Here is a 47,991-nt window from a genome sequence, read left to right as displayed (position 1 = left end):
ATTATGAATTCTCAGAAGAACTTGCTGATGGTGGAGAACGAAACGAAATCATTACAAGACAACAAGATCATTAAGTAACATGAAAAGCATCCTTCGGGGTGTTTTTTACATTTTAATACTATGTCCACGACTACTTAACGACGAAGTACTATCAAAACGCTACGTTAAGACGTATCCTTGTGGGTAATGTGTGGTACCCTTGACGCTACCCCATATAGAAGAAAGGGGTAGTCATAATTTTCGGTTAATTTCAAAAAAAGAGCCGCAGCTGCAGCTCAAATGATTAGAAATTCTTCTTATCCTTTTTAATTTTATTGTTTAATTTTTTCTCAAGGTTTTCAAAGAATTTCGCTAATCTAAAGCAGATTAACATAAACACAATTGCTGGGAGGAAAAATGAGTAAAGAATCAAAAGAAGGAATATCATTTTTGATTGCCATTCGAATTTCCATTCATTTTCTCCTCTAATAAAATATATAGTTACCTTAATTGCTGAAATGGATGGGAAAGTAGTTGGTATGGCAGGGTTATGCACTGGACTTTTTTATGAGTTTGATGGTTCTTATGTTCGAATTGTAGCTTTTGTAGTAGATTCTAATTATCGGAGAAAAGGTATAGGTAAAAACTAATACAAGAAGCAGAAAATTAGGCAATAAAGCAAGGAGCTATCGCAATTGGACTCAATAGTGGTAATCGCGAAGAAAGAAAAGCTGCACATCAATTTGACTTAAGTATGGGATATATAGATAAAAGTGTAGGGTTTAGTAAGAATCTTACTTAACTATCGGGGGCGATCGTATTATAAGGTCAGTCAGATTTATTTCTGGTTGACCTATTTTTTATAGGTGCTATTTTATTTGTAGCCGGGGTAGAACGTTCGGGGGCGTGGGACAGGTCATCTGAACCCATCCGCAAAACTGTTCACCCCCTACTTGTTGAAACATGTGTGAGGCTGGTTGGGACACATCTTTCAGTGTGATCTCGTATAACAAGCGAAGATATGAAACTTCAAGTGGTAGAAGGGGTACCGGCTTATTTTCAAGAGAAGGGTAGTGATGTAAAGTGGATCCAGTCTTAGGCCTGGATGTAGCAAAAGAAGAAAGCCAAGTGCAAGCCTATCTGAAGAGAAAGTCTCCTTATAAGAAAAGTTTTAAGTTCATGCACGACCTTGAAGGGCTGCGTACACTACTAGAGTTTTATAGGGAACTAGAGAAGGTAACTGAAAAGGTGCCTACAGTGATTATGGAGTCTACCGGTCACTACCATGAACCGGTGGTTCAATTTTTAGAGAAGAATCAAATTGCTTATATATTGGTGAACCCAATTATCTCTCACGGATCAAAGAAAACAGGTATGAGGAAAACTAAGACAGATGCCATTGATGCAGCTCAGTTATGTGAGTTGTTCTACAAGGAAGACCTTGAGCCTTATCGGAGAAAGAGTGTTCAAATCCTAAATTTAAGACACCTGACAAGGCAGTATGATGCTTTAACGAATTCCTATGTAGAGATCTAGCTAAAGTTTCAGGCAGTATTGGATCAAGTATTTCCTGAATATAAAAAGGTATTTGGCTATCTTTATTCAGCAGTTTCATTAAAGCTTCTGTTGGATTTTCCCACTCCTGAAGATGTCTGTAGGAGCAGTCATTCTGAATTATCTAGAAGAATAAAGGATCACTGTAATTCTAGATCAATTGAGTGGGCTGAAAGGAAGGCTAGTACATTAAAGGATGCAGCCTCTAGAGATCCGTTTCAAGAGTCACTGTATAGAAGCCATCTCATTAGCATGCAGGTGTATATCAAGATACTCCTAGAATACCAAGAGCACCTATCCGCTTTAAAAGAAGAGATAGATGCCCAGGCGTTGGTTATTGAAGGATATGAATTAATTCGATCTATCCCTGGAATCGGAGATAAAATTGCGGCAACAATTTTATCAGAAGTAGGAGAGATAGACCGATTTAGTCATCCTAAAAAGTTGGTTGCGTTCTCTGGAATTGACCCGAGAGTGCATGAATCTGGAAGGTTTAAAGCTACTCAAAATAGGATCACGAAGCGAGGCTCAAGTAAATTAGGCAATCGCTGTATAGTGCAGTTTTGTGCGGTTTAAGAAGATCTCGAAACCCAAAGCTTTCTCTTAACTTCTTTAGTGCTTTGTCGTACCTTTTCATAATAATGGCTGGAATTAAATAACCATTTTCAAATTGAATTTCTTCATAATTTATATAATTAACGATGTTAGTGCGTTCTTCTATTAAATTAACATTAAAATATTCTGCTTTAAAACGTTCTAATTTACCCGATTGTGTATCTTCTACAAGAAACTTTATTGCAACCTCTTTATTATTCTGAATTCCAGCATAGACAAGCCCATTTCCACCTTGACCTATTTGCTCTAAATTAGAAATTTCTCCTAATGTTAAAGTAATAGACTTGTTATTCTTCTTGATAAAACTACTTATTCTTCTTATGTTTTCATCTGCTCCAACCTTTATAATTTTATCTGCTTCAGCCATTGTATCCTCCCGATTTTACAAATTAACAAATAAATATTTATCGATTTAAATTAAATAACCCTTTTATTTACCAAAATAATTAGTAATAAATCTAACTTCTATTAACTACTATCTTCTTTAAAAATGCAAAGTATATCCATATTGGCTTCTTTTATTCAAGAATATAGCCCTTATGTGGAATAACTTCTGAATCCGCTTACTCCGTTAAACTGCACGATTGCTTAATACCAATTATTTCAAAATCAGGTGATTAACTCAACATTTTTATTCCACTAAAAAGGACACTTACCTTATTTACAGATAAGCGCCCTTTAACGGAACATGGAAACGATTCGAGTAATGAGGGTCATATGGGAATAGTGATCCCCAGTCTAATCACTCAACAAGCTGATCCTCAATAAAACGCAACCACTTAATTATTTCTCCTTCCTTACTTTTATCATAAACATTGTATTCTTTTTGTGGTTCAGCATCTGACCAAATGATCGATGCAATGAGATCATGCTTATGATGTTCCATCCGATCCGTATTCATGTAACTTTCATCAGGCTGCCAGTCTCTTGGCAAATCGTCACTTTCCCTATAGAAGGACATATAAAAAATCCTGTTTTTTCCTTCTATTACTTTCATGTCTTCTTCAACTGGATGATTCTTAATGTATTTTTCAACTAATTCTTTTAAATCTATTAAATCTGTTGGTGGATTCAGAATCATATAATGCTTTCTATGAGTCACCTCTTCTTCATCCTTTTTACCAACGATCTGTTCTGTATTGGCAATTTCGAAAATCTTTGTTTCCCCGCTTGATTCCTCATTCTTTGTACATCCGATTACGTTTAATGGAATTAAAACTATACCAATCATTAAAACGATAATTTTTACATTAATTTTAATCACTCAATTTCCCCTCAAATGGTATATCCATTTCCATTACAGAAACAAAGGGCTTATATTTCCCATTATATTCATCATAATGCTGTAAGACAAACCAGGCACGAAATCCTGCTAAGTTGACATACTCCTTCTCCACATCTGGCTGATCTAACCCAAAATGATCATATAAACGAACATGCATAACACCTTTAAAGTGATTGTTCTCTACTGAAAAGTCTTTTACGGATACGGTATTCCCCCAAGTATCATTTACTGAAATTGTAAGTCCGCCTATTCTATCGTCCCAAGTGCTAAACGTCGGGTAAACAGCATTATCCTGTATATATTGATAAAATTTATCTGTATCCTTTGTACTTTTATCAAACTGAAGTGCTGACAAATTACCTCCATTTTTCTTTAACTCATCAACTAAAGCATTTTTGAGGAATTCAATATAGGCTTTTGTTGTCTCATGCTCCCTCGCTTTTTTCGTTAAAGTCTGATTGCGATAATCAGTACCATTTCCTTCCTCAAAATGATCAATCATATCTAAAATAACATCTTCCATTTCTCCCGTAGAAAATAAGCTTGTTGACATCCACTCGAACTCATCAAAGAGAATATCTGGCCAATCAGATTCCCATAATTGGAAGTTGAACATCCAGCTAATGTCAGTCATTTCATCTCCAGAATAATCATTTGTTTTCATATCATTCGCTACATCTCCATTTTCATCATAGCCTTCTGGTCTATCTGATTGATAAATTACTAAATTGGATAAATCAGAGTACAACAACGGTCTTTCATCCTCTTTATCAAAAATTCCATCTCCATCACTATCTTTTTGGTCAGGAAAACTGGTTGGAAAGAAACCTTTAAAATGAATAGTAATTCCAAAAAATTCTATAGTGAATGTTTTGAATGGACCCATTTCTTGCCCATCGGTTAATCCATCTCCGTCACTATCTTTCTTGTTAGGATCTGAGTAGATGATACCGTATGGTGTTTTCATTCCTTCAGTTTCATAGGTATCGTATAAGCCATCCCCATCTGAATCTTTTGGATCTGTCTCTCCACCACTTGAATCATCGCTACTAGAAACTATATTCTTATCTCTGCTTAAGTAGTCTATTTCCTTACTCCAAAGCTCCAACCATTTTTTCTTATCAACAACTATATATTCACTAAGCTGAGTCGTTTCCACACTTATTGTATTCTTACTTGTATCTAACACAGCGTTAAGGCTTTCAAACATTTCTTCCTCTTCATTATACCAAACGATGGCTAGATCATTTTCCAACGTGTCTCCTAGCTTTGATTCATCATAAGTAAATGTAATGCTTGCTTTCTCAAATTCTGATTGCGTATTGATCCTAATAGGAGAACCAATAATACCGTGTAAATTAGTTGTTTTCATATTGCCTTTGTTTGTGCTAATTCTAGTCGTTTTATAAATATTATCCTTTGCACTAAAACTAACTTCTACACTTGTAATTTCTGATTTACCAGACGGTTTCAATGATTGACGAATAGATTGTTGATGGAGTTCTTGTGAATCCGTGGTCTCGTCATTATCACTGTCTGCAGCATTCGGGTTTGTCTTTAAAGCATGTTCATCTCCATCACTTAATCCATCGCTATCTGTATCATCCTTATTAGGTAATGAATCAAACTGTTGAACTTCAAATCCGTCAGTTAAACCATCTTGGTCTGAATCTTTCTTCATCAAATATGTTTGATAAGCCTGCTCATCTTTATTTTTCAGGCCGTCTACATCGCTATCTTCATCTGCATCACTTATGCCATTATCATCTGTATCATATTTTATAGGGGAAATAGAGGATTTCATCTCATATTCAATATTGTCCTTTAATCCATCACCATCTGTATCCTTTTCAAATGGATTCATTCCCTCTAGGAATTCTATTCCATCGGTTATCGTGTCACCATCCGTGTCAGAAGTAGATTCAAAGAATTCTGTGTTAAATTGATAGCCTGCTTTTTCAAGTCCGAATAATACTTGTTTATATACATTTTGATAGGATTTTGATGCAGGGATAGCTAGATCTTTTTCTAGAAACCCATTCGCTTTTTCAGACATTTTCACAGCGTTATTCAAATGAGCTTTTATTTTATTTCCTTTGTGATCCGTTTGATCAGAGATATCCTTTAAAATGCCGATAGCATTTTTATTGACAATTTTATCCGATAAATAAAAATTAAAGAGTATATCTGAAATTAATACTTCAGTTGGTTCATTCAAATCGTTTTCTTTTACATACCCCCATAGACCTATGGTTAACTTATGTTTGATTTTCAAGAGCCGATCACTTTTAAGAACCACCTCTTTTATGTATTCCTCTTCAACAGCTTGTTCATATTCGTTAATCAATTGTTGAAGTACATCAGGTTCATTTATCTCTTTTTGTTTAAAGTCTCCAGTTTCATCCATTTCCGCTATCAGTTTAGAATCAAACTTCGCATTCGTTTCTTTTATGACTGTGGCAAAACGCTTTAATTCTTTTATTGCAATCTGATCATAGATTTTTGCAATTCTTGTGTCCTCATAGAATTCATATTCACTTAACCACTGTTTTACATTTTGCTCACTAGAAATCTTATTTTTTCCATGATTAGCTTGGTTATTGCTCTTGGCAACGACCGCTTGCCCAAATCCGCTAAAAATCATTGCAAAGATCAATAAAAAACTCAACATCCTTTTTAATTTTTTTCCCACCGTGATAATCTCCTCTATTAAAATATTTATTTAACCTATTGACGTTATCGTGGTTCCCAACCGAAGAAATATTGTCAAAATCCTTGAAATCATGTCATTAGATCAACTCCCTTACAAGTGTTATTTTTTAATAGAACTTGTTGTCTTTATCAAAAGATATTTGAATTTTACAAAAATTTCCGAGCCAGAATGACACTTAAATTTACCGAACATCAATAAATCTTTGCCCCAATCTATTTTCGAACTGTAAACCAATGAATGGACCCCGTTTCGCTCCCCCCCGTTTATATAAAATGTTCAGGGGATGATGCTTTTTGGTCCTTAGACTGTGGCGAAAATACAAAAGCATTTAAGAGCATAAAAAAACAGTAACAGCTCTTATCGTTCCTTGAGGAATAAATTCATTTTTCTCCTTTCCGTCACTAAAAAATTTATTTATCAACTCAGTATCAGTTTACACAGGATAAATATGGAATATAAGGTAAAAAACTCCTGAATATTTTTATCAGACTTATGAATCATTGATCTTTTTTAGAGATTGAACCTACCAATATTTTTAAAAACTTTTGTTCAAGAAAATGGCCCTTTAATGGAAGAAGGAAAATAGACTCTCCATCAAGAATTTAGGAATAAGATTAATATCTTTTTCAATTTATTAGGGGTGTTTTTGTGATTGCATTTTCAATGGAAGAACATAAAGTAGTAGACGATTTTAAGTGGTTAAATATTATGATCATAATTATCTCGAAAAGCTCCGTCAAAAATTCCGTTTAGAAAGCTTGATTAATAATCAAATGGATGAGTTACAAATTGTTGAAGTGGTAATGAAATGGGTAAGCGGACTTTGGAAACATAATGGTGAAAATGAACCTCGACACTTTGACCCATTATTTATATTAGAGGAAGTTTCAAATGGTAAACAATACAGATGTGTGGAATATGCAATCGTTCTTAATAGTAGTTTAAATGCATTAGGGCTATATTCAAGAATTCTATCCTTAAAAACTCAGGATTGTGAGACTAGAGAGTATGGTGCAGGTCATATTGTAGTGGAAGTATTTATTCCTAAGTTAGAAAAATGGATTATGGCTGACCCACAATTCAACGTGGTACCCTACATCGATAAAACCCCTATAAATGCTGTAGAATTTACTTTAAATAAGAAAAGGTCTGTGCAAATTAATCATTCATTCGGGAATGATTTTTCTTATTACGATTGGATAAAGCCGTATTTATTTTATTTTACTATCAACTTTGATAACCGGATCAATGATAAAAGGTCCTATAAAGATAAGAAACAACTGATGCTTGGACCTATAAATACAAAAATCCCAACTGTTTTTCAACAAATTCACACAATTGGAGATGTTCAATATATAAATTCGTTAAAAGCATTTTATATTGATCCTAGAGCTTTATAAACAGCTGCCTTACAATATTCCTTATTAAACAATCGGGGGGCTTTTCTGAAATATCCATGCAGCGTGGATTGTCCAGAACGATCTTCAACAATCTGGCCCGATTGTTGAACAAAAAGGTTGAAACCATTCTTCAATTAACGTTTAGTTCTCCCATGGCTTTAACAGCTGTCAACTCTCCTGCTTTTCTGGTATAGATTTCATTAAATCCATCTGTTGCCTGTTTTTTTGACCGACCAAACACTACTCCTTTCTCTAAAGCAACATCTATTCCCTCACGCTGCCGTTTCCTAATACGATCACGTTCTTCCTGTGCCATCCAGGAAAGTATCTGTAATACCAAATCAGCAATAAATGTACCAAGTCTATCTTTATATTGAGTAGTGTCAAGTAACGGAATATCCATCATTACAATATCTGCTTGAATATCCTTTTCCATTTCTTCCTCTAACTCTATCAAATCCGTTCGAAAAGTGTATGTAAAATAGAGAACGTTCGAATAATGTTTTCATACTTAAACGAACGAAAAAAATAAATGAATTAATAAAAAAACACCCGTTCGATAAAGTGTACTTTTATGGACGGTCAAAATAACAAATCATAAACATAAAAGTAGGGAAACCTCTCTCGAAGCTTCCCCTTATCAAACCGTATATGACTTATTAAACCTTACATGCTCTATCAAATTGTGCGTGTATTATCAAACTATGCATGTCTTATTTAACTATATTTGCCCTATTAAACCATTCGTATTTTATTAAACTGTACATGACCTATCAAACCGTGCATGTCTTATTAACTGTACATGACCTATCAAACTGTGCGTGTATTACCTGCAGAGGCGATATTCGCTTTATTTCCACCACTAATAGATGAAACAATAATAATGATTGCGGCAATTGAAAATAACGGTAATATTGAAGCACCCTTTTCCGGATTCCTTACCAATCACCTGCATGGCTTCACTCTCTTGATTTTTGTTGGTTTGGTTTAGCGTGGTATTACCTATTCCATCACCTTCTGTGACCATAAGGTTACCTGCTGAACCATTTGCTAAATTTTAGCTATAGCGATATTCTCTCAGACTATTCAAAATCGAGATTTCCTGTAATAATTCCTCTCCAACATTCGTTTCGATAACCTTTTTTCTTTCTAGTTCTTTATCGACCAATCTTTTGACTGATAACACATCTGTTCCATTTATTAGAATATCTTTTTTAGAATTAAAGTGTTTATGGGCGACAAGCTGCATGCCGTAGGAATTATATAATAACGTGTATCCAGCTATCCCTGTTTTTGATTGATAAGCTTTTGAAAAACCACCATCAATGACAATCATCTTTCCATTTGCTTTAATTGGATTTTCTCCTTCAATTTCTTTAACTGGTGTGTGGCCATTTATAATATGACCTTGATCAGGATTAAGATTAAATTCTGTTAGAATTTTGCCGCAGACTTCCTCATTTTCACGTAGATAGTAGTATGGGTTCTTTTTCTCTTTATGGGTTGCCTTATCCGAAATGAAATACCTTTCAAAGGTTGTCATTTCTCTTTTCCCAAAGAGCGATGAATATTCTCCAGTCCATAAATACCAAACCATATCTGTCGATAGATCGTCCGTCTCTTCAGGATGTGCATAAGCATGTCGTAAATAACGTTCAAAAATATCAAGTAAATCACGGCCAGCATAGGTTTTATCTTCAATCGCCATTTTTTCCATATTCCCATCTTCATCTAGAGGAATACAGCCATGTATGAGTAAGTTTCCGTTATATTTTAAATAAAGGCTGCCCTTCTTCATAAGGAAATTCATATGTCTGGCAAGCTTTTCTGAATGCTGTACAGAAAATAACAGTCTATCCATCACTTGCTTTTCTTCCTCTAATAATTGATCCGGCTCCTCTGGATTAATGGTTGCAAAACATGTATTTTCTAAAGGGTACGTTTTCCCATGAATGTTTATTTCATTTTTGTCATAATCAATTTTCTCAAGCAAAAGCCTTTCTGACATATTAAAGTACGGGCGTCTCTTGATAATAGGGCTTTCAAGCTTAAACTGAATCATAGCAATCGCTTGATGTATTTTCGTAATTTGTAATTGTTCATGATCAGATAGTTTTTTATCTGAATTGATCTTTGGTCGAAAGACTGGATTGTCTCCATAGTATTTCTCCGCTAGATTAAGAAGTGGTCTCAGATTGATTCCATATACATCTTCAATAATATCCAAATTGTTGTAACGAGCACTGATCCGAATAATATTTGCGAGACAAACCTTTGAACCAGCAAAGGCACCTAGCCATAGGACATCATGATTTCCCCACTGTATATCAACGGAATGATAATTGATAAGAGTATCCATGATTTTATCAGGTTCAGGTCCGCGATCATAAATATCCCCTACGACATGAAGATGGTCAACAACCAACCTCTGAGTGCTGTAAGCAAGGCCGATAATCAGCTTATCTGCCTGTCCAAGGGAAATAATTTGCTGGACAATTTTTGTATAATACTGTTCCTTATTTGCCGATTCATCTGTTTTGTATAGCAGCTCTTCTATAATATAGGCAAACTGATTAGGCAATGCTTTACGTAATTTTGAGCGAGTATATTTAGATGAGGCATAAGAAACGAGCTTAATCATACGACCAATAATTTCTTTATACCACTGGTTTAATTCTTGTTCATTTTCAAATTTATTCTTAATTAACTGAATTTTCTCCTCAGGATAATAAACTAATGTCGCCAATTCAATAATTTCTTTTTCGTATAATCCACCGTTAAAAAGGTCTCTTATTTTCTCTTTAACTCTCCCCGAACCATTTCTTAACACATGTTGAAAGGCTTGGTACTCCCCGTGTAAATCACTGACAAAATGTTCTGTCCCCTTTGGTAGATTAAGAATGGCTTCAAGATTAATAATTTCAGTTACCACTTTTTCTTCACAATCATATTTTTGGGCAAGTAAATCTAGATATTTTGCGTTCAAAATTATGTATCCCCTTTCAAAATTCACTATTTATATTCCATCTAATAGATTGAGATTAAATACTTATTATAAGATAAACTTAAAGGTTTTGGTGTAAAGATTGTATTTATTTGAATGAGGTATATAGATTCCTAATGGAAAAATAGAGAAAAGCTAAAAAAAATTATAGAAACACTACAAGTAAAACTAGTTGATATCAATGAAACAGCAAACCCTCTGAAATCTTTATTATTCAAGGTTTTAGGTTCTTTTGTGCAATTTGAAAGATATATAATAGTTGAACGAACATCTGATGGTAGAGAAAGAGCAAAATCGAGAGGTAAACACATGGGGCGTCCTTCACAACCGAGAAGGAATATAGAAGAAGCAATACGATTATATAATAGTAAAAACACGAATAGATCAAGTGTGAAAGACATTATCAAACTCACTAGCGTGCCTAATGCACCTTTATATGTGGAAATTAAAAAAAACAACCTAGAATAGTTATTCCACGTTATGAATGGCTCAACCATCTTTTTACTTAATGAGCTTCACAAAAATTGATGCACTACTTAAGGATTGCGCCGGTTTGTTCAATAAAGATTTATGTAACAATATCCTATTCTATTCTTTTAGCTGTTTCTTGAGCTAGTTCCGTTAGCTGTGCTTTGATGGAATCTTCAAGTTTTTGAAACCGAACACTTTTGATAGCCTCTTCTATTTGATTTAGGTTATATGGTTGAGACACAGCTTGTTTAAAGTTCGCTCGTAGCACCGCAAATGATATTGCTTCAAATCGATCTGCATGTCTCAACCCAGATCGGCAATTGAATGAAAACAGTGCGATCATTTACAAAATCTACGGACTGGTCCTCAACCTGTAAATCTAAGACATTTCCATGACGCCAGTCAACATGCACCCCAGCCTCCTTTGCCTGTTCAGCAGCGACCCTGAGAGCTTCTGCCATCATATGCAATCCGTATTGGGCAAGAAAAACTGCTTCTCGACCAGCTCCACAACCAACATCCAAACCCACTGTCTCCTTTGGAAAGTTTATAGTGGCAAGAAAAGCAACCAACTCCTGTGACGGATACGAAAGATCCCACATATCCCGAAAACTCCCATTCATATATGCTTCGTCCCAACTCATTTTTAACACCTGCCCATAAAAATTTTTTCCTTAATTCCCATTCTGTCCAATCCACTAAATTTCCTGAACATGACTATAATTATAACTATAAAATAATACTATTTAGTATGTTTATAAATTTATGTGACAAAATAGTAGTTGTATTTTTTATAGATAATGGTATAAAAAATGAGGGTGGAAAAATGTTCATTTTTGTCGGGAAGTTAATTCTGCTTTTTGGTATGGTGATTCTGGCAATGCGTTGCATGGGTAAAACTGTGTTAGCGCAGTTGACACCTCCTGATCTTGCAGCCATTGTGTTTCTCGTCACATTGTCTGTCACTCCTATCAAAGCCGATGGGATTTTACAGGCCATTATAGGAATCACTATCATCGTTGGGATGTACGTGTTATTTTCTAAATTAAGTCTTTTTCGCTGGTTAAACCGGTTGTTTATCGGTCAACCGAGCATTTTGATCAAGCATGGAAAAATCTCTAGAAGAGAATTACAGAAAACTCGCTTTCCTCTCGTGGAACTAATGTCCGCCATTCGAACCGCAGGATATCCGAACATACAGGATCTCGATTATGTAATTCTCGAACCGAATGGAGATCTTAGTATCTTACCTAACCAAGCTGTTGTTAATTTGACACCCAGACACTTAAACATTGAAACGGACTATCAAGGACTGCCGATTGCAGTGATCGTCGAAGGGAAAATCCAGCATAAAAATTTAAAATTAATCCAAAAGGATGAAAAATGGCTTCAGGAAGAGTTGGCGAACAAAGGATTTTACCAACTCAATAATATCTTTTATGCGGCCGTCAGTGATAAAGATCATTCTTTAATCATTGACACCGGCAATCAATACTCTTAATTTACATACACCTCTTTCCAAAGAGAAGGAGTAAAATTGGTCAAATATATACCAATCAGGCATCGGCAACGATCGTGGTTTACGAAGTGTTGTTCGTTAACAAGATATTATATGACATACCCGAAAACCCAATTTCACATTTTCCTATACTGTGACTTTTCTTTGTTATCATGAACTGTGACAAGGTGTTTTTTGTTTGGAAGGAATTTGTAACTTTTTAATAGAATAATTATGAAGATGATCAGATAATAAATTTTTACACATAAGGAGATAAAACTATGGCAAAAAACAAATTACTAAGAATGGACAATGTCGGCATCGTTGTAGAATCCCTTGATGACGCAATCTCTTTCTTCGAGGAGATTGGCTTGAACCTCGAAGGGCGAGCCACTGTCGAAGGTGAATGGGCTGGTCGCGTAACCGGATTGGGTTCTCAGTGCGTAGAGATTGCTATGATGGTTACCCCAGATGGCCACAGCCGACTTGAACTTTCGCGATTTCTCACCCCACCTACTATATCAGATCACCGGACTGCTCCTGTAAACGCCCTCGGTTATCTACGCGTCATGTTCACCGTTGAAGACATTGACGAAATGGTATCCAGACTCACTAAGTATGGTGCTCAGCTCGTTGGCGAAGTGGTTCAGTACGAGGACTCGTATCGGCTCTGCTACATTCGTGGAACCGAAGGACTTCTAATCGGTTTGGCGGAACAACTCGGTAACAAATAAGTAAGTGACGTTTTATAAAAAGCATTTACTAAAATATACATTACTGAAGTAAAAATTGAAACAGAAAAGCAGTGTGAAAGTAACTCGAAGAAGTCGGGTACGTCATATAACACAGCATTCACGCTGGGGGACGCTGCGGGGGACTCTCCGTGCCCCTTGGTCGCCAGGAGAAGAAGCAGGTAAGCAGATTCAGGCGATTGTACTATTGTCAATACCTGCGACCATGCACAGCATGCCCGCCCATTTCCGCCCCTAATTCTTCTTTGGAATAGACCTCTATAAGAAAAAGCTGCCTTTATGACAGCCTAGATCAGATCTTCAACTCTTTATGATATATTGAGTTATTGCTTGATTATTCTTGAGTTTGAAAAGCTAACTTTAAACCTAAACCAATATAGACTAAACCTGCGACTTTCCCAATCCAATTTGAACTCTGGTTAGTTTTAGCTAAGAACTTTTCACCTATTATACTCGTTAGGAATGCTATGAAAGTAGTATAAATTATACTCATCAGTACAAATGTTAACCCAAGCATTAAAAGCTGAATTGTTACTGGATAGCTATCGCTTCGGACAAACTGTGGTAAGAAAGCTAAGAAAAAAAGTGCAGTCTTTGGGTTTAGTAATTCAATCAGCAAAGCCTGACGAAAAGATAAGTTAGGATTCATCTTTTCAACAGTAGGTTTCCCAACCTTTTTAGTTTTATTGATCAAAGCACTTATTCCTAAATAAACTAAGTATGCTGCACCTATATATTTAACTACTTCAAAAGCATATGCAGATGTCATTAAAATAGCAGAAAGCCCAAGAACTGCCGCAAAAGTATGGATTAAGTCACCAAAGGCAATACCTAAACCTGTTACAATTCCATTTTTCTTCCCACCTTTAATAGTTTGAGAAATTGTTACAATAACAGCAGGACCAGGGATTAAAAATAACATTAGAACAACTAAAATAAAAGTCATATTCTTCATCAGTCCATTCCTTTAATTGATATACGGTTTTTACAAAAATAAAAGTTTCAATTTAAACATTTAATTAAATTGTTTATTCAATTAAACTGCTTATTTAGTTTAATATTCGAATTCATTTGTTTTCACTTCGATAATTCTGGCTATAATTCATTATTGTAAATTAGTTTCTGAGGAGGGTTTATTTGTTTTTATCCGAAGCGTGGAAAACTTATGATTCACTTAGTTTTTCTAACTTTCTTTCTTCACTATTTTCATGTAAGAAATATAATAAGATGTATTCCTTTTTATTTTTCCAGTCACAGTATAAAACCTTCATGTTCAAATGGTTCATTGAAATCATTCATAGTTTATCGCGGCAGAAAAACTTTCCATTCATTCCTTTGTTTCATGTACCAGGTTTCTACCATATTTACAAGCAACCCGTTAAATGAAGCCTCACCTCACCAGGCTTTATTTTTACTTCGGAAAATATTCGTTTATTAGCTCTTTATTAGCATTTTATCTAATTCACGTACTTTATCATATGACTTTAATAGTTGTTCAGGTACCAATGTTCTCCCATATTCCCAAGCATTAATTTCTATTTTAGAAAAAAGATTTTCTTTTTCTTCTTCGTGACCATATATTAGTATTCTTAAATCATGTTTGTTTTTCTTAAAATCTAAATAATAACCAATCTCATGATAAAGAATAATTTTAACAAAGTTTTCATCTGACTCTTTAATGCTAATCTTACCTCTATAACCGTTAACTTTAAGATAATTAAATTTTATAGTATTTGTCGACACGTTATAACTCATAGGTGCAGGCAGATTATTGTTAAACTCATAATTAATATCTAAATTGTGCTCATGTAATGTATTTTTAATTATCTTCTCGATATCCCATATATAAATCATCTTTCTCTCACTACCCTTCAAGTATATAAAAAACCTGTCATTTTAGTTTTATGTGAATCTATCACTTACTTCAAATTCATTGGTCAACCCGCATTTAATTTAAAATATAACGTTTAAATAAGATCTCGTTTAAATTATTCAAGTTTCTGTCTTGAATTCCCTCCTATTATTTCATAATATTGCCCTTCAGTGGAACAAGGGAGGGAAAGGAGTTCACTCAGATTTTTTTCTTCTTTAAATCAACTTCAGGATATTCATCCGCTAATAGTATTTGTATTTGTGCTTTTGTGTATATTTAAGCAATTTTCTTAAGATATATATGATTTATAGCAATATCCATTATTGCGTCCCCAAATTCCTCCTCATACATTCCTTTAACCGATTCATATAACGCTGAATTACCATTAAGAAGAAGCATATCTATTAAACTTTTTTTATTATTATTGTTATCCAAATGAACGATAGTTTACAGTTATAGCATTCAACGTCTTTAATTGCATGGAATATACCTCTATAGTCAAATACAGCTGACCGTGCATTGTTTCACTCTTAACCATTTCAGCATTAGAAAAAGCCCCTCCATGTTATGGGAGAGACATACTAGTGTTATATTCAAAAAAGAATGACTTTTATTTAAAAAATTCCTTTTTAGATATATGCTACTTTGCAGACCTTTGGTGAATATGATGATTCTTTGCAAGTAGTTTATAACATCTAAGAGCATCGGAACAATGAACAATATCTGTTCCTAGTCGATTACCTAAATGGATTTCTAAGCTATCTTTTGTAGACTTTCCAGCATTTTTATAGTTTAAATATAAATCCATAACTGTTCTTTAATATCCGGCATACAAATAGCAGAAACTTAGTAAAGAAAATTAAAAAGAGATTAGATCATTTGGTTGGTTAAAAAAGGACCTTTCATTAATGAAGATCCTTTTCAGTAAATGAAAGGGGTGAACCAGTTGAAGTATGCTGATTAACCCAGTCAAGCGAAACTTTTGAAACGGCAGTCCAGTCAGGAATTTGTGATCTGTGTCCTTCAATCCAACTCATACAATATTGCGGGTCTATATTATTTTCTTGGCATTGTGCTAAGAACGACTTAATTGTAGTTTCCGTACAGTTTTGCCATGATCCACAAGTATTTTTCCAAACATTTTCCATTATAAGATCAATTTCAGCAGGCATATATTTGATTCCTCCGTTATTTAAAAGTTAAAATCAGGCCTTAAAAACTAACATCAATAAGTATGTCCATGACTAAAAAAATCATACTGCGTTATAGAAATTCAGTTGTTTCACTGGAATAAAGTTTGATTAAAAATACCTCGCAAACCCATATTTACGAAAAATTTAAAGAATCCATTTTGAAAGAAGATTTATCAAAATGGTTCTTCAAATTCTTCTGCCAACGCATCTATCTTCTCTTTTAATACAATCCTTTGTAAAACTAAAGATAATCGAAACACAGACGTCCTGAGAACACGGTAAATAATAAAAGCCACTCCACGCTATGGAATGGCTTGGTGCCATGCAGCTAAGATTATACTCCTTAAACTCTGTTAAAACATACTAGATAATTGTGTATAGGATAAGTAAACAAATAACACTAAACATAAAGTAAATGCAGTATTACTAAGCCAATTATTGCTATTTTCTTTATCTATACATTTAGAGTTTAATAAGACGAATAATACCTATCGTTTATTCATAAAAACCACAGAAACTGCCCTTTCCCGTCAGACAAATTCTGTGGTTTATACATCAAATTTGAAAAATAAATGTTTTATGTACAGTAAAGGTTAAGATCCAACGCTTTGTTCTAATGCAGTTTCCCAACTTGGAAAATAATACAATGCATTTTTCATTAGCTCTGGATTTGACTTCTTTACTTGCTTCTTACGAAGTGACTGTCCTTCTTTTTGCATTAGTCCAGAGATTTGGTTCTTAACTTCTTCCACGCTCATACTCGTATCCACAAAATTCCTCCTTTCTATTTTCAACTATATAATTTCCAATTAATGAAAAATAATACAAATTCTCATCCAATACTTCTTCTTTAGTTCAATAAAAAAGGCAGATATCCTTATTAGCGGATATCGTCCGATTGTTGAGAAAATTATTCATGCGTGATTGACTAACAGATACCAATACTATTTTTCTCTTAAAATTCCGATAAGGCTCCTCAAGTTTTTGAATCTGATAGGTTGGAAAAATATCAGTGATATTAGGTTTTATTCTGGGTTAATCCAACTTTCAACTAAACCGGGTAGATGACTTGTTATCTAAGAAGTCAATTATGATTTTCGTCACTTGAGTCAAATGTCCCACAAGAACATTTGTTCGATAAAAACACATCTATTGTAACTGTTTATATGGATTCTGAATTGTTAAACTTTTAGTAACACCAAGAATACACAGAAACTTAATTCTGGGAGGGATACTAATGGAGCGAAAATTGCATTTAATTCCTTATCAAGTGAATGCAGAGGTCGAATCGGTGTATGAGGTGCCAAAAGGTATTGAGCTTATTTCGGCTCCAAAAATCTGGGAGAAATCGAAAGGTAAGGGAATCACGGTTGCGATATTGGACACAGGCTGCGATGTCACCCATCCTGATTTGAGTGAGCGAATTATCGGGGGACGGAATTTCACTGGTGATGATAATGGAAATCCTGATGTATACACTGATTTTAATGGCCATGGAACCCATGTGGCTGGCACAATTGCTGCCGTCCATAACGATACAGGAGTAGTTGGGATTGCACCTGAAGCAAGTTTACTGATTATAAAGGTGCTTGATAAAAATGGATCAGGTCAATACGATTGGATCATTAATGGAATTAACTATGCAGTTGAACAAAAGGCGGATATCATTTCCATGAGCCTCGGTGGTTCTGAGGATGTAACTGAATTGCATCATGCTATTCAAAACGCAATCGCTAAGCAAATTCTAGTAGTTTGTGCTGCTGGAAATGAGGGAGATGGACTGGATTCTTCAGATGAATTGGCCTATCCTGCCTGCTACAATGAAGTCATCAGCGTCGGAGCCATTAATCTGCAACGCGATTCTTCTGAATTTTCAAATTCGAATAATGAAGTCGACTTAGTAGCTCCTGGTGAAGAAATTCTTTCAACATATTTAAACGGAAAGTATGCAAAACTAAGCGGAACTTCGATGGCAACACCGCATATATCCGGTGCACTTGCGCTCATTAAAGAGATTGCCAACAAAAACTTTGAGCGAAATTTGACAGAGCCTGAGCTGTATGCACAATTAATAAAGAGAACGGTCCCTCTAGGAAACTCGCCAAAACTCGAAGGCAACGGTTTGCTGTACTTAACAGCAGAGGACTACTTATCGGATGTGTTCAACCAAAAATTATCTGCTCAGGCGTTGAAAATATAATGGAAAAGCTAGAATTGCTATACAGTGAATGGGAAACAGCAAAGTCAGACTTTTTAAAATATAAAGAAAATCGTCCCTATTATGATGAAAAGAAAGATAAGGAATCCAGGGACCAATACTATCAGAGCATTTCATTCACGGATGCTAATCTGTCAGACAGTCTTCATACATTGCTTAAAAAAACACATACAGATCAGTTAAACTACAGCCCGCACCGTTATGTGTACCCATGGGTTGATTTACAGGAAAACGGTTCATTAAAAAGCCTTTATTCTGGAAAAGGGATGAATCCACTTTCTGTCATAGAGGAGGATATTCGGCTCCATGAATTGCAGGCAAAAGGTTTAATCGGCAGCTTATCGGAATATCTATTAAACTGTGAACATGTAGTTCCTCAATCATGGTTCGATAAAAAAGAACCGATGAGGGGAGACTTGCATCATCTATTTGCCTGCGAACCCACCTGCAATAGCAGTCGCAGCAACCATCCTTACTTTGATTTCCACGATTATGTCCCTGAAGGATGGATTCTAGGAATCAAAGATGGCTGCGGCAAGTCTGAAGGAAGTAAATTCGAACCAGAATACGGAAAAGGAATCGTTGCCAGAGCAACACTCTATTTCCTAATTCGCTACCCAAACACAATAAAAAAAGAACTAGAGAATGTCTCTTTATTACTAAAATGGCATCAAACATTTCCGGTATCCATCTATGAAAAGCATCGCAATCTAGCTATCCATGAACTTCAAGGCAATCGGAACCCATTTATTGATTTTCCAGAGATGGCAAAGAGTATTGTAACCAAAGAAAAATGAAATGATTGATTGGAAACTCCTTTGTGAAGGGGTCTTTCTAGAATAAAAGATTGAAAGGAGAGCAGCCATTCGGCTTCCTTTTGTAATTTTTATGCTTCGTAAGAAAAGTGCCAAACGATTTTCAAAGGTTCCGGCAGCAACTTGCAACAGGCTCGATGTTCAATTTATATAATTACAATTAACTATTGAATTAAAAAGCCTGTATCAAAGATTACCAAGTAATCTTTGATACAGGCTTCTTTTATTTCTTTGCCCTGCATAAAAGCTGGTATCTCTCCTATGACTCTGTATCTCATTCATTATTGAGTTACTTTTATTCGAACGATAACAAAACCGGGCCAATACCCTGCATGTATAATCTTTTCATCTAGTGAACCCACGCATCTTTGGAGTAGCCGCGTTTTTCCCAATATCCAATATGTTCATAATCGATTAGCTCAATTCGGTTCAGCCACTTAACAGACTTGTAAGCATACATTTTTGGCACAATCAGCCGTACTGGCCCACCATTTTTTTCAGTAATGAGGTCCCCATCTATTAATACGGCCACCATGACATCATCAAGCATAGCTTGATCCAATGTTAGTGTATCTGTATAAACACCATCTGCTGAATACAGCTTAACGTATTTTGCTTCTTCTTTGATACCTGATTGCTGTAAAAGGGTTCTGAGTGGTATGCCTTCCCACGTTACTGAATAAACACTCCACCCAGTCACACAATGGAAGTCGCTTACTTGAATATCTCTTTTAAGCTGAACAAACTTGTCCCATTTGAAGGTACTCGGGTTTTCAACAAGACCATCAATGGTAAAGCTCCAATTCTTATCGTTTAATTTTGGAATTTCAGTTACCGTATAGTAACGAAACTCCCCCTTCCTTCCACCTCCTATTGGCGGGAGTGATTTTGCAGCTGGTTTTGGAATGGGTGAAAATTGGTTCCCATTTGAAACAGGAGTCTTTCCGCTAACAGACGCAAAGTTAAGCTGAGTCCATTTTGAAATAATAGGTAAGAATAAGATGGCAATCATACTTCCGCTTAATAGACGCAAAAACGATCTTCGCTTTAAGATGGGATTACCATCTTCAATCAGCAAGGGCTCCTCTTTCATCTCAGCCTTATGAATAAAACGATTTTCTGCGTTTTTAAACCATTTACTCCTCGTAATACTGTGATAGATCACATATGGCAAGCCACCCCAGGTTGCAAGATCATGAATGATTAATGCCCACGAACTAACAATTGGCGGAGTTTGTCTGTGAAATGTCAATAGAAAACCAGAGATAATGAGTACAATTAAAATCGAAATAACTAATTTGAGATTAATCCGATTATTCTTCTTTCTGCTCAATGTCTTTACATGCTTTTTCACCTTTGGTAAATAAAACAGTAAGGGCAAACAGCTAATCACACCGATCCAAATGTGGAGATCTTTTACTAAAACACGTATAGATGGAAACGTTGAACGAAAAGTTGAAGAAAATAAAAGCAAGCCTGTTAAGCTTAGTACGAAAAAGAAAATCGCATTGTAATAATGTAATTGAATTAGCTTCTTCCCAAAGTTTAAATTACGTTGAAATAAAATCTTCAAATTCACTCTTCTCGTTCACCTCTCCTCTATTCATTGGTAATACAATTAAGAATTCACTCCCTTTACCAACTTCACTTTCAACTGTAATGACACCGTTGTGCCTTTCTACAATCGTTTTTGCAATGGCAAGCCCGAGTCCAGCTCCGCCAAATTTCTGATTCCTGGATTTCTCAATTCGGTATGTTCTCTTAAAAATATGGGGAAGCTCTTCTATACAGATTCCCTCTCCCTCATCTTTAATAGAGATTTGAATTTTTTGATTCGGCAAAGAAACAACGGTTAGGCAAATGGTACCGCCAGCTTCTGAAAAACGAATCGCATTGTCCAATACATTAAATAGAACTTTTTGAAAATAGAGGCGGTCTACATGAATAATTGGGATTTGGTTTGGGAGATTCACGTCAATTTCAATCCCTTTTTGCTCTATGTGGATTTGCTCGTGCTCAAGGACAGCAAGCAGCAGTTCATCTACTAATATCGGCTCAAACGTAAGCTGAATCCCGCCTGAATCAAGCAATGATAGCTGGAACAGCTGCTGAATAAGCTGATCAAGTCGTTCCGTTTCAAGACAAATTGTACGTAAATATCGCTGAAAAGTAGCGTCATCTTCTACGACACCATCTTGGATGGCAGAAACAAATGCTTTAATAGATGACATTGGTGTTCGTAAATCATGTGAGATATTGGCTACCAATTCTCTTCGAGAGGCCTCCGTCTTTTTGATCTGTGTAAAAGCCTCATTTAACCTCTTATTCATATGATTAAATCGGTTTGTCAGTTCTTTAATTTCAGCAGGACCTTCCACTGGAAGAGTATGATTAAATTTCCCTTTTTCCACTTGGAGTGATTGCTTAACGAGTAAATGAATGGATCGTTCAATAGGTTTTGTCAGTAAATAATGAACGAAACTAGACAAAAGCGATGAAATAATCGTGATAATAGATAACCAGATGATCATTTGATTTGGTAAGACCATATATACATAGCTTACAAATAAGAAGGTAAACATGATGATTACACTCACACTATTTGCAATAAAAAAAATCCATTTTATTTTCATACATTTTCACACGGCAGGAATTTATAACCGATCCCCCATACCGTTTGGATATAAGCTGGTTTAGAAGGATTTTCCTCAATTTTTTCACGCAATCTGCGTATATGAACCGTAACAGTTGTCGTATCATCATCAAATTCTGTTTGCCACACTTTATTCAAAAGCTGAGAACGAGAGAATACTTGCTTCGGATGGGAAGCAAGCAGATGCAGCAAATCAAATTCCTTCATTGTTAGTTCTATTTTTTTCTCATGAAGAAAAACTTCTCTATTTGCAGCATGAATCGTTAATGAATTTGCTCTTAGGATTTGTACTTCATCCTTTTCGTGATTAGGTTTTTTCCTGTAATCCAGCAACCGGCAAATGGCATTTACTCGTAATACTAGTTCTCGAGGATTAAATGGTTTTGTTATATAATCATTCGCTCCAATGGTTAGCCCAATGAGCCGATCATATTCCTCGCCTTTAGCTGTGAGAAATACGATAGGAATATCATCACTTTGACGAATTTCCTCACATACCTTCCAGCCATCTACAAAAGGCATCATTAAATCTATGATAATCAAGTGAAATTCGTTCATCTTCCATAATTGCAGCGCCTCATCTCCGTTTGAACCCGTTACGACCATATAGCCTTCCCTTTCCAAATAGCGACTGCACACATCTAGAATTGCAGGTTCATCATCTACAAGCAAAATTCGTTTATTCACAAACGTGTCATTCCTTTGCATTTTTCCTTTATTTTATCACTTAGCTGTCTACAAATTACATGTCATCGTCCGCTTCTTGGCTATCCATTTCTTCCTCAGAGTTCATGTCTTCTTCCATCATCTCTTCATCTTCCATTTCTTCTTCGCTGTTCATATCTTCACTTTCTTCTTTTTCCATTTCATCGCTCATTTTGTCTTCGTCCATATTACCATTCATTTGTTCGTTTTCTGCATTTCCGCAAGCAGCCAAGAATAATACTCCTGCCATTGTCATTGACATTAATAATAACTTCCAATTTTTCATTTGCTCTCTCCTCTGTTCTATAATTTCGATTCGCTATTTATCGTACTAAATAAATCTTTCTTCAAAATAAATAAAGTATTAAATAAGTCTTACAATTTAAAGAATACTTTAAAATTCTACAATCATGTTTTAAAAAGGTAAATATTTCATATTACTCACTACTGACATTGGAAAAGAGTCTTGAGAGCGTCAGGAAAAATCGGATTTACAGCAGTAAGGAAATACCAATGTAAACAAACCTAATTTCTCGATTACAAGACCAAGAAATTAGGCTTAAGATACTGCAAAAAAACGCCAGATGAATACTTTTATTATTATTGATTTGTCTTTAAATTTTTTCCAATATATTGGACGATCTTGCGAAGTTCAGTAATATGCTAAGGTTTTCTTCCACAATTGCGCCCGATGATGGAAGATCATTATATATTCTTATTGAAGATAAGACCCGTTTGTTTAATATGATAAGGACACCTATTTGTATCCTCCTCTATAAGTTCATCATAACAATGATCTAGGCGTTTGAACCAATGGTAGACACTTCAACATGACTTTATTCATTGTGCTATAGTGTTACCGGTTCCTCACGTTTCCTGCCTCAGCTCTCTAAGCCGCCGATTCCTAAACCTTGAAAAAACGAAGTTATTTAAGCAAAAAAAGCAGGCAAATTCAGGTGTTTTAGAGTTTTTATCGGTGTCTAGTAGAACGTTCAAAAACATAACCCTAAGGATTAACGACCTCATTTCTACAGTCACCATTTATTAATCGCTCCGTTTGTTCATCTTACACGACTCAGAGTTACAAAAATTAATGACACAATAATGCCTTTAAACGTCCTTTTGTTCAATATCTAGTTCAAGGAAATGTTTTATCATTTCTTAAATAAATAAATACATTTTAAAGAATACAGGGCATATAAAAAAACTTATTTGACCTGATATATTGTTAACGACATTGTATACCAGGCAAAGAAGGTTTTTATATAATAGATAATGTCTTTTACATAAAAAAGGACGAACCGTTACTTTAACCTAAATAAGCTTTTAAAGCTTCTCAGTGACTTTGTATCTCTTCACATGTGCAGGTTCAATACGTGTTCCATGAGGATAATTCTTAGGTACTTTACTTATTACCTTATTGAATTAATGAACTCAGTGAAAACACTTCTCCATACGGATATCTGACCACAATTTATCTTGCCAATAGGTGAATTTTTCTATACGGCAGATTTCCTTGTATCCCATCTTCTGGTACAGCTTCTGGGCCTGTATATTATATTCAAATACTCCCAATTCAATCCGATTAAGACCTTGCTTCTTAATCTGTTCCTCTAAATATTTTATCGCTGCATAACCAATGCCTTTACCTCTGCCTTCAGGCTCACCTATCGTAATCCCTATCCAGGCCGTTCCTTTGTCTTTTTTGTAGAGATGGCTCGGATCTACCATGTAGTTCATTTCTCCGATAAGCTGGTCATTCTGATAGATCAGGTAGATGTGATGGTCTTCTAAGCGTTTTGTTAAGTTATCAAGGGTAATAATCCTCTTCTGTTCCAATTCTGACTTATTTTGGCTGGGGCGTGTCAACGGAATCAAAGTGGGGTCGTTTTCCCAACGATTAAACACTTCAACAAGGATTAGGGTAGGTTCTGTTAATTTGATGAAAGAAGTATTCATGGGGCGCTCCTCCAATTAGTATGTAGAAATATGATTTTCTTTTAACGGTTTATGTTATTTGCATAAAGCTACTCTAATACCTATCTTACTACACAAACCTCCCTGCCTGTTTTCCTAATTCTAATTATTTCAAAACCAGATGATTTACTCCATAATTCTTTCCAAAATACCTGATCAATTTCATTGCACTTTCTTTCCCTTTTATTTCTTTTATTCATTTCAATCTTAGGTTAAATTGATAATTACATAAAAACAACCATAATGGCAACACTAATATCTGAAACATGTCAACCTGAATAGGAAAATGATTATGAGGTGCAGTGATGGTAAATGAGGGAAAAAAAGTAAGCAAATGGTGCTTAGTAAGCATGGCATCGATTCCTCTAGTGATGACACTTGGCAATTCAATGCTGATTCCTGTGTTGCCAATATTCGAAAAAGAAGTACATATTACTTCATTCCAATCTAGTATGGTAATAACAAGCTATTCTATAGCATCCATTATATTGATTCCAATCGCAGGATATTTATCAGATCGAATCGGCAGAAAAATTGTTATTTTACCAAGTCTCTTAATTGCATTAATTGGTGGATTAATTGCTGGATTTTCATCATGGAAACTCGATGATCCTTACATGTGGATTATTATTGGACGAGTCCTTCAGGGAATAGGAGCAGCCGGGGCATCTCCAATCATATTGCCTTTAGTAGGGGATTTGTATAAAAATGATGATGAAAAGACAAGCTCATGCCTAGGCGTAATAGAAACCTCAAATACGTTTGGTAAGGTACTTAGTCCAATTATAGGTTCTTTTTTCGCTGCTATTTTATGGTTTATTCCATTCTTTTCAATTTCTTTTTTTAGTTTAATCTCAATTGTTCTTGTTTTTATTTTTGTAAAGGTTCCTAAACGAAAAGAAGAACCGATAAAATTCAAGGAGTTTTTATCAAGGACTAAGCAAACATTTCATAAAGAGGGTAAATGGCTTTACATCGTTTTTTCCCTTGGAGCATTTGTTATGCTTATACTATTTGGTGTTTTATTTTTTATTTCAGATCATTTAGAGAAAGTATATCAATTAAAAGGTGTGAAAAAAGGGTTTTTATTGGCAATTCCTCTGCTGGTTTTATGTATCTCTTCTTTTATTACTGGGAGATGTATTAAAGGTAATTTAGTTTTAATGAGGTATATAACCATTTTTAGTCTGCTTATTTTGTCTATTAGTGTAATCTTTGTAGGTTTTGTAAAGGATGAACTTGTATGGTTATTTGTCGTTACAAGTATAGTGGGTTTGGCTATTGGTGCTATGCTGCCAACTTTAGATGCAATGGTGACGGAAAATATTGAGAAAGATGAAAGAGGCACTATTTCTTCCTTTTACAGTTCTGCAAGGTTCATTGGAGTTGCAGCCGGGCCGCCAATCATGACTATGGTTATAAAAAATCACTTAAATATAAGTTTTATATCTGCAGGTCTCTTAGGGTTGACAATCTTATTGTTTGTTTTTAAAAATTTTAAAGGAAAACCTAAGGAAAGAAAAATAGTATATTACTAAAACTCTTCTTATCCTTTAAATAAGTACACCTTCCTTTGTGTTATATATGCTGGGTATTCAAATCTTATGGTATCTGCATGATTGCTCAGTGCATGCAGATACTTGTGCCGTTAATTACAATGTTTTTTCGCAGGAACATTCCTTAACCAATTTTTCACCAATTGTTATTTAATTTTAGTTCTTATGTTTTGAATAACTGCATAAGTTACCATGCCAGATACAACCCCATCTTCCAATATTAAACTGAGTCTACAAATCCCCCTAAAAATGTATTATAAATTCTCGTCCTTTTCTATAGTAGTGTATTTACAATTTCGAGGGTTATAAAAACAAGGAAATAACTTCACGTCCCTTTTATATTATGAAAGTGGAAAAAAAGGGGTATATCTTGTGAAAGTTCCCACAACTACATAATAACAAAATAAAATACTCTAAAAAAAAAGCCCCTCTTGGGACAAGCTGGAATAACACACTTCCTTATGTATCACATCCTTGTCCCTTACTCGGCTTTCTCTTTGCTTAATGTGTTTTATAACTCTTAAATAAGAGAATCAAAAGAAAATGCATCGACAGATGAAATTTTCCCTCTCCACCAGGCAGTATTGGAGGAATGATAAGCAGAATTATGATAGCGTGCATTTCTTAAATGGAGATAAGTCGCTGAAGTACCTTGTTCCTGCTTTTTTTCTTTTTCTCCTTCTTCTTGCTTTTGTTTAATGTAAGCATCTTTTAAATCACTAAATCTTTTTGCGACAATTCTTGACATTGTATCATCTTTTAATTGTTTTGATGACTCAGTAATACCATCATAATAAGCATTCGAACTTATAAGTACTCCTGATACGATTGCCCCATTTATATTAAGGGTTACATTTACCTCTATCCCATCATTTTCAACAAGCGATAAAAACATTAATAATACCGCATCTTCAGTTCCAGTTTGTTCATTCTTAGTGTTAGCCACCTAATTCACCTCATTCAGGTTCATTTGAACTTACTCTAGTTTTTGATCAATAATATCGAATTTGACTCTTTTCATTTTTCCAATACTTTTTCATTCTTAGACATACTAAACAAATAATTAATACGAATAACAAACTTACATAGAAACCTGGGCGGATGGCTTTTTCCAATAATGTTCCGCCTATCGCGGCTAGAATCAATGCCAATCCTATGATAGAAAGGATTTTATTCCATATTGTATTCTGCAGATTCTTAAATGAAGAAATAATAATGAAAAACCAGTTATATAATAAAAGAATTCCAGCCGAGGTCGTGATATACTCATAAATTTTTCCAGGTAACAGCAAGGCCGTTATAATCGATGCTACAAGACCTAAAGCTGCTAACCCCAATGATGGTACAGGGAGCTGTTTAAATCTTTTGCTTTTTTTTGAAAAAAGCGCAGGTGCGTCTCCATCTTCCGCTAACGTTACAAGAAGATTTGTAACTCCAAACAAAGAAGCTGTCATAGTCGAAAATCCTGCGATAATGATCGCACCATTAAAAACATGCGGAAAAAACGGAAGGTTATAACCTGACAAAGCGGTTACAAATGGACTTTCCTTATCATCAAATGAATCAACAGATACCAAAATGACTGCAAGTGCCAACGATAAAACATATACACTGGTTAAGCACACAAGCATAATCTTACCAGCTTTCGGTGCATCCTCTTTGTTTTTTAGCTGCATGTCCATAATCCCGATAACTTCAATACCGCCATAAGCGTAAAAAGCATAAATAAGAGAGGCCCAAAACCCTTTAAATCCATCTGTAAACAATTCAGAGATAACAGAGGATACCTCAGGCTTTTTGGCTTCATTTAGAAATCCAAAAATAGCAGCTGCTGCAAGGATAATAAACATGATAATTGCAGCAAATTTAAGAATGGCTAAAATATCTTCAACCTTGTCAAAGCCCTTCGTTCCGGTTAAAACTACGACAATGGATAAAACAGCGTAGCCGGATGCAAAAATCCACAAGGCTACATTCGGAAACCAAAATCTAGAAAGAATAGAAAGTGCGGTTAGCTGACTGCCCATGATAAGAATATTAGAGCACCAATAATTCCAGCCGCAGCTAAATCCTGCCCATTTACCATACGCCTTGCCGGCATAATAACAAAAGGATCCCTTCTGCGGGTCTTCCGCAGTCATTTTTGCAAGGACATTAAAAACACTATATGTACCTAGTGCCGCCAATAAAAAAGATAGTACGATGGAAGGACCTGTGATGCGAATACCGATACTTGAACCAAGAAAGTATCCTGTGCCGATGGTACAACCCACACCAATTAAAGATAATTGCCACCATTGGAGATCCCCATTTTTGTTTTCATTACTGCTGGGACTGCAGCTGCTCATCAAACCCCCCCTTTCACCATTATTATTGTTCGATAAATAGGCTTCTAATATGTATTTTGATTCGAACAATCTCCATATGAATATTTGCTAAGTGATTTAGTTCAACAATGCAAACAGAAGCCACTGATAGAAGGGGCTGCAGTATAATGAACACTCGTATAACCGTCTCTAAAGATCGTGATAATATGTAATCGGATAATACCCTGTTCTTTAAAGAATCAGGGTATTTTTGCTGTGCCTAAGCTTCAAAGTAATATTTTGAAATTAAAGTGGTACAGGCTTTTAGTTGGGAATATGATTACTTATAGAAATGAATTTGGAGGGTGAAATTGTGAACAGTTTTTTAACTTACATGATTCTTGGAATTTCTTTGGCTGCACCGATCGGTCCTGTAAATGCAGCTCAACTTAATCGCGGAATTAAAAAAGGATTTTTTCATGCATGGATATTTGGATTTGGTGCGTTACTCGCAGATATTTTCTATATGATGCTCGTATATTTTGGTGTCATCCATTTTATAGATACATCTTTTATGAAAACATTCCTTTGGATATTCGGTTTCTTTGTCCTTACTTATTCAGGTATAGAAAGTCTTTTAAGCATAAGGGAAATAAATATGAATAGTGATTTTCGCGGGAATACTTCAAGATTCAGCTCTTTTTTATCAGGATTTTTAATGTCTATATCCAACCCTTTAACCATTATGTTTTGGTTAGGTATTTATGGATCTGTTTTAGCTAAAACGGTATCTAGTTCTAGTTTACAGCAGCTTCTATTGTATAGTGCTGCAATTATCTTCGGCATTTTAATATGGGACTTTACGATGGCAGCTGTCTCAAGCTCTGCCAGAAAATTCCTGCACTCTAAAATCATCATACTTATATCTATCCTCTCATCTTTGTTTATGATTGGATTTGGTATCTATTTTGGCTACTACGCATGTATTTCCCTATTTTATTAAAAGACTAAAGCTACCTATTTTCGTTATTTGTACTTTTATTTTCTTTTTCATGATAACTCGAAAAAGGACAAGATTGTGCTGAAGTATCATCATCCCTTAGGAAATACTGCTTCCATTCGAGATTGTCCTCATTTCCATACTGATTCAAATCTGCGTGTGGTGCGATTGTATCATACTGACTTAATCGTTTTCTTATCTCATTTTTAACTTTATTGCTATAGACTTGATTCTTATTAAATTCATTTAGAACCCAGCGTGGTGTAATAGCCAGCATTAGATATGGAAAGAAGCGGCTGTTCCTATGGCGATGATTAGGTGTAGCACAAAACATAAAATACTTTTCTCCAGCAAAACAATATTCCCAATCTTTGTTTTCAGGATCAAATGGAATTTCTATCGGCCATTGATTCTCATCAAAATGTTTTAATTTTGACAAGATAAACCAGAATAGATTCTCATAATTTTCAATAGTATAGGATTCTATAGAAGGAATGTTATTAAAAAAAACAATAAGTGATGAGTAACTTCCGGTGCTCTCTGAGGTTTCAGAATAATACTTAAACTTTTTGGCGAAATCAGATAAGGAGTCATTATCTAATGGATTCTCAACAAACACATACCTAAAATGATTCATTGCAAAACCCTGTGTAGCAGGAATGCAAGGGAATCTTAATTCTTTGCTTTTCATTTTCTTCACAAAAGAAAAAAAAGCATCTCTTTCCCAGTATTTTAATGAAGTTTCATGTTTATAAATGAATTCTTTATCATAAATCTGCTGCACTTTTATCCCTCCTTTTCCACTGTATTTCCGTGGCTTGGGATGAGTGCATATTCATGATATTAATTAAAAGGATGTATGAATAAATATGAAGATTGGGATCTAAATGAGTTAATTCACTATTCGATAATATCGTTTTATATTTGATCATTAATCTTGAAACGCAAATGTTTTATGCTGATCTGCGCCTATTACACCCATAAGACCCCATAAATCATAAAAATACATATAATAATCCAAACACTTATCCTGAATGAGCCTTAAGTTATTGAGCAGAATATAAAGGAATCCAGCAGATCGTGCACCATGGACCCAACCAGTATGAATTGAAGTTTTCTCTAGTGAAGGGCAAAAATGGAGATACCAATAATAAGCCGAGCAGGAAAGCTGAATTCAAACACCGTTTGAATATTTAATGATTAAGTTGGAGGAAAGATTATGGAAAATGTAAATTTAGATGATATGTCTCATCTTGTGGAACAAGCAAGAGATGCAGTGATACATGCCCAAATGAATTTTAATTCTGCAGAATACCAAAGAGCATTTCGAGCGTTAACACTTGCTAAGGAACAAGTAAAATTAGCTATGCATCAGGAAGTGGATGAAGATCAGAAAGTTATGGTTCATCATGCCAGCGAACATTTAACTCATTTAAGTGAAACGCTTGTTGCCCTTCAGAGTACCAATTAAAACATGGAGGTTGAAGAAATGCATAAGAAAAAGAAAAATGAAGTCAGCTGCTTTTCCGAATATGATTCCTTGCAGAATGTCATCTTATGTGAACCTAGATTCATGAGGATAAGCCAGGTGATTAACGAAACACAAAGACGATATCATAAAGAGAATATTCAAGTTGAAGTGGCCATTGCCCAACATAATAAATTTGTAGAAGCCCTTAAACACTATGGAATCGAAACACATATTCTCCCTTCTAAAAAAGAATATCCCGAACAGGTTTTTACAAGAGATATCGGTTTTGCAGTCGGGGAAAATCTTTTTATTTCAGATATGAAAATGCCTATTAGACAAGGTGAAGAAGGAATTTTAAAGGAATGGCTTAATACAATGGGAATTAACTACATAGATCTTGTAGAAGACCAGACTGAAGGCGGAGATGTGATCATTGATAAGAATACTGTCTATATTGGCATAAGCGAACGTACTACTGCCGGGGCTATTGATAAGATTCAATCGCACGTTCCAGACTATATCATTATTCCAATACCTATTAAAAAAGAAATTTTACATTTGGATTGTATCTTTAATATCATATCTCAGTCTGAAGCACTTATATATAAAGATGGACTTGACGAACAACAATACAAATTATTAGCAAGCCGTTTTGATTTAATTCATGTTTCAAAAGAAGAACAATTTTCAATGGGAGTGAATGTTCTTTCATTAGGCAACAAAAAGGTAATCAGTTTACCTCAAAATAAAGAAGTCAATCTGGAGCTTACCAATCGAGGCTACGAAGTCATTGAAATTGATTTCAGTGAAATTATAAAATCAGGTGGATCCTTCAGATGCTGTACCATGCCTATTAAGCGTAAAACTGTTTAAGGTCATGATGTAATAAGTCCAAATTACCTGTTAAAAAATAAAAAAAGCCTAATTTCTCGAAATATCGAGATAGACTTCTGATGGTTAACAATCGTGCCATTTGTTGAAAAACATAATTATTAAATGTTGATAAAAATTTTCCTTTAATCTAACCGTTAAATCCACCCATTTCTTTAAGGTTAATGCTCTCAATTTTTTTATGGCTGAAGTTCACAGCTGTGCTTAAGTGCAACAGTTTGTTCCATAATGCGCTGATGATTCTCTACTACTCAATTATACTTTGAATGGATGGGGCTGCAATTCGGTAATTGGGTATTTGTCGATTCAGCCAACTTAACGAGGTAGTAGCATTCTTCTCTCATCATATGATCTGCCATTAAAGGCGAGAAAACACTTAGCATTTGGTTTGAAATCTCTAATTCTTCAATTTCATTCAGAAACAATTGAAATACTTCAATCTCTAATTTCACTTCTTTATTCATCCGTTTTAATGCAGGGAAAGAATCGAGATTTGTTCTTAAATAGCCTGTTAATTCTACCGCCTTTAAGTAGAATTGTTCAAAGTGTTTCGTAAACTCATCACTCTTATTTTTTAATCTTTTCTCTACAGCATCCAGTGAATCAGAAATAGCCCCTGCATGTCCTGCTGCATCCGATGTCCATAACAAATGATGATGAAGTTCATGAAATACAGGAGGTTTTTCCCCTTTTTTCAAATAACCTATCATCAATAAGTATTCATCTAATTCATTGACCATATGATTTATGAATGTTGGTGATAAGTGAATAACAAACTGACTGGTCAACTGTTTCTTAAGTAATTCAAGCTTAAAAGTTCTTAAGTCCCTTACTGATACCTCAGCCTCCAGAGTTAGTTTTATAAGGTCAGAATTGCTTTTTACTTTTGTTGCTAACTCTTTAAACTGTCTAACAAATTCCTTAGCCGCAGCAATCTCCATCTTCTCCTTCTCTGCTAATGAATCTAAAATAAATGTGGAATGATCAGCCATTATTTTAAGCCAAAACCCATGTTCAAAAGCAGCACTCTCATTAAATGTTGTCATTTGTATCCCCCCATATAAGCATAAACATGTCTTCTTATATATAAATGTCTCTCCTTAAAAATATTACAGTTTATTCAAGCGAAGATTTAGCTATATGAGAATTACGGCAAGAATCCTAACTGATCAAAAAGCAAAGGAAACCTAAAGGGGGAATTTGTCGTTATTGCAATGGGGAGCTAGAGCTAAATTTGCTGTAAATGTTTTTTCCCGTTGTCATATGTTTAGATAAAATGGTATTCAACTCAATGGCTCCTCCCAAATATCCTAAAAAAAGTCTGATGAGTGTTGCTCATCAGACTTATATGACTTTTTGAATCCTTTTAGTGCCGTATATTAACTTCTTTGTTAACTTTCTGAGTTTTATAATAGGGGAGGAATTTAGATTCTGCCCAATAAAGAACAGCACTTTTGGCATTATTTTCATTATTAGGTTTATTCATTGAAAATTAACTCCTATAAGATTTTTTTGGGTTATATCCTCGTTCTTCATAAGGCTGAAAGTGTTCTAACCACTTATTCTCTAGTTCTAACAACGCTTCTTTTTCGTTAAAATAGGGGTCATCTTTCTTTTTGAGAGTTTCAAGTACGTCAATACAAAACGCGTCTTTTCCAAAATGGCTCCATTCTTTCTGAAGCCCTTTATTGCTATGTGTACCTGTTTCCAGAGTGAATTTCACCCCGTTTAACGTTTTAAAATTTCTAGTACTTCCTATAAAAATCTTTTCATTTTTAATATTTTTAATTTGATAAATGCCAGCTTCGGTTGGCGTTTCTTTATATAGCTGCTTTAGTTCCTTTTTACGATCCATTTGTATTCATTCCCTTGCTTTCATTATTTCTTCAGCCAATATTGACTTCCATCCAGCCTCCGATCTAAAAAGCCGTATTCGATTAAATATCTTCTGATCATGACATAATCATCATAAATTTCATTTAAAAGCTGATTTATTTCTTTTTCTGTATAGATGGCGTCACTTGTGAATAGTTTTGTGATTTCCCGAAGGACAATCAGGCGTTGTTTTTCTTTCGGAGGAAACTTCTTTAATTGTCCCATTACCCCTTCAGGTAAAAATCTCCTAATGATTTCTTGTTGTTCCTCTTCCGTCACTGCGTATCGATCATCGACCATTTTGGCTGTCTTATGAGGAGGTATAAAGGCTGGCGCATACTCGTCTTTTTCTTTTAATAGTTCCATAATTGCCATAAAGGTCTTTGCTTGACGTTCCTTTTCTTTTAACGCAAAACGGTGATGCCGAATCGTAGAGATACTTCCAATGTTCATTTCTTTCTGAACATCTTTATCGCTTTTTCCTTGATAAAAGAGGCGAAGGAGATGATTCTGATGGTCGGTAAGTCCTGTCAGTTTCTTATCAAGTCCCATTAAGTACTCAAAAACAGATTGATGGGTGCTTTCGATATGAATACGCATGTACCTTTCAGCTTCGTAAAGCATATTTTCGTATGGATAAATAATCCCCTTTTCTATTTTCTTGCCGCATAGCAGGCAAATATAAGAATCTTTTTCCTGAATATATCCTTGTTTCAGTTCTGCTAACGAGGCATTCCAGAAAGAATCCGATAACTCCATTATATAAACACTTCCAATCGAAGGTTTTAAAAACAAACAAACAATAAAAATGTTTGGTTAATAACAAACATTTTATTATATAATTTGTAAATCGTCAATAACAAAACAAATAAAATATGTTTATGTTTACTTATATACAAACATAAATAAATAAAGTTTGTCTTCAATGAACAAAATTGAACTCTTTATGAACAAAAACATCCTTTCTCGAGAAAAAATCAGAAGAAAGATTATTAACAAGTATTAAAATAGCGTTCCTTCTAATTGAAGAAACGCCACCCCCGATTGCCTAAACCATAAGGCGCTATCCTTGTACTGGATAAGCGCCCTGACTAATATGGAAATTACTATTTTAAAGAAACAACGTCAAGAAAAATAAGACAAATATGCGAAGACTTCAATCTGTCATTTTTAATCCCAAATTCGAACTCTGGGTATGTCTGCAGTTCTTAAATATTCCAATACCTGACCAGTGTGGACAGATTCATGATAGGCCACACGCAGCAGCCTTTTGTATAATATAACTTTCAATTACAATTCTGTTTCCTATATTTCATATATACAAGGTAATTTATACCGCATCATCAACAAACATATGTTCTAGAGCTTTAACTAATTTTTCTTTATCTTTTGAGAAAATAGTCAGATCTTTACCAAAACCATCAACAAAAATTTCACTCATTTTCTTTTTTGTGTTTTCTTCCAATTCACTCGCACGTTTAATTTCAATCCTCATTACCTTTCAATCCTTTCTATAAAATTTTCAGAAAAGAAGCGACCCTTATTTTGAATACACACCCGTTTGGTTAATAAAAAAAGGGATGAAAGCGTTCGGAAACTCATGAATGGAGAAAACGTTTAACGGCAGTTAAAAAGGCTGGCAAACTATCATCATGCACAAAGTGACCAGCATCTTTGATTGTCACCAATTCGCAATTTGGGATAAGCTCAGAAACTTCCTGCAATTTGTTTTTAGGAATATGACTAGATCCGCCGCCTATTACAAGAGTAGGCGTGGAAATATCGGTAAGACGCGCCCACCATTCAGGATTGGGTTCATTAAGCTGCCTTAGAATCGAAGGAACAACCAGCCAATCAAACGGAAGGGGATCAGAAGGCTTGGAAGGAATTTCGAATGGCTTATCCTGAAAAGGAGGAGGAGTGTCCTCAACTATCAGCCGTTCTACCCTAGACGGATATGTTTCAGAGAAAAGATAGGCTACGGTCCCCCCCATGGAATGTCCAATGAGCGTAAACCTTTCCAAATCCATAGCATCCGCAAAATGAAGCAAGTCCTCGCACATCAGTTCAAAAGTGTATGTGCTCGTTGCCGCACTCCCGCCGTGACCCCGTTGATCTAATGCTATAAAGCGGTATTCTTCACCTAATACAGCAGCCACTTGATCCCATGATTCCGCACTTTTTCCCAGCGCGTGAAGTGCGACAATCGGTGGGGCAGAGGGTTCACCACTCTCGCGATATTGAAAAGTAAGTCTATTCAATTCAATTTGATTCACTCGTATTTTCATCACCGGTCATCTCCCATGGCGGGCTCCGTCATTTGAAACCCGATTTTTTTATGTCCATACCTATATATTTCAGTGAATAGGTGAATATGTCCTTCTTACACTTTTCTGCCAATACCTTAATAACAATTACTTCAAAATTCGATTTTTTGCACAATCAGTAACTTCAGAATCTGGCCTGATTGCTGAACTAGAAGAAATATTGCCCACCAACACAGGAATTTTTAACTTTTTACAAATCATCAAACTTTATTACTTTTATAAATTATCGAACATTATTTTATTAACTGTACTATGATTAATAGAGGATAATTAGTTCATTATATGAGCTAATATCCTCTTTTTTAATACATAGTAGAATTATAAACTACACTTAAAAAGTATAGTTTAATTTAACTAGTGTGTTGATCCAATGAGGATTAATTCACTTTTTTATTGAATTATATTCCTATAATGGTTCAAACTACAATTATGTGAATTTAACTTGTTAAGATTGCATGATACGGTTCTTTCATCACGCAACTCTACGGTTGCTTGCTCTTGACAAGCAACCGTAGAGTTGCTTATAATCGATCTATGAATTGGGACAAAGACGCTATATTCAAAGCACTTGGCGATTCGACTCGGCGGCTTATATTAGACGAACTATCTGAACGCAACGAGATGACGTTGTATGAACTTACGGCCCGTCTCATTATGAAACACGATCTTACCATTTCGCGACAGGCGATAGCTAAACATCTTTCTGCATTGGAAGATGCAGGGCTCGTAAAATCAAAACGAAAGGGGAAATATCGAGTACTAATGTTCAATAACGAGCCACTTAAAAACTTGCTTAAAGGATGGATAGAGTAATTTTTTAAAAAACTTATGACGAATATATGGTTTTTCTGCTTAAAGTCAGAATGATAGCAGAACACCATAAATCGAAAATATCAAAGGAGGCAAAAACATTATGAAAATCATTGTTACCAGTATATTCGTTCAAGATCAAGACAAGGCATTGGAATTTTATACAGAAACTCTGGGATTTGTAAAAAAGCATGACGTTCCCTCAGGGGAATATAGGTGGATAACGCTTGTTTCTCCCGATGATCAAGACGGTACTGAGCTTTTGCTCGAACCGAATGCCCATCCAGCCGCCAAAGAGTATCAAAAGAAGTTATTTGCCGAGGGCATCCCTGTAACAATGTTTGGCGTTGAAGATATTCGAAAAGAGTACACGCGATTAATGGAAAAAGGCGTGAAGTTTACTATGGAACCGACAGAAATGGGCCAAGTCACAATAGCTGTCTTCGACGATACATGCGGCAACCTTATTCAGATGATAGCACAGAAGTAACTTCATGACGAAGTAACGTAGTTCTTAACGACTTATTGGTATGTTTTAAGTTCGGTGAAGTATTTTTTATCAAAAATAAACAACTTTATGTTAATCCTGTCCTATTTTTAGGACGGGGTTATTCCTTTTTAAGGTATAAAAATAAATGACATTGTTGTCATTCTAAAATAGAAATGTAACATTGTGAATAAATTAAAAAGAACTTAATAATTTACTTGCTGATAATTTTTTTGAAATTGGAAGTTCTTTGTAAAGTCTTTTACAAAGGCGAAGGCATTAGTGATGTAGGAATTGGAATCGTAAAGATGACATTATGTGATTTTGAAATACATCCATTGTCTGATGAAATAGTGTTAACTACTATCAAATATTTGACGAGGTATAAAAACAATATTCTTTGCGTAGTTCAATAAGGAAATTTAAGAATGGAAGATGGCAAATGGTGTTTCATCAAGGTACAAAAACTATTCCTTTACCTTAGCCTCATATTGAACTAAAGGGTGCTTTTCTTTAATAAGACTTTACAATGATCTTCAACAATCGAGCGCGATTGTTGAGCAAGAAGAAAAAGGGCGATACATATTATACATGACTAAAATGTATCGCCCTTTATTTTTTATTACTTTTTACAATTTAGGTCTTGATAAGTTTCAAAGCTACAATTATAAAGAATTGCGAGTTAATATAATCTGTAAAATTCTTAATAATTTCTATATAAAAAAAAGAGGCCATAAACGACCTCAATCTGACAATCAATTTATCATGTCCGTGCTAAATTCCTCGTATCTTTGGTACTGCTAATATACTTATCGATTTAATTAGTAGAATTTTACCAGCAAGCAACTTTAATAAAGTACTTATCCCTGCACCATTTTTTCCCACGATCCGAGCGATTATATTGTTGTACCGCTAATCGTTCATCTCTAACACTTCTTTATCTAAAAAGGTCACCTCAATATTTTCTAATTCATAACATACTTGTTCCATATTCGCTGCCTCCCGAAATTTTGTAATTTCGTATCGATAGCTAAGTTTGATACGAGCATCTATTTCATGCTCTTAATCAATAAAATAATAAAAATTGCATGCTCCCCCCTCCTACCTTACCTTGATTGTTACCACTGCATTAAGAATAATTAAGGCACCCATTATAATGAATAGTGTGGCTACACTTGTTAATTCAATAAATACTCCAGCTAGCGCGTACCCGATTGGTGTCGCTAGTAACGATAGACTTGTAACAAAACTGAATACTCTCCCAAGTAAATGAGGCTCAATTTCCGTTTGGATATAGGCATAGAATGGAGCCGAGAATAATGGACCAGATAAACCAACTAAACCACTTAGTACAATAAATACAATAAAAAGCGACGGTGAAAGCAAACCAGAAATGAATAATGCTGCGCCCATCACCATCATACCTACTGCCATTGTTTTAATCTTATCAAAACTGTCTCCTAGTACACCTAGTATCGAACCCCCTGCAATTAATCCAACCGCAAATACGATCTCAACTATTCCTGCTTCTACCACATCTTTTTCAAAATGATTACGTGCCATAAGCGGGAAGTAGGTACCAAGCGGAATATATAAAATAGCTACCGCTGTCATTAAGATTGTTAATTTAAATAAACGGCGATGTTTTACAATCGCTTGATACCCTTCTTTCATTTCTGCAATAAAGCTAGTAGATACTTTTTCTTCTGTTCTTGGTACTCTTGGAATTCGAATAAATAGTAAAACGCTACAAGCAATAACAGCACCTAAAACATCTAACAATAACACCCATTCGATCGAGCTAACTGCAAGTAATGACATACCTGCTGCTGGTCCTGCAATATTTGACACTGAGCTCACCGTCTGTCCCCAACCCGCAACCTTTGTAAGATGCTCTTCAGGTGCAAGCAGTGGTACGGAAGCTTGCATTGCCGGCATATGAAAGGCCGTTGCCAGTGAACGAACAACTAAAACGAGTATAACTAATGCGATACTTGGCTCACTAAAATACATCGATGCAAATAAGATTAAACTCCCTAGAGCAACTGTCATATCTGCAAGTATCATCATCATTTTACGAGAGTAGCGATCCGTCAATGTTCCCGCAAATGGTCCAACCAATGCTTGCGGCAAAAATCCTGCCAGCCCTGCCAGTGTCAAAACAAGTGGTGAACCTGTTGTATCGGTTAACCACCAAATAATACTAAATTGAACGGCAGCACTGCTCAGTAATGAAAAGAACTGCCCTGTATATAATGCAAAAAATTTCTTTTTCCAATTTTTATTTTCCATAAATGCCTCCTGAAATTTACCTATAGGTTCTTTACCGGTACGAGCTGAAAACTAAAGCTCGTATTAATAAAAAGTAATATCATCATGAAAAAATCACCAATCATTTAAAAAATAAAAAATCACAGACGATCTGCCTGTGATTTAGAGTAAAGGGAAGAAGACCCATCCTTATTTGATTAGGAGGTAAGCTAAGGTAGCCGTCACCAAATAAACCTTCCTTTTGTTAGAAGGAAAATTTACACAATAATAAAGAAAGGCAGAATGATCCGCCTTTCTACATTTTACATATTTACTATGCGAAATGAAGATTATTAAAAAAGGACAGACTAATCCCGTTTACTCTGCAAACACAAACAGAGCCTTTGAACATATTTAATTACTGGTTCAAAGTTGGGAAACGAAGTCTCATAGAGTGTGTCATTTTTTAATAGTCCTCCTTATTATTTGAAAGTACAGTAATTATTATAGAGCACCATTTAGAAAAAGTAAATATAACTAACAATTAAGAAGATTGATCAAAACCCTCTTTAAATATATTCAATAGAATCATTCCTCCTTATTCCATTAAAACGCCCGATTGTGAAAGATCGTTATTAAAGTAAAGCCCCTTTAGTTCAATAAGGAATGACTTTTAATTGCATTTTTATAGATTTTTCTTCATAAGAGATGATACTTGTATATTATCTTGTTGAGAAGTGTTTTCTAGATGCTTAATAATTAATTCTTGTCGTTCCACAGGATGATTTTGACTTAATTTAGCTTTTGCTTCAATTTTTGTGATTTTTATTCTGAACGCTACAATTCCTTTACTCATTCCTTCGATAAAACTAGGTTCAACATCATTTAAATTATATGGACTATCAGGGTTTTCATATTTATTTACCAAGTCATTTAATGAATCGAATATTACTTTTCTATCTTCGACAATCTCCAGCTTTCCATATAAATGGATAGACACATAATTCCAAGTAGGTACTGCTTTAGTTGTTTCGTACCAAGTAGTTGAAATATAACAGTGGGGACCTTGGAAAACTGCAAGGACTTGTTGGTTTTCAGCATCCTTCCATTGTTCGTTCGGACGTGCAAAATGACCATATAAAGCATTTTCAGATTTATTTAACATCAGTGGAAGATGAGTAGCGTAGGGTTCTTCTTTATGCTGAGAAAATAAGGTTGCAAATCCATATTTTTCAATAAAATTATAAATTACTTCTTCATCATCAATTTTAAAATGTTTAGGTATATACATAATAATCCACCTTTCAAAAAAAGTTATATGAGTGTTTTGGTCATTATAAAGTCCATTTGTTCTTCATCACCCATATAAAAAGAGTGAACTCCAGTTTGAACAAACCCCATTTTTTTATAAAAAGCAATAGCATTTTCATTTTTTTCCCATACGCCTAGCCAGATTTTCTTTTTATTACGTTCCATCGCAATTTCCATAGCTTTATTTAGCAGATATTTACCAAGCCCATGTTTTTGAAAATTGTTCTTTATATAAATCCTCTCGATTTCAAGTGATTCATCACCCATTTCTTCAGACTGAGAATCATTGGTATTGAACTTTAAATATCCAGCGACTTCATTATTAAAATAAACAAAAAAGAATTGCGAAGAAATATTGGATAATTCTTTTTCTAATTGTTTTAAGTTAAATGCCCTTTCCAAATAGGCATTCATATTTTCGGGTAAATTCTGATGCTTAAATGTCTCATTAAATGTTTCATAACTAATTTCTTGAAGTTTGCGTGAATCTTCAAGGGTACACTTTTTTATATTTATAGTCATTTAAATATGTCGCTCCTTTATATAATCAATAATTTCTCTTGTTTCCCTTTTTTACAAATTCCCAGTCTTTTTCTATATTTTTTCTTACTCTTTGAAGAAGATTGAAAATGGTTTCTACTTCTCTTTCGGAAAATCCCTCTAATGCAACGAGATTGGAATAATCATTTTCTCTTTTTATAAAAGGAAAAACATTTTTCCCTTTCTCTGTTGGAAAGAGTTTTTTAATTTTTTTGTTATGTTTATCTTCTTTCTTTTCAATAAAGCCATTAATTTCAAGTTTTTTTATAGCACGAGCTGCTGTTGTTCGATCTACTTTTATCATCTCAGCTAACTTTTCTTGAATGATTCCTGGGTTTTCACATATTCGCACCAGGTACAAATACTGCCCTTTTGTAAGGTCATATTCTTTAAATTCTATATTACTTATAGAATCTAATGCCCTTGCTATCATTCCAATTTCACGAAGAATTTCCTTCATAAATAACTCCTTAGTACATATTTTTGTTGTAAATGCAATAAAAATGGTATATATTAAATTTAACCTAACTTTGTTGCATTTGCAACAAAAAATAATGATAAAGAGGTCGAGTAAAGTGAAATATGTTTTTTATGTATTAGGAATTTTAATATTAACCCTTGGTATTTCTTTCACTATACAATCAGACCTTGGAACTTCACCTTTTGATGCACTTTTGGTAGGACTGTCCATAAATGTGGGGCTTACTGTGGGAAGTTGGGAAATAATAATAGCTTTAATATTGATATGTTGTAATTCATTTTTAATAAGACAAAGACCAGAAGTTTTGGGGTTGTTAACAGCATTTATAACGGGTATTGGTATTGATATGTGGCTTTTTTTATTGCACAATTTGATAACACCTGAACTATGGTACAGCAAAGTTGTTTGTTTTGGAATCGGCTTAGTTGTTATAGGATTAGGAACTGCAACATATTTACACACAAATTTTGCACCGATTCCAGTTGACCGATTAACATTAATCATACAAGAATTAACTAGAACAAATATACTGTTATCGAGAACATTCATTTACCTCGTATTCTTAATAATGGCAATGATTTTAAATGGACCAATTGGCGTTGGAACTTTATTAACCGTTTGTTTAGGGGGGCTAATACTTAATTACTTTATGCCATTTACTGAAAAAGTATTAGACCGCCTATTAACACACTCTAGTACATCACTAAATTATGATAAAGATAAAAACCATTCAATATAGAATGCTTTATATTTTTCTTGTTCAACTGCCACGATAGTTTAAGTACATTTATTCACAATAGCTCCTGCCCATCTAAGGTAGATTCTTATTAAAAGAAGCAGAGATACCTTCTCTGCTTCTTTATCAGATTAATTTTTTATTTTTAGTTGGTGGTTTTCCATAACATATATACGATCTGCTACACGACTAATAAAAGTTTGATCATGTGTTACAAGAAGCACGGTACCTTCATATCCTTTTAAAAAGCGTTCTAACGCTTCAATACAATAAACATCCAAAAAATTGGTCGGCTCATCTAAAACCAGTACATTGTATCTTCCCAAAAACAGTTGACACAATAGTAGACGAATTGCTTCTCCACCGCTTAAATTGCACACATTCTTTCTCAAATCATTTCCTGCAAAGTTCATTGCATGAAGGACTGCACGGATCTTGCTTTCGTCGTAATCGCTTCTTTCTTTCATAAATGCAATGACAGATTCATTTTTTTCAAATTGATAGCCCATTTGTTCATAAGCCCCAATGACAGCTTTAGGAGATATGATAATCCCTTGTCCATGCTGCAAAATGTGGCGCAGGAGGGTTGATTTCCCTGATCCATTATTTCCTGTAATTGCGATAGTGCTGCCTAATGGGAATTGGAAACTTGCTTCGTTGAGCAGAGTTTTGTTCCCTGCCTTTAGTGTTAATCGATCAGCCATTATTGGAAACTTATTGTTCAGCTTGAGAGCATTTGATTGAAGAAAACGCAGCATTTGTTCTTTTTCAGGAGCCTCCACTGCATCGAGTTGTTCCACACGCTGTTCAATCGCTTTTGCTGCGCGTTGAACCGCTTTTTGGCTTGTATCTTTTGATTTCGTCATAAACATTTTATTTGCCTTTGCTTTCGTTTCTTTTTTCGATATATGTCCATTTGCCTGAGTAATTTTATCAGCCTTTTTCATCTTCTCTTCTGCAGCTTTTATCAGTCGATTTTTTTCTTTTACATACTTTTCATGCTGTTCTAGCTGCTGCTTTCGCAGGAGTTGTTTTTGCTCTGCATAATCTGTGTAGTTTCCTGTATATTCCGTAACGCGTCCATCTTCTACTTCCCAAATTTTCGTCACGAGCGTATCTAATACATAACGGTCATGACTTACAAGGACAATTGCACCATAATAGTAAGTCAATTCCTCAATGAAAAACTGTGTGCCAGCTGCATCTAAGTGAGTAGTCGGTTCGTCAATTAATAAACCTTCATGATAGGTGGAGAAAATTCCCGCTAACTTCATCCGTGTCTGTTCACCCCCACTTAAATTTTCAGTTTCAGTTTGAGGAATGGATAGCTTTCCTAACAGCTCATAATCTACTTCTCTATCATCTGGTGCAGCCAATTGATCAAAATAGGAAAAATCTGCAAATTTATTCACTTGGCCTTTATCTGGCGTAATTTGACCGTTCATAAGTTTCAACAACGTACTTTTACCAGCCCCGTTTTTCCCGACAATTCCAATACGATCAAAATGATGTACGGCTAAACGAGGAATTTCGAATACTAATTTATCTAAAAATGAGAGTTTAATATTTTCTAATTCAATACAAACTTTTTCCATTATTCACTACCTCCAATTTTTGCTTCTTTGTTTATTCCAATTAAAATATCTAAATCTACTGAATTCCTTTCCGTAATGACTGTTAGAAGGATGAGGAATCAGGTGTAGATATCCTTGTTTTGTGAAATCAAATGTGTGGTTTCTAGAGCATATTAGAGTTTTAAAATCGACAACTCTCACACGACTTTCACAAAGCGGACATATCAATGCTCGCTCAATCGCACTCACACTTTTTGCCCTATTTATTATTTTGGGCATGTTAACTCTCCCTTTCAACATAAAAAAAATCACAGGCTGTCTGCCTGTGATTTAGAGTAAAGGGAAGAAGACCCATCCTTATTTGATTAGGAGGGAAGCTTAGGTAGCCGTCACCAAATAAACCTTCCTTTTGTTAAAGATCTAGAAGGAAAATTTACACAAAAATAAAGAAAGGCAGAATGATCCGCCTTTCTACACTACACATATTTACTATGCGAAATGAAGATTATTAAAAAAGGACAGACTTATCCCGTTTACTCTGCAAACAAACAGAGCCTTTGAACGTATTTAATTACTGGTTCAAAGTTGGGAATCGAAGTCTCATAGAGTGTGTCATTTTTTAATAATCCTCCTTTAAATTTAAAAATACAGTATTAATTATAGAGTTGCTATTAGAAAAAGTCAAAGAAAACAACACTTATTCCACTGTTATACATCATTACTTGAAGAGTATACCTGAGCTGACTGCGCACCTCTTTCTTAGATATATGCAGATCTATCACAATTTGAACCTAACTTTGGATAATCAATCGAAGACTACGAACAAAAAGGAAGCAAATGAGTGTGCATGGTGCAGCTCATTTGCTTCCTTTTTTGTTTACCTCTATTTCCACTGCCTTTGTAAGTTTAACCATAATATGATTTTTTACATATTTTTCAACAGGTTTGCAAAAATTAAAAGGAATAAAGATGGAAGGTGTGAGGTGGTTGATTTATATTTATAACTGTTATGGGGGAACACATTCTTCTACTCTTGCTGCTGCATATCATTTAAAAAAATTCGCTTATGACACGCTCCCTCTAAAGAAGAAATACTTAGTTTAGAGCTGTTTAATAAATTAACACCTAAAGATATGGGGAAATTATTTTTTCATGGTATTGATGAAGATAGAAATAAAGTATTTACCTTGGGCAGAGGTTCTTCAAAAGTGGTTGTTCCAGCTATGCAAAGTATATTGGAATTAATGAATGAAAACGGGAAACTAGAAGAAAAAATAATATTCTCAAATACCTCACCCACAGTTCCATTAGCAATGACCCTTGGAGGCTTATTTTCAAGAAGATTAAAAATAGACTTTATCGGTGTTCCTCTTCTAATCATTGGCTCTAAGAAAGCTCATCACAACCTGATAATAAAATAAGTGCAAAACACAAAAGATATCGGGAAAAGTTCTATTAGCAAAATAGAGATACTTGATAATTCTTTTGGAAATTAGGAAAATCAATCTAATAGAGTATTTATTTTGAATCACTTAAAGCACTTCCATTTTTCACCATCTCTTTAATAGCAACCTCAAAAGTTTTTATGTATTGCCTTAAAATAGAAGGAAAAACAATTTATAAATGAAATTGTAGTTATATGTGAAAACCGATTTCGACTAAGGAATCGGTTTTTTCTTGTTTGACTGCTTTATAAAGAGACGCAGGGAAATCTAAGATAAAAGCCATTGCAGCAGAAATAGATTGAATCTATTATTCCCATGAGACTTTCATCTCATATATACACTCACATTACGTTTACATTAAAATTGTTAAAATTTAAAAATCAAGGATAATTTACCCTTAACAATAAATCCCAAAAGAGGTAGAGTGGTGTTGATTCAAAAACTCTATGAAGGGATTGAATGATTTTGAAGCAGAAAAAAGTTTGGTCATGTGCTTTACTTATTCTTGTTGCTTTTTTTTCATTGTCAGGAGCCCCTGGAAATTTAAACAGCCATGTGAGTGCAGAAACCCATTCGTACGATGGAAAAAGCCCCTATTACAATAATTGTGATGCCACTGGGGTAACCAAGAAAAAAGTAACAATCACAGCAAATGGTGGAACTGCAAATTTAGAATTGAAGTTCAGCACGAAATGCAAGACCGCCTGGGCGAAAATCACACTTAGCCGACCTGCCATATCGAACGGTGAAGCCGATGCATTAGTTGTTCGAAATACAGATAATAAACAGTACAGTTGCGGTTCTGCTGGAGGTAACGGGGTTATTAATAAAGGGCAGACTTCTTGCTATACTCCAATGGTCTATGACCTCGATCCCCGAAAAGCAAAGGCAGTTGGATTCTGGCCATATACTGCAGGAGAAACAGACTGGTATTAACATAGATTATCTCTTTTATTTCAATTAAAGAAAGGATGATCGTTTTGAGGAAAAAACTTAAATTAGCTGGATTATCTATAATAATCGCTTGTTCAACGATAATTGCCGCATTTGCATTTACGAATCATCAAGTGTCTGCAGAAAATCATTCGTATGATGGAAAAAGCCCCTACTACAATAGTTGTGCGAGTACTGCCGTAACGAAAGATAAAAAGTGGATTGATTCCATTTCCTACGTCGAATTGAAATTCAGCACCAAGTGCAAAACTGCCTGGGCAAAAGTAACGATTACCCGCCCTGCTATTTACACATATGAAGCAGATGCACGAATTGTCCGACAAACGGACGGCAAGGCCTATACTTGTGACAGTTCTGGAGGCAATGGTTCTGTCAATAAAGGACAAACCTCCTGTTACACAGCAATGGTGTACGATTTGGACCCCCGTAAAGCACAAGCCCAGGGAAAACATGCCATTCCTAATAGTGACGCCTATGAATATGCAGAAACCATTTGGTATTAATATCGAATCTTAAGCCGCAGATCACAAAAGGACACTTCTTGCTTGAAGTGTCTTTCTTATTCTCCAATAGATATGTTAGATCTTTTACTTGAAATAACGAAAGCCGAATTCTTCTATTATAAAATACCAATATCCGTCCTGCTCTTTCTAATTGAATCACCCATTAAAAAAATGAAGCTGTTTTCTTCTGTGCACTAAATTTATTTCATCTTTTCCAAATGACTACCTCTAATACATTCAAATCAATTCCGCCATATATATCATATATATGGTAATCACCAAACGAATAATCCAACAACCATTGCACTTAACAAAGAGACCGCCATTCCGCTTAGCAGTAGTTTCCAAACATTCCTTCCGATAATGCGTGATTTTTCTTCATCGAGGATGGAATTAAAAGTACCGTAAATCATTCCTACTGTACTGAAGTTGGCAAATGACGTGAGAAATGTCACTGCAACGGCAATTGTATGCGGAGCAAGGCTGCTAACCTTATCTTTTAAATCGAGCAAGGCAACGAACTCATTCGTCGCCAGTTTGATTCCCATTAATTGAGCAACATACATTGCGTCACTCCCCGCTAATCCAAGCAAGAAAGCGAATGGACTAAAGAGAATTGAGAAGATTTTTTGAATCGTCAAACCGGTCACAAAGAAACTTAATATACCGTTTAAGGCTGCGGTTAATGCCACATAACCGATGACCATGGCAGTAATGACAATGACCATCCTGATTCCAACGAGCATACTGTTTGAAATGGTGGAAAAGA

The 47,991-nt window shown here is 35.0% G+C and carries 47 protein-coding genes and 3 pseudogenes (1 of these 50 cut by a window edge); 18 read left to right on the top strand and 32 right to left on the bottom strand.

From position 1 onward, the window contains the following. The first annotated feature begins 497 nt into the window (after window positions 1–497). Both CYJ36_RS24505 and CYJ36_RS24975 read left to right on the top strand, forming a co-directional pair. Window positions 498–629 carry a GNAT family N-acetyltransferase gene (locus tag CYJ36_RS24505; RefSeq protein ID WP_308315340.1) on the top strand — a complete coding sequence of 44 codons (132 nt, stop codon included), beginning with the start codon at window positions 498–500 and terminating at the stop codon, window positions 627–629. A 433-nt stretch (window positions 630–1,062) separates the two neighbouring features. Then, window positions 1,063–2,129, top strand: a pseudogene (locus CYJ36_RS24975) (IS110 family transposase); the annotation flags it as partial. Window positions 2,130–2,890: 761 nt separating this feature from the next. On the opposite strand, the gene CYJ36_RS17150 reads toward CYJ36_RS24975, so the two are convergent. Further along, window positions 2,891–3,412 carry a hypothetical protein gene (locus CYJ36_RS17150; RefSeq protein ID WP_101568464.1) on the bottom strand — a complete coding sequence of 174 codons (522 nt, stop codon included), beginning with the start codon at window positions 3,410–3,412 and terminating at the stop codon, window positions 2,891–2,893. After that, a complete protein-coding gene (locus CYJ36_RS17145) occupies window positions 3,405–6,125 on the bottom strand; it encodes a DUF3289 family protein (protein WP_101568463.1) in 2,721 nt (906 codons plus the stop codon). Before CYJ36_RS17145 ends, CYJ36_RS17150 begins: the two co-directional genes overlap by 8 nt. Window positions 6,126–6,841: 716 nt before the next feature. Between CYJ36_RS17145 and CYJ36_RS17140 the strand changes: the two genes are divergently transcribed. Further along, window positions 6,842–7,546, top strand: a complete 705-nt coding sequence (locus CYJ36_RS17140; RefSeq protein ID WP_101568462.1) for a transglutaminase domain-containing protein — start codon at window positions 6,842–6,844, stop codon at window positions 7,544–7,546. 130 nt (window positions 7,547–7,676) lie between these two features. Here the strand turns inward: CYJ36_RS17140 and CYJ36_RS17135 are convergent, their stop codons facing one another. Further along, on the bottom strand, window positions 7,677–7,982 hold the full coding sequence (locus tag CYJ36_RS17135; protein ID WP_101568461.1) for a recombinase family protein: 306 nt from the start codon (window positions 7,980–7,982) through the stop codon (window positions 7,677–7,679). A 621-nt stretch (window positions 7,983–8,603) separates the two neighbouring features. Next, entirely contained in the window at window positions 8,604–10,532 is a 1,929-nt protein-coding gene (gene fbp, locus CYJ36_RS17130) for a fructose-1,6-bisphosphatase (RefSeq protein ID WP_101568460.1), read from the bottom strand. A 162-nt stretch (window positions 10,533–10,694) separates the two neighbouring features. On the opposite strand from fbp, the gene CYJ36_RS24890 reads away from it, so the two are divergent. Continuing rightward, window positions 10,695–11,018, top strand: a complete 324-nt coding sequence (locus tag CYJ36_RS24890; protein ID WP_101568459.1) for a recombinase family protein — start codon at window positions 10,695–10,697, stop codon at window positions 11,016–11,018. A 287-nt stretch (window positions 11,019–11,305) separates the two neighbouring features. On the opposite strand, the gene CYJ36_RS17120 is transcribed toward CYJ36_RS24890, so the two are convergent. Beyond that, window positions 11,306–11,665 carry a class I SAM-dependent methyltransferase gene (locus tag CYJ36_RS17120; RefSeq protein WP_101568458.1) on the bottom strand — a complete coding sequence of 120 codons (360 nt, stop codon included), beginning with the start codon at window positions 11,663–11,665 and terminating at the stop codon, window positions 11,306–11,308. 182 nt (window positions 11,666–11,847) lie between these two features. Between CYJ36_RS17120 and CYJ36_RS17115 the strand changes: the two genes are divergently transcribed. Together CYJ36_RS17115 and CYJ36_RS17110 are read left to right on the top strand one after the other, a co-directional pair. Further along, complete coding sequence (locus CYJ36_RS17115) at window positions 11,848–12,522, top strand: DUF421 domain-containing protein (RefSeq protein WP_101568457.1); 675 nt, start codon at window positions 11,848–11,850, stop codon at window positions 12,520–12,522. A gap of 278 nt (window positions 12,523–12,800) precedes the next feature. After that, window positions 12,801–13,253, top strand: coding sequence for a VOC family protein (locus tag CYJ36_RS17110; RefSeq protein ID WP_026965279.1), 453 nt, complete (start codon window positions 12,801–12,803; stop codon window positions 13,251–13,253). A 352-nt stretch (window positions 13,254–13,605) separates the two neighbouring features. On the opposite strand, the gene CYJ36_RS17105 is transcribed toward CYJ36_RS17110, so the two are convergent. The 4 genes from CYJ36_RS17105 to CYJ36_RS23780 all read right to left on the bottom strand — a co-directional run bounded on the left by CYJ36_RS17105 (window position 13,606) and on the right by CYJ36_RS23780 (window position 17,107). After that, entirely contained in the window at window positions 13,606–14,226 is a 621-nt protein-coding gene (locus CYJ36_RS17105) for a LysE family translocator (protein WP_101568456.1), read from the bottom strand. A gap of 479 nt (window positions 14,227–14,705) precedes the next feature. After that, on the bottom strand, window positions 14,706–15,014 hold the full coding sequence (locus tag CYJ36_RS17095; RefSeq protein WP_308315338.1) for a hypothetical protein: 309 nt from the start codon (window positions 15,012–15,014) through the stop codon (window positions 14,706–14,708). Between the two features lie 1,035 nt (window positions 15,015–16,049). Then, entirely contained in the window at window positions 16,050–16,316 is a 267-nt protein-coding gene (locus CYJ36_RS17090) for a hypothetical protein (protein ID WP_101568453.1), read from the bottom strand. A 614-nt stretch (window positions 16,317–16,930) separates the two neighbouring features. Further along, the gene (locus CYJ36_RS23780; RefSeq protein WP_180850398.1) at window positions 16,931–17,107 is read right to left on the bottom strand and encodes a hypothetical protein; all 177 of its coding nucleotides are present in this window, start codon (window positions 17,105–17,107) and stop codon (window positions 16,931–16,933) included. Between the two features lie 467 nt (window positions 17,108–17,574). Between CYJ36_RS23780 and CYJ36_RS17085 the strand changes: the two genes are divergently transcribed. Beyond that, entirely contained in the window at window positions 17,575–18,537 is a 963-nt protein-coding gene (locus tag CYJ36_RS17085) for a S8 family peptidase (RefSeq protein ID WP_101568452.1), read from the top strand. Continuing rightward, complete coding sequence (locus CYJ36_RS17080; protein ID WP_180850396.1) at window positions 18,537–19,352, top strand: endonuclease I family protein; 816 nt, start codon at window positions 18,537–18,539, stop codon at window positions 19,350–19,352. The genes CYJ36_RS17085 and CYJ36_RS17080 overlap by 1 nt, the downstream gene beginning before the upstream one ends. 367 nt (window positions 19,353–19,719) lie before the next feature. On the opposite strand, the gene CYJ36_RS17075 is transcribed toward CYJ36_RS17080, so the two are convergent. The 5 genes from CYJ36_RS17075 to CYJ36_RS17055 form a co-directional block, all read right to left on the bottom strand. Continuing rightward, window positions 19,720–20,703: a molybdopterin-dependent oxidoreductase gene (locus tag CYJ36_RS17075; protein WP_257962512.1), complete on the bottom strand. Its 984-nt coding sequence runs from the start codon at window positions 20,701–20,703 to the stop codon at window positions 19,720–19,722. 217 nt (window positions 20,704–20,920) lie between these two features. Then, window positions 20,921–22,003, bottom strand: a complete 1,083-nt coding sequence (locus CYJ36_RS17070; RefSeq protein ID WP_101568450.1) for a HAMP domain-containing sensor histidine kinase — start codon at window positions 22,001–22,003, stop codon at window positions 20,921–20,923. Then, window positions 22,000–22,710 carry a response regulator transcription factor gene (locus CYJ36_RS17065; protein ID WP_101568449.1) on the bottom strand — a complete coding sequence of 237 codons (711 nt, stop codon included), beginning with the start codon at window positions 22,708–22,710 and terminating at the stop codon, window positions 22,000–22,002. Before CYJ36_RS17065 ends, CYJ36_RS17070 begins: the two co-directional genes overlap by 4 nt. A gap of 55 nt (window positions 22,711–22,765) precedes the next feature. Further along, window positions 22,766–23,014: a hypothetical protein gene (locus CYJ36_RS17060; protein WP_101568448.1), complete on the bottom strand. Its 249-nt coding sequence runs from the start codon at window positions 23,012–23,014 to the stop codon at window positions 22,766–22,768. 1,148 nt (window positions 23,015–24,162) lie between these two features. After that, a complete protein-coding gene (locus tag CYJ36_RS17055) occupies window positions 24,163–24,687 on the bottom strand; it encodes a GNAT family N-acetyltransferase (RefSeq protein ID WP_101568447.1) in 525 nt (174 codons plus the stop codon). A 323-nt stretch (window positions 24,688–25,010) separates the two neighbouring features. On the opposite strand from CYJ36_RS17055, the gene CYJ36_RS17050 reads away from it, so the two are divergent. Continuing rightward, window positions 25,011–26,243, top strand: a complete 1,233-nt coding sequence (locus CYJ36_RS17050) for an MFS transporter (protein ID WP_101568446.1) — start codon at window positions 25,011–25,013, stop codon at window positions 26,241–26,243. Between the two features lie 538 nt (window positions 26,244–26,781). Here the strand turns inward: CYJ36_RS17050 and CYJ36_RS17045 are convergent. Continuing rightward, window positions 26,782–27,207, bottom strand: coding sequence for a hypothetical protein (locus CYJ36_RS17045; RefSeq protein ID WP_101568445.1), 426 nt, complete (start codon window positions 27,205–27,207; stop codon window positions 26,782–26,784). A 46-nt stretch (window positions 27,208–27,253) separates the two neighbouring features. After that, window positions 27,254–28,609 carry an amino acid permease gene (locus tag CYJ36_RS17040; RefSeq protein WP_101568444.1) on the bottom strand — a complete coding sequence of 452 codons (1,356 nt, stop codon included), beginning with the start codon at window positions 28,607–28,609 and terminating at the stop codon, window positions 27,254–27,256. Between the two features lie 331 nt (window positions 28,610–28,940). Between CYJ36_RS17040 and CYJ36_RS17035 the strand changes: the two genes are divergently transcribed. Further along, entirely contained in the window at window positions 28,941–29,570 is a 630-nt protein-coding gene (locus CYJ36_RS17035) for a LysE family transporter (RefSeq protein WP_101568443.1), read from the top strand. 10 nt (window positions 29,571–29,580) lie between these two features. Here the strand turns inward: CYJ36_RS17035 and CYJ36_RS17030 are convergent, their stop codons facing one another. Continuing rightward, the gene (locus CYJ36_RS17030; protein ID WP_257962511.1) at window positions 29,581–30,351 is read right to left on the bottom strand and encodes a YqcI/YcgG family protein; all 771 of its coding nucleotides are present in this window, start codon (window positions 30,349–30,351) and stop codon (window positions 29,581–29,583) included. A 435-nt stretch (window positions 30,352–30,786) separates the two neighbouring features. On the opposite strand from CYJ36_RS17030, the gene CYJ36_RS17025 reads away from it, so the two are divergent. Together CYJ36_RS17025 and CYJ36_RS17020 are read left to right on the top strand one after the other, a co-directional pair. Beyond that, window positions 30,787–31,038 (top strand): hypothetical protein, encoded by a 252-nt coding sequence (locus CYJ36_RS17025; RefSeq protein ID WP_101568442.1) that lies wholly within the window; start codon window positions 30,787–30,789, stop codon window positions 31,036–31,038. Window positions 31,039–31,056: 18 nt separating this feature from the next. Then, the gene (locus CYJ36_RS17020; RefSeq protein ID WP_101568441.1) at window positions 31,057–31,911 is read left to right on the top strand and encodes a dimethylarginine dimethylaminohydrolase family protein; all 855 of its coding nucleotides are present in this window, start codon (window positions 31,057–31,059) and stop codon (window positions 31,909–31,911) included. A gap of 269 nt (window positions 31,912–32,180) precedes the next feature. On the opposite strand, the gene CYJ36_RS17015 is transcribed toward CYJ36_RS17020, so the two are convergent. From CYJ36_RS17015 to CYJ36_RS16995, 6 genes and pseudogenes are all read right to left on the bottom strand, one after another. Beyond that, window positions 32,181–32,975, bottom strand: coding sequence for a DUF2935 domain-containing protein (locus CYJ36_RS17015; protein WP_101568440.1), 795 nt, complete (start codon window positions 32,973–32,975; stop codon window positions 32,181–32,183). Between the two features lie 446 nt (window positions 32,976–33,421). After that, complete coding sequence (locus CYJ36_RS17010; protein WP_101568439.1) at window positions 33,422–33,784, bottom strand: GIY-YIG nuclease family protein; 363 nt, start codon at window positions 33,782–33,784, stop codon at window positions 33,422–33,424. A 23-nt stretch (window positions 33,785–33,807) separates the two neighbouring features. Continuing rightward, window positions 33,808–34,563 (bottom strand): DUF2087 domain-containing protein, encoded by a 756-nt coding sequence (locus CYJ36_RS17005; RefSeq protein ID WP_101568438.1) that lies wholly within the window; start codon window positions 34,561–34,563, stop codon window positions 33,808–33,810. 411 nt (window positions 34,564–34,974) lie between these two features. After that, window positions 34,975–35,070: pseudogene (locus CYJ36_RS24495) on the bottom strand (DinB family protein); the annotation flags it as partial. A gap of 64 nt (window positions 35,071–35,134) precedes the next feature. Further along, complete coding sequence (locus CYJ36_RS23775; RefSeq protein ID WP_180850394.1) at window positions 35,135–35,299, bottom strand: hypothetical protein; 165 nt, start codon at window positions 35,297–35,299, stop codon at window positions 35,135–35,137. Between the two features lie 103 nt (window positions 35,300–35,402). After that, window positions 35,403–36,092, bottom strand: coding sequence for an alpha/beta fold hydrolase (locus CYJ36_RS16995; RefSeq protein WP_101568437.1), 690 nt, complete (start codon window positions 36,090–36,092; stop codon window positions 35,403–35,405). A 573-nt stretch (window positions 36,093–36,665) separates the two neighbouring features. Between CYJ36_RS16995 and CYJ36_RS16990 the strand changes: the two genes are divergently transcribed. Next, entirely contained in the window at window positions 36,666–36,944 is a 279-nt protein-coding gene (locus tag CYJ36_RS16990; protein ID WP_101568436.1) for an ArsR/SmtB family transcription factor, read from the top strand. Window positions 36,945–37,044: 100 nt separating this feature from the next. Further along, window positions 37,045–37,431, top strand: a complete 387-nt coding sequence (locus tag CYJ36_RS16985) for a VOC family protein (protein WP_101568435.1) — start codon at window positions 37,045–37,047, stop codon at window positions 37,429–37,431. 1,098 nt (window positions 37,432–38,529) lie between these two features. On the opposite strand, the gene CYJ36_RS16975 is transcribed toward CYJ36_RS16985, so the two are convergent. From CYJ36_RS16975 to CYJ36_RS16955, 5 genes are all read right to left on the bottom strand, one after another. Next, complete coding sequence (locus tag CYJ36_RS16975; protein WP_101568434.1) at window positions 38,530–39,720, bottom strand: MFS transporter; 1,191 nt, start codon at window positions 39,718–39,720, stop codon at window positions 38,530–38,532. Between the two features lie 376 nt (window positions 39,721–40,096). Beyond that, the gene (locus CYJ36_RS24885; RefSeq protein WP_105980607.1) at window positions 40,097–40,141 is read right to left on the bottom strand and encodes an erythromycin resistance leader peptide; all 45 of its coding nucleotides are present in this window, start codon (window positions 40,139–40,141) and stop codon (window positions 40,097–40,099) included. Window positions 40,142–40,363: 222 nt separating this feature from the next. Then, window positions 40,364–40,969: an FMN-binding negative transcriptional regulator gene (locus CYJ36_RS16965; protein ID WP_101568433.1), complete on the bottom strand. Its 606-nt coding sequence runs from the start codon at window positions 40,967–40,969 to the stop codon at window positions 40,364–40,366. A 23-nt stretch (window positions 40,970–40,992) separates the two neighbouring features. Further along, window positions 40,993–41,511 carry a GNAT family N-acetyltransferase gene (locus CYJ36_RS16960; RefSeq protein ID WP_101568432.1) on the bottom strand — a complete coding sequence of 173 codons (519 nt, stop codon included), beginning with the start codon at window positions 41,509–41,511 and terminating at the stop codon, window positions 40,993–40,995. A gap of 25 nt (window positions 41,512–41,536) precedes the next feature. Beyond that, window positions 41,537–41,989, bottom strand: coding sequence for a MarR family winged helix-turn-helix transcriptional regulator (locus CYJ36_RS16955; RefSeq protein ID WP_101568431.1), 453 nt, complete (start codon window positions 41,987–41,989; stop codon window positions 41,537–41,539). Between the two features lie 115 nt (window positions 41,990–42,104). Between CYJ36_RS16955 and CYJ36_RS16950 the strand changes: the two genes are divergently transcribed. Then, complete coding sequence (locus CYJ36_RS16950) at window positions 42,105–42,749, top strand: YczE/YyaS/YitT family protein (protein WP_101568430.1); 645 nt, start codon at window positions 42,105–42,107, stop codon at window positions 42,747–42,749. A gap of 128 nt (window positions 42,750–42,877) precedes the next feature. Here the strand turns inward: CYJ36_RS16950 and CYJ36_RS16945 are convergent, their stop codons facing one another. The 3 genes from CYJ36_RS16945 to CYJ36_RS24875 form a co-directional block, all read right to left on the bottom strand. Beyond that, complete coding sequence (locus tag CYJ36_RS16945; protein WP_101568429.1) at window positions 42,878–44,341, bottom strand: Msr family ABC-F type ribosomal protection protein; 1,464 nt, start codon at window positions 44,339–44,341, stop codon at window positions 42,878–42,880. Window positions 44,342–44,347: 6 nt separating this feature from the next. Continuing rightward, the gene (locus tag CYJ36_RS24880; RefSeq protein ID WP_374702821.1) at window positions 44,348–44,599 is read right to left on the bottom strand and encodes a putative RNA methyltransferase; all 252 of its coding nucleotides are present in this window, start codon (window positions 44,597–44,599) and stop codon (window positions 44,348–44,350) included. Between the two features lie 292 nt (window positions 44,600–44,891). Beyond that, complete coding sequence (locus CYJ36_RS24875) at window positions 44,892–44,936, bottom strand: erythromycin resistance leader peptide (protein ID WP_105980607.1); 45 nt, start codon at window positions 44,934–44,936, stop codon at window positions 44,892–44,894. 371 nt (window positions 44,937–45,307) lie between these two features. Between CYJ36_RS24875 and CYJ36_RS16935 the strand changes: the two are divergent. The 3 genes and pseudogenes from CYJ36_RS16935 to CYJ36_RS16925 all read left to right on the top strand — a co-directional run bounded on the left by CYJ36_RS16935 (window position 45,308) and on the right by CYJ36_RS16925 (window position 47,222). Further along, window positions 45,308–45,816 (top strand): annotated as a pseudogene (locus CYJ36_RS16935) (DUF3189 family protein). 414 nt (window positions 45,817–46,230) lie between these two features. Next, window positions 46,231–46,701: a DUF2690 domain-containing protein gene (locus tag CYJ36_RS16930; RefSeq protein ID WP_374702820.1), complete on the top strand. Its 471-nt coding sequence runs from the start codon at window positions 46,231–46,233 to the stop codon at window positions 46,699–46,701. Window positions 46,702–46,778: 77 nt separating this feature from the next. Further along, window positions 46,779–47,222 (top strand): DUF2690 domain-containing protein, encoded by a 444-nt coding sequence (locus tag CYJ36_RS16925; protein WP_374702826.1) that lies wholly within the window; start codon window positions 46,779–46,781, stop codon window positions 47,220–47,222. Window positions 47,223–47,497: 275 nt separating this feature from the next. Here CYJ36_RS16925 and CYJ36_RS16920 read toward each other — a convergent pair whose 3' ends face one another. Continuing rightward, window positions 47,498–47,991, bottom strand: the end of a protein-coding gene (locus tag CYJ36_RS16920; protein ID WP_101568426.1) for a nucleoside transporter C-terminal domain-containing protein. The gene runs 700 nt beyond the window's last position; 494 of the gene's 1,194 nt are visible here — the last part of the coding sequence; its start codon lies off the right edge, out of view; the stop codon is at window positions 47,498–47,500.

The sequence above is a fragment of the Bacillus sp. UMB0893 genome (assembly GCF_002858905.1).
GTDB lineage: Bacteria > Bacillota > Bacilli > Bacillales > Bacillaceae > Bacillus_P.
This window is presented reverse-complemented; position numbering and strand designations above follow the sequence as displayed.

What these genes read in the sequence shown, in the direction of transcription:
- CYJ36_RS17060 (WP_101568448.1), bottom strand. Translation starts at nt 23,014, where the DNA reads ATGAAAAATTGGAAGTTATTATTAATGTCAATGACAATGGCAGGAGTA.
- CYJ36_RS17080 (WP_180850396.1), top strand. Translation starts at nt 18,537, where the DNA reads ATGGAAAAGCTAGAATTGCTATACAGTGAATGGGAAACAGCAAAGTCA.
- CYJ36_RS16965 (WP_101568433.1), bottom strand. Translation starts at nt 40,969, where the DNA reads ATGTATATACCTAAACATTTTAAAATTGATGATGAAGAAGTAATTTAT.
- CYJ36_RS16960 (WP_101568432.1), bottom strand. Translation starts at nt 41,511, where the DNA reads ATGACTATAAATATAAAAAAGTGTACCCTTGAAGATTCACGCAAACTT.
- CYJ36_RS16985 (WP_101568435.1), top strand. Translation starts at nt 37,045, where the DNA reads ATGAAAATCATTGTTACCAGTATATTCGTTCAAGATCAAGACAAGGCA.
- CYJ36_RS16990 (WP_101568436.1), top strand. Translation starts at nt 36,666, where the DNA reads ATGAATTGGGACAAAGACGCTATATTCAAAGCACTTGGCGATTCGACT.
- CYJ36_RS17115 (WP_101568457.1), top strand. Translation starts at nt 11,848, where the DNA reads ATGTTCATTTTTGTCGGGAAGTTAATTCTGCTTTTTGGTATGGTGATT.
- CYJ36_RS24880 (WP_374702821.1), bottom strand. Translation starts at nt 44,599, where the DNA reads ATGCCCAAAATAATAAATAGGGCAAAAAGTGTGAGTGCGATTGAGCGA.
- CYJ36_RS17040 (WP_101568444.1), bottom strand. Translation starts at nt 28,609, where the DNA reads ATGAGCAGCTGCAGTCCCAGCAGTAATGAAAACAAAAATGGGGATCTC.
- CYJ36_RS17050 (WP_101568446.1), top strand. Translation starts at nt 25,011, where the DNA reads ATGGTAAATGAGGGAAAAAAAGTAAGCAAATGGTGCTTAGTAAGCATG.
- CYJ36_RS17025 (WP_101568442.1), top strand. Translation starts at nt 30,787, where the DNA reads ATGGAAAATGTAAATTTAGATGATATGTCTCATCTTGTGGAACAAGCA.
- CYJ36_RS16995 (WP_101568437.1), bottom strand. Translation starts at nt 36,092, where the DNA reads ATGAAAATACGAGTGAATCAAATTGAATTGAATAGACTTACTTTTCAA.
- CYJ36_RS17135 (WP_101568461.1), bottom strand. Translation starts at nt 7,982, where the DNA reads ATGGAAAAGGATATTCAAGCAGATATTGTAATGATGGATATTCCGTTA.
- CYJ36_RS17070 (WP_101568450.1), bottom strand. Translation starts at nt 22,003, where the DNA reads ATGAAAATAAAATGGATTTTTTTTATTGCAAATAGTGTGAGTGTAATC.
- CYJ36_RS17055 (WP_101568447.1), bottom strand. Translation starts at nt 24,687, where the DNA reads ATGAATACTTCTTTCATCAAATTAACAGAACCTACCCTAATCCTTGTT.
- CYJ36_RS17015 (WP_101568440.1), bottom strand. Translation starts at nt 32,975, where the DNA reads ATGACAACATTTAATGAGAGTGCTGCTTTTGAACATGGGTTTTGGCTT.
- CYJ36_RS17090 (WP_101568453.1), bottom strand. Translation starts at nt 16,316, where the DNA reads ATGCCTGCTGAAATTGATCTTATAATGGAAAATGTTTGGAAAAATACT.
- CYJ36_RS17020 (WP_101568441.1), top strand. Translation starts at nt 31,057, where the DNA reads ATGCATAAGAAAAAGAAAAATGAAGTCAGCTGCTTTTCCGAATATGAT.
- CYJ36_RS17105 (WP_101568456.1), bottom strand. Translation starts at nt 14,226, where the DNA reads ATGAAGAATATGACTTTTATTTTAGTTGTTCTAATGTTATTTTTAATC.
- CYJ36_RS17005 (WP_101568438.1), bottom strand. Translation starts at nt 34,563, where the DNA reads ATGGAGTTATCGGATTCTTTCTGGAATGCCTCGTTAGCAGAACTGAAA.
- CYJ36_RS16955 (WP_101568431.1), bottom strand. Translation starts at nt 41,989, where the DNA reads ATGAAGGAAATTCTTCGTGAAATTGGAATGATAGCAAGGGCATTAGAT.
- CYJ36_RS17085 (WP_101568452.1), top strand. Translation starts at nt 17,575, where the DNA reads ATGGAGCGAAAATTGCATTTAATTCCTTATCAAGTGAATGCAGAGGTC.
- CYJ36_RS17110 (WP_026965279.1), top strand. Translation starts at nt 12,801, where the DNA reads ATGGCAAAAAACAAATTACTAAGAATGGACAATGTCGGCATCGTTGTA.
- CYJ36_RS17010 (WP_101568439.1), bottom strand. Translation starts at nt 33,784, where the DNA reads ATGGATCGTAAAAAGGAACTAAAGCAGCTATATAAAGAAACGCCAACC.
- CYJ36_RS23775 (WP_180850394.1), bottom strand. Translation starts at nt 35,299, where the DNA reads ATGAGGATTGAAATTAAACGTGCGAGTGAATTGGAAGAAAACACAAAA.
- CYJ36_RS17120 (WP_101568458.1), bottom strand. Translation starts at nt 11,665, where the DNA reads ATGAGTTGGGACGAAGCATATATGAATGGGAGTTTTCGGGATATGTGG.
- CYJ36_RS24505 (WP_308315340.1), top strand. Translation starts at nt 498, where the DNA reads ATGGATGGGAAAGTAGTTGGTATGGCAGGGTTATGCACTGGACTTTTT.
- CYJ36_RS16975 (WP_101568434.1), bottom strand. Translation starts at nt 39,720, where the DNA reads ATGGAAAATAAAAATTGGAAAAAGAAATTTTTTGCATTATATACAGGG.
- CYJ36_RS16945 (WP_101568429.1), bottom strand. Translation starts at nt 44,341, where the DNA reads ATGGAAAAAGTTTGTATTGAATTAGAAAATATTAAACTCTCATTTTTA.